We start from the raw sequence: 41270 nt of genomic DNA, 5'->3' as shown, positions 1-41270 counted from the left end.
GGACTTCCAGCCTCGGCTTGCTTGAGGACGGCCATGATTTGGCTATCCGAAAAACGCGATGTCTTCACTTAAAATTTCCTTGATCCGATTAGGAGAAAACTCTACTTCCGACGAGTACTTTTTTCAGGGGGGATTACCTGATGATCGCCAAGGTTTGCGGTGGGAAACTTCGTCACTTGGGGGAGGATGTGTCTGAGGTGCTGGAATACGTCCCAGCGCGTTTCAAAGTGATCCGCCATGTTCGCCTCAAGTGGGTTTGCCGCTGCTGCGAGCACATCGCTCAGGTACCGGCGCCGAATCGCCCGATAGCCCGAGGCCTTGCAGGCCCTGGGCTACTGGCCCACGTGCTGGTCTCCAAGTTTGTTGACCGTTTGCCACTGTATCGACAATCCGAGATCTACGCCCGTGAGGGCGTGGATCTGGAGCGCTCAACGCTGGCCGACTGGGTCGGCCAGAGCAGTCAATTGCTCAGGCCGCTGATCAGCGCCCTTGAACGTCATGTCATGAGCGGCCATAAAGTCCATGCCGACGACACGCCGATTGGTGTACTTGCGCCGGGCAACGGCAAAACCAAAACGGCTCGCCTATGGACATACGTGCGCGACGACCGACGTGCCGGTTACGCCACGCCGGCGGCGGTATGGTTTGCCTACTCGCCGGATCGAGATCGACAACAATGCCGCTGAACGAGCGGCTGCGATTTACAGCCGTGGGTACTGCCAAGCTAAACGGGTTGAACCCACAGGCATATCTGACCTACGTGTTTGAGCACATTGCCGAACACCCTATCAATCGGGTGAGCGAGTTGCCGCCCTGGAACATTTCTTTGAACCACACTGAGCACTGCGAGGCTGCCTGATCCATGGTTAAAACTGTCCGTTTACCCAAACCCGCCCCCGACCTGTTGCTGCTGCACATTGAGCTGAAGTGGATCACTCCGACGATCTGGCGTCGGTTCGCGGTGCCTGAAAACATCACCCTGGGCAAACTGCACCATGTCATCCAGGTCGTGATGGGCTGGAGCGATAGCCATCTGCATGAGTTTGAAATTGCCGGTGAGAATTACGGTATTCCCGATTCGGATGGCTGGGGGCCGACGGTGAACCCGGAAGCCCGTAAAACGCTGATCAAGGCGCTGAGCGGAAAGCGGACGTTCAATTATCTTTACGATTTTGGTGACAGTTGGCATCACCGTATCAAGGTCGAAAAAACGCTACCCGCGATTGCCTGCCCTCAGGTGCCGTACTGCATCGAGGGCGCCAATGCTTGCCCACCAGAAGACGTGGGTGGCGGGCCTGGTTACGAGGAGTTCCTGGAGGCGATGGCCAACCCCGATCATCCAGAGCATGACGCCATGGTTGAATGGCATGGCGATGTTTTTGATCCAGCGATATTTGAGTGCGAGCGCGTGAATCAGTGGTTTAAACGGATTAAGGTTTGAGTTGCAAGGCGGTGTAGTTCGGACGCTTACGAAGATGCAGAGGCTGAGTGCCAAAGTGGGCGGTGGAAACGAACAAAGGCCTCGGTGTTAAGCCCGAGGCCTTTGTGTTTTTAGCGAGCGCTTAACCGCAGGCTTTCATGTTGACGGGGCCGACAAACTCGTTGCCGCGTCCCATGACGCACGCCACGCTTTGGTTACGCTGTCGTTCCCAGGCCTTTACCGGATAGGTTGTGTTCCAGACTTCGTAGAGCTGCCGATCCTGTTTTGACAGGCGCAAACCATATTGCTTGCTCATGTAGAAATACGTTCGAGCGATCATGCCGCGTATGGACGGGCGGGGCATGACCTTCTTCGCCTTGAAGTCGACCTGGGTCAGGCACGAGCCGTATTGGCCCGACTGTACCGGTAACCAGCCGAAACTGAAGTTGCTGCGATCGCCATTCACCTCACCAATACTCGGCACCAGGTTGTGCAGGTCGGCTTCGGCCTTCTGGTAGGTCGGATCGTAACGCGTGCAGTTCTTGCGCCCACCTTTTTGCCAGCACTGACGCTGATGGCCGATCTGCCAGGCCGGAACAATGTGCTCCCACTCGATGCGGGAAGCGCGCTTGGCGTTTTTACGCGGTACATAACCGCAGGCTGCGAGATTGACTTTGTTGCCGGTGTATTTGCACCCGCAATAGAACTCTGTGGATTGCGGTGCGTAGAGCTTCCAGGCAACTTTTTTGGCTTCGTTAAAGGTACGTGGGGCGCCAGCCTGGGCGCCGAGGGTGATGAACAAAAACAGCAAAGCAAACCAGCGGACACTCATTGACTCAATCTTCCTTCGGCACAACCCAAAAAATCTGCACACCGCCATCGTCGCGATAGGCGAGGGTGACGTTGTCGTTCTCGTCGATTTCTTCGAGCAATTGTTCCCACTCATCCACGGGTTCGTCCGGTAGACGGAAGATCAAGGCTGCTTTGGCTTTTTGGGCGGAGGGGGAATTGATGATTTTTTGAACGCGCATACCCATGCGTTCATAGGAGTCAGGAGAGGCGGAGGTAGTGGCCACGGAATTATCCTTATTAAGCTGTACGTGCATACAGTATTTAACTGTAAGCATTTTCGCAACTACTTAAAATTCAAGAAAATCCTCTGACAGCAATTTTTTCCATTTGGTGTAGGACGACGGGAAGTTTTTTATCGAAATATCGGAAGGGGGTGTGAGCCACTCGCCTGGGTTGGCGAGTGGTGAAGGCAGTGCCCGACCGGAGCCGGTCGGGCGAGGGCGAATCAGTATTCCCAGAACATCCGTTGCAGTTCTTTGCTGTCGTTGGTTTTGGTCAGCGCGACCATGGCCAGGATGCGGGCCTTTTGCGGGTTCAGGTCATGCGCCACAACCCAGTCGTACTTGTCGTCTGGCTGTTCGGCGTTACGCAGTACGAAACCGCCGGCGTTGACGTGGGACGAACGAATGATTTGCACGCCGTCCTTGCGCAGGGCTTGCAGCGACGGGACTACGCGGGACGAGACTGAGCCATTGCCGGTACCGGCGTGAATAATGGCTTTGGCGCCAGACTGTGCCAGCGCTTTGTAAGCGGTATCGCTGACATTGCCGTAAGAATAGGCGATTTCGACGTCAGGCAGGCTCTTGATGGTTTTGATGTCGAACTCCGAGTCCATGGTGTGACGCTTGGCCGGCAGACGGAACCAGTAGGATTTACCTTCGACCACCATGCCGAGTGGACCCCAGGCGCTTTTAAACGCTTCGGTTTTGATGTTGATCATCTTGCTTACATCGCGCCCCGACTGGATTTCGTCGTTCATGGTCACCAGTACACCTTTGCCGCGTGCCTCTTTGCTGCTGGCCACGGCCACTGCGTTGTACAGATTCAGCATGCCATCGGCCGACATAGCGGTGCCTGGGCGCATGGAGCCGACAACGATGATTGGCTTGTCGGTTTTTTCCACCAGATTCAGAAAATAGGCGGTTTCTTCCAGGGTGTCGGTGCCGTGGGTGATGACGATGCCGTCGACGTCCTTGCTGTCAGCCAGTTCAGCCACGCGACGACCCAGTTGCAGCAGGTTGTCGTTGGTGATGCTTTCGGACGCGATCTGCATGACCTGTTCACCGCGAACGTTAGCCAGTTGGCTAAGTTCCGGAACCCCGGCGATCAATTGTTCGATGCCGACTTTTGCCGCTTGATAGGTCGCGCTATTGGCGGCGCTGGCGCCCGCGCCGGCAATGGTGCCGCCGGTGGCCAGGATCACCACGTTTGCCAGTTTCTGTTGGGTTTCGACTTCTTTTGCCTGGAGGGCAGTAGGCAGGAGTAGCAAGAGGGCCAAAGCGCCCGGAACGAAGGTTTTGAAAGCAGATGTCATTATTTTTTTCTCTAGTGGTGAGACGGCGCTGATGCAGGTTCATCTAGATGCGCCCGAAGCGGATCTGAACGCTTGGGGTGAATGAGATGAGCAGGATCTGTACCAGTCATACTTTGAGCGCGTAAAACTTTTAACGTGATGATTTATATCAGTATTTTGTTGCTATTGCAGAATGGTTACGCGGTCTGTTGTCCGGGTTTCCGAACGCGTTGAGCGTTTTTGTTCGGCTCTCCGAAAAGTACTACGACCTCTGTAGAGCAAGTCGCCTTGCAAGATTGCGAATCAGTGCTAAAGAAATCCGCGCTTCGGTCGATGTTCCTTTAAAGGATCCTTCTACTCAGGAGTTCACATGTCGTTATTCATTGGTATCCCAAACGCTGCAGGCGTCACCATTGGCGGCAAGTCCGCCGCTACGATTCAAGCGTTGAGCGATCAGACGGCCGATGCCGCGAATCAAGCGTTGGGTACGAAGGAAGGTGAGGGCAACCAAGTCAAGACTGGCCCTTTGGGGTTGGATAAAAGCGCGGGCGCGCAGACCGAAACCCCAGACGAGAGCAACCAGAGTGTGGCGGTGAAAGTCCTGCTCAAACGCATGCAAGAGCTACAACAACAACTGCGCGAGCAACAGCAACAATTAGCCGCAGCTCAGGCGGCGTCTTATCCGACACCGGAAGCCAAGGCCACTGTGGTCATGGCAATTCAAGGACAGATTGCCGCCACCAATGGTGCGTTGCTGGAAGTGTCCGCGGCCCTGGTCAAGGAATTGGCCAAGGGTTCCAGCACTGGAACGGTGGTTAACACGACGGCATGACATGAATGCCGGCATTTGCGGTTTCCCCCCGCAAAACGGTTTTTCTGGTCGTTGACAAATCTCGGCAGGGTTCGCATAGTCCGGTCTACGCAAACGTTTGCGCGGTGCTCCCGGTGGTTATCCTCCAGTGAGCACATTGAAGCCTACGCCAGCGCAAGCGTTGCTCACAATAATCATAAGATCGGAGTGAACCCATGAAGCTGCCATTCGCTGGACGTCTTCTCGCTGTCGCTATGCTGGCTGCCGCATCTGTCGCGTTACCTGTCTCTTCGGCCTTCGCCGAGACGCCTGAAAAACCCAAAGTCGCGCTGGTCATGAAATCCCTGGCCAATGAATTCTTCCTGACCATGGAAGACGGCGCCAAAGCCTATCAGAAAGACCACTCCGGCGATTTCGAGCTGATTTCCAACGGCATCAAAGACGAAACCGACACGGCTGGCCAGACGCGCATCGTCGAGCAAATGATTCTGGCCAAGGTCAATGCGCTGGTCATCGCGCCGGCTGACTCCAAGGCCATGGTGCCAGTGATCAAGAAAGCCATCGATGCCGGTATCACCGTGATCAACATCGACAATCAGCTGGACCCGGCTGTGGTCAAAAGCAAAAACATCACCGTACCGTTCGTAGGCCCGGATAACCGCAAAGGCGCGCGCCTGGTGGGAGAATACCTGGCCAAGCAACTCAAAGCCGGCGACGAAGTCGGCATCATCGAAGGCGTTTCAACCACCACCAACGCACAGCAAAGAACCGCAGGTTTCAAGGATGCAATGGAAGCGGCGCAGATCAAGGTCGTCTCTTTGCAGTCTGGTGACTGGGAAATCGACAAAGGCAACAAGGTTGCTGCCTCGATCCTCAGCGAATACCCGCAAGTCAAAGCACTGCTGGCTGGTAACGACAGCATGGCCGTCGGCGCAGTATCCGCCGTGCGTGCAGCGGGTAAGGCTGGCAAGGTACAGGTGGTCGGTTACGACAACATCAACGCCATCAAACCAATGCTCAAGGATGGCCGCGTTCTGGCCACCGCTGACCAGTTTGCAGCCAGGCAAGCGGTGTTTGGCATCGAGACCGCGCTGAAGATCATCAAAGGTGAGAAAGTCGACAGTGGCGCCAATGGCGTGATCGAAACTCCGGTAGAGCTGGTCACCAAGTAGTCCTTCTGGCGACACAACGGTGCTCGCCCGTCGGGGCGAGCGCATGGAGAGTTTTTATGTCAGTTTCCGCCCCGAACGCTGTCCTCTCGGTCAGTGGTATCGGTAAGACCTACGCCCAACCGGTCCTGGCCGGCATCGACCTGACGCTGATGCGCGGTGAAGTGCTGGCGCTGACCGGCGAAAACGGCGCGGGAAAAAGCACGCTGTCGAAGATCATCGGCGGGCTGGTCACACCGACCACCGGCCACATGCAGTACCAGGGGCAGGATTACCGCCCCGCAAGTCGCACTCAGGCCGAAGACCTCGGCATCCGCATGGTGATGCAAGAGCTCAATCTGTTGCCGACCCTGTCGGTGGCGGAAAACCTGTTTCTCGACAACCTGCCCAGCAAGGGCGGCTGGATCAGTTGCAAGCAATTGCGCAAGGCAGCGATCGAAGCCATGGCCCAGGTCGGCCTCGACGCGATTGACCCGGACACACTGGTGGGCGAATTGGGTATCGGTCACCAGCAAATGGTGGAGATCGCCCGCAATCTGATCGGCGATTGCCACGTGCTGATCCTCGACGAGCCGACTGCAATGTTGACGAGTCGTGAAGTCGAGATGCTGTTCGAGCAGATCACTCGTCTGCAAGCTCGCGGCGTGTCGATCATCTATATCTCGCACCGCCTCGAAGAATTGGCGCGGGTCGCCCAGCGTATTGCGGTACTGCGCGATGGCAACCTGGTTTGCGTCGAGCCGATGGCCAATTACAACAGCGAGCAATTGGTGACGCTGATGGTCGGTCGTGAACTCGGCGAACACATCGACATGGGCCCGCGCAAGATTGGCGCTCCAGCCTTGACGGTCAAAGGGCTGACCCATTCCGACAAGGTTCTGGATGTGTCCTTCGAAGTGCGCGCCGGCGAGATCTATGGGATTTCCGGATTGATCGGGGCGGGGCGTACTGAGCTACTGCGGCTGATTTTCGGTGCTGATACCGCAGACAGCGGCACGGTTGCGCTTGGTTCGCCTGCGCAGGTTGTCAGTATCCGGTCACCGGCTGACGCGGTCGGTCATGGCATTGCCCTGATTACCGAAGATCGCAAGGGCGAAGGCCTGCTGCTGACCCAATCGATCAGCGCGAATATTGCCTTGGGCAATATGCCGGTGATTTCCAGCGGCGGCTTCGTCAGCCATGGTGACGAGATGGCGCTGGCCCAGCGTCAGATCGACGCCATGCGCATCCGCAGTTCCAGTCCGACGCAACTTGTGTCGGAACTGTCTGGCGGTAACCAGCAGAAAGTCGTGATCGGCCGGTGGCTTGAGCGTGATTGCTCGGTGATGCTGTTCGACGAGCCAACGCGTGGCATCGACGTCGGCGCCAAGTTTGACATTTATGCCTTGCTCGGTGAGCTGACCCGTCAAGGCAAAGCGCTCGTGGTGGTGTCCAGCGACTTGCGTGAGCTGATGTTGATCTGCGACCGCATCGGCGTGCTCTCGGCGGGACGACTGATCGACACCTTTGAGCGTGACAACTGGACCCAGGATGGTTTGCTTGCCGCCGCGTTCGCCGGCTACCAAAAACGTGATGCGCCGCTCAACGAAGCAGCGCCTAGGGATCTCGCATGAATACTGCAGTGACTGTCGGCAAACGCAGTGGCAACTTTTACGGCCTCGGTACCTATCTGGGACTGGCCGGTGCCTTGCTGGCAATGGTTGCGCTGTTCTCGGTGCTAAGTAGCCATTTCCTGTCCTATGACACCTTCAGCACCCTGGCCAACCAGATTCCGGACTTGATGGTGCTGGCGGTCGGCATGACGTTCGTGTTGATCATCGGCGGCATCGACCTGTCGGTGGGCTCGGTGCTCGCGCTCGCGGCGTCAGCGGTCAGCGTGGCAATTCTCGGTTGGGGCTGGAGCGTGTTGCCTGCGGCGCTGCTCGGAATGGCGGCGGCAGCACTGGCCGGGACCATCACGGGTTCGATTACCGTGGCGTGGCGGATTCCGTCGTTCATCGTGTCCCTCGGCGTGCTGGAAATGGCCCGCGGCGTGGCGTATCAGATGACCGGATCGCGCACAGCCTACATCGGTGATGCCTTCGCCTGGTTGTCCAACCCTATCGCCTTCGGGATCTCGCCGTCGTTCATCATCGCCTTGCTGATCATCTTCATTGCCCAGGCTGTGCTGACGCGTACCGTGTTCGGTCGTTACCTGATCGGTATCGGCACCAACGAAGAAGCGGTGCGTCTGGCAGGGATCAACCCGAAGCCCTACAAGATCCTGGTATTCAGTCTGATGGGGCTGCTCGCCGGTATTGCTGCACTGTTCCAGATTTCCCGTCTGGAAGCGGCGGATCCGAATGCCGGCTCCGGGCTGGAGTTGCAAGTGATCGCCGCGGTCGTGATCGGCGGCACCAGCCTGATGGGCGGTCGCGGTTCGGTCATCAGTACGTTCTTCGGGGTGCTGATCATTTCCGTATTGGCGGCCGGGCTGGCGCAAATCGGCGCAACTGAACCCACCAAACGCATCATCACCGGCGCGGTGATCGTGGTGGCGGTGGTGCTTGATACTTATCGCAGTCAGCGCGCAAGCCGGCGGACCTGAGTCATGGCAACGATCAAGGATGTGGCAGCGCTCGCGGGAATTTCCTACACCACGGTTTCCCACGTAGTGAACAAGACCCGTCCGGTGAGCGAAGAGGTGCGGGTCAAGGTTGAGGCAGCGATCAAAACTCTCGATTACGTGCCCAGTGCCGTGGCCCGGTCTCTCAAAGCCAAAACCACGGCGACCATCGGTCTGCTGGTGCCCAACAGCCTCAACCCGTACTTCGCCGAACTGGCGCGCGGCATCGAGGATTATTGCGAGCGCAATGGCTACTGCGTGATTCTCTGTAACTCCGATGACAACCCGGACAAGCAGCGCAGTTACTTGCGCGTGCTGTTGGAAAAGCGCATCGATGGATTGATCGTCGCTTCGGCCGGCGGTGACGCGGGGTTGGCGGAGGGCCTTGCCGGCGTGCGTACGCCGATGGTGATCGTCGACCGTGGACTGGAAGGCGTGAATGCCGACCTGGTGCGGATCGATCACGAATACGGCGCCTATCTGGCGACCCGCCACCTTCTGGAATTGGGGCACCGGGACATCGCCACCATTGGTGGCCCGGCGAGTACCAGCGTGGCGCAGATGCGTCTGGCCGGTTATTGCCGTGCCCTGAAAGAGGCGGGTGTCGAAGTATCCCGCGAGCGCATGCTGGAAAGCGACTTCACCAGCACCGGCGGTTACAACGCCGCCGCGATGCTGCTGGAAAATAACCCGCCGAGCGCGATCTTCGCCGGTAACGACATGATTGGCATCGGTGTGCTGCGAGCGGCGGCCGAGCGCAATATTCGCGTGCCGACGGAGTTGTCGGTGATCGGCTTCGACGATATTCAGATGAGCCGCTATGTGTACCCGGCGCTGACCACCGTGGGGCAGTCGATCCTGCAACTTGGCGAGATGGCGGCCGAAGTGCTTTTAAGAAGAATCGCCATGCCGGATATGGCCACCGACCAACGGATCGTGACGCCCAGTATTGTCCTGCGGGAGTCGACTGCGCCGCTGGCCGGCGTGTTCGCCCAATATCGCTGAATCGAAAGCACCGCTGAAACAAAATTGATGAGTAGACGTATGTCAGCAAAAGTAGTGGTTATAGGCAGCCTGAACATGGACCTGGTCACCCGAGCGCCACGGCTGCCCCGTGGCGGTGAAACGCTGATCGGCGAGTCGTTTGCCACGGTTTGCGGTGGCAAGGGCGCGAATCAGGCGGTCGCAGCGGCGAGGCTGGGGGCGCAGGTGTCGATGGTCGGTTGCGTGGGTAGCGATGCCTACGGCGAAGAGCTGCGCGGGGCGCTGCTGGCCGAGCAGATCGATTGCCAGGCGGTCAGCACCGTCGACGATTCCAGCGGCGTAGCGTTGATTGTGGTCGATGACAACAGCCAGAACGCAATCGTGATCGTTGCCGGTGCCAACGGCGCGCTGACTCCAGAGGTGATTGATCGTTTCGACGCTGCATTGCGGGCAGCGGACGTGATCATCTGTCAGCTGGAAATCCCGGATGCCACTGTCGGTCATGCGCTCAAGCGCGGCCGTGAGTTGGGTAAGACCGTGATCCTCAACCCGGCGCCGGCCAGCCGCCCGCTGGCGGCGGACTGGTACGCGTCCATCGATTATCTGATTCCCAACGAAAGCGAGGCCTCGGCGCTGAGTGGTTTGCCAGTGGATTCTCTGGCGTCTGCCGAAATCGCTGCATCCCGATTGATCTCCTTGGGCGCCGGCAAGGTCATCATCACCCTCGGTGCTCAAGGTTCGCTGTTTGCCTGCCGCAAAGGCTTTGAGCATTTCCCTGCGCCGAAGGTGAAGGCTGCCGATACCACGGCGGCTGGCGACACCTTCGTCGGTGGTTTCGCCGCGGCGCTGGCGGCCGGCAAAAACGAAGCCGACGCGATCCGTTTCGGCCAGGTTGCCGCGGCGCTGTCGGTGACCCGCGCTGGCGCGCAACCCTCGATTCCCACCTTGTCCGACGTACAGGCCTTTAAAGCACCATGAAAAAGACACCTTTGCTCAACGTCGCGTTGTCGCGGCTGATCGCATCCCTGGGCCATGGCGACAGGGTGGTGATCGGCGACGCAGGTCTACCGGTGCCACCAGGCGTTGAGCTGATCGACCTGGCCCTGACCCACGGTATCCCGGATTTCGTCAGCACTTTGAAGGTTGTGCTCAGCGAAATGCAGGTCGAGAGCCATGTATTGGCCCAAGAGATCCTGGACAAAAAACCTTCGGCGTTGGCGGCGCTTGATGAGCTGAATGCCGAAGGTGCGCTGGGTCGGCGTGAGCTGCTCAGTCATGACCAATTCAAAGTCGTCAGCCGACAGGCACGGGCGATTGTTCGTACGGGCGAATGTCAGCCGTACTGCAACATCGTGCTGGTGGCAGGTGTTACGTTCTAACTCGCTGTTGTCTTTCTGCTGTCCCATGCACAAGGAGTGCGCTATGCACCGCTATGCTCAGAAACTGCACCACCTGCTCCGGAGTCTGCTGCTTTTGTCCCTGATTACCGCAACAAACGCCCAAGCGGCGGAAAAGATCGACTTGATCATCGACACCGATCCGGGTGCCGATGACGTGGTTGCTTTGCTGTTTGCTATGGCATCGCCGCAAGAGCTGAACATTCGTGCGCTGACCACCGTCGCCGGCAATGTGCGTCTGGACAAAACTTCGCGTAATGCGCGGCTGGCCCGCGAGTGGGCAGGCCGCGAGGAGGTGCCGGTCTACGCGGGCGCTCCGAAGCCGATGATGCGCACGCCAATCTATGCCGAGAACATCCATGGCAAGGAAGGACTGTCGGGTGTCACCGTCCATGAGCCGAAAAAAGGCCTGGCCCCGGGCAATGCGGTCAACTACCTGATCGACACCTTGAAGGCCGCCAAGCCACACAGCATCACCATCGCCATGCTAGGTCCGCAGACCAATCTGGCCCTGGCGCTGATCCAGGAACCTGAGATCGTTCAGGGCATCAAGGAGGTCGTAATCATGGGCGGGGCGCACTTCAACGGTGGCAACATTACCCCGGTGGCTGAGTTCAACCTGTTCGCCGACCCTCAGGCAGCGGAAGTGGTGCTGAAAAGTGGCGTGAAGCTGACCTACCTGCCGTTGGACGTGACCCACAAGATCCTCACCAGCGAAGCGCGCCTGAAGCAGATCGCGGCGATCAACAATAATGCCAGCAAGCGAGTGGGCGATATTCTTAATGAGTACATCAAAGGCGACATGGAGCACTACGGCATTTCGGGCGGCCCGGTGCATGACGCGACGGTCATCGCCTACCTGCTCAAGCCTGAGTTGTTCACCGGTCGCTCGGTAAATGTGGTGATTGATAGCCGCGAAGGCCCGACGTTCGGCCAAACCATCGTCGATTGGTATGACGGCCTGAAGGCGCCTAAGAACGCTTTCTGGGTAGAAAGCGGCGACGCCCAGGGCTTCTTTGACCTGCTGACCGAGCGCCTGGCTCGTCTGAAGTAAGCCATAGACCCGCAGGTGCCAGCCTGTGGGTTTTACGTTCACTCGCTATCTATCAGGCCCATATAGTCGGTGGGGTACTTCTCGAATATCTGTGCAATGAATGTCTGGGCGGCTTGCGTTCCCAGTTCCTTGACCAATAAATCGATACCAATGATTGCCAACTCTTCCGGGCTGCCGGGGCTGTAAGAGCTGTGGCCCTGTGGCCACTTGGCTTTGATGTCGGCGTCGATGCTTACGGTGGTCATGATGGTACTCGTGAAGTCGGAAAAGTCTGTGTGTCGAGTTAACCATTTTGTGCGGCTTTTGGCACTCCGACTTAGGCATGAGAGGAGGGCTATGCGACACTTGGTTTTTGACCACTTTTCAAGGACTGTGCTGTGCAGATCGATTTGAACACGCCTGACGGCTTGACCCTTGAGGCGGTGCGTCAGTTGCTGGCCTCTGCCTGCGACGATGAGCACACTCAATTGCGAGTCACCAAGGGCGGCATCGCCTACATTTCGTCAGGCGTTGTGGGCGGCACTGATATCAGCGGGCTGTTGTTTCGTCTGGAGACGTGGGCCAAGGGTTCCGGTTATGTAGGATTGGTCGCGGCCAGTGACGAGGTCTGGGTCATGCAGATTTTCAATGCGCTGAAAGAGAACTGGCCGAATCCGACGTTCGACTACATTGACGTCTATTGAGTGCTATTCATATTCAGTCACGATTGAGTGGTAAGCGGTAGGGCGATGCTCAGGCAAACTCGCCGCATATCCGAATAGAGGGCAGGGTGCTAGTACTCCCTGTGAAACCAAACGCCAGATTGGCGGTCGCACAATCTCAGCTTAACTATTGAAAAAGGAGGCTTCATGCCTTGGAAGCTCGCGTCATTGGGTACTTTGTTGGCCGTTGCCATGCTGGCCGGTTGCAGCACTACCTCCACCGAGTCGACAACAGATCCTGTCACGACGACTGACACGGGTTACAGCCGTTGTGAGGCAAAGTCTGCCGAATTCACCATTGGCAAAAAAGCTTCGCCTGAACTGCTGGAGCAGGCGCGTACTCGCGCAGGCGCGCAGAATGCACGGTTCCTCTTGCCCACCGACATGGTGACCCTGGAGTACCGCTCCGATCGACTGAATCTGAACACCGATGCCAATCGGGTTGTCACCCGCGTCAACTGCGGCTGATCGCTTCGGGCTTTTGTTTCGCCCATAAAAAACCCCGTCACGTGGACGGGGTTTTTTTAGTGCGGCTGAAAATTACTCAGCGCGTACTTGTTCAGCTTGCATACCCTTTTGGCCTTTCGCAGCCACGAAGGAAACGGCTTGGCCTTCTTTCAGGCTTTTGAAACCGTCGCTTTCGATAGCTTTGAAGTGTACGAACAGGTCGTCACCGCCACCTTGAGGAGTGATGAAGCCGAAGCCTTTTTCATCGTTGAACCATTTAACGGTGCCGGATTGGCGATTAGACATGGTGTATCTCCAAGAAACATATATTTTCAGTAGTGCTGTGCTGCTCAGGCCAACTGGGCACACCGGGGTATCATAGTCGAAATGTTCGCTTTGGGAGCCCCCCGGACGTGCTGTTTGCCCAGCAGTCGCGTTCTGTTGACTGCTTTGTTTGGCTGCAAGCCCCGGTTTAAAAGGCTTTCAGCCAAAAGTAAAGACAACAAAAAAACCTGTAAAACCTGCATGAATTGTACGAAAAAACAGTTTTCAGAGGCTTTTTACTGTCGCTGCAGGCGCAAAAAATGCTCTGTCGGGCTTATTCTTTCGCTTTGTTATCGGCTTTGCACGACGAGATTTTGGTCAGTGCTTTTTGTTTCAGGGCATCACTGGCGGTGTTGTCCATCAGGGACTGAATGTCTTTGGCTGGGTACGATTTGATGGCATCGGCGCCGCAAGCGCAGTGAGCCTTCGCTGCGGCAGCGCCGATCTGCGGAGTGGCTGCTTCTGTGCACTGAGCCATGTATTTCTCGCGCTCGCCCTTCGGCCAATCGGCGTGGGCGGCCAGTGGCAGCAGCAGAGCGATGGGGGCGACTACTGCGAACAAATGTTTCAGACGCATGCTGGGGTGCTCCTAGTGGGTCAATGTCTTGTTATGAGGGGTAAAGCAGGGTTCTAGTTCAGCACACTGGCATAAAATTGCCCGATTTGCGCCAGTGCAAAGCCTCTGTGCATCGACGACCGTTCATCTGTGCTAGCATGCCTGGCTCGGGCGTTTGCAGGTTCCGGATGACCTTCAGTCCCGGTAGCAGCAAATGTGCGAATAACCCTGATTTGAATCCCAGTCACTCTGGTTCGGTTTTCCGGTTGGCCGCAAGGCTCCTGCCGCTGTAAGGCAGGCGTTCGTCATTGAATGGCCTGGATCGGATCTTGTACTGGCTCATCCCAACCCACGTGACCTTTGGTAGGGGTCACCACTAGGAGAGGAGGCGCCATGCCAACTATTACTCTTCCCGACGGCAGTCAACGTTCATTCGATCATCCGGTATCCGTAGCCGAAGTCGCTGCATCCATTGGTGCGGGGCTGGCCAAAGCGACCGTGGCCGGTAAGGTCGATGGCAAGCTGGTCGACGCCAGCGACATCATCGGCAGCGACGCTACGCTGCAAATCATTACGCCAAAGGATGAAGAGGGGCTGGAGATCATTCGCCACTCTTGCGCCCACTTGGTTGGCCATGCGGTCAAGCAGCTATACCCGACCGCCAAAATGGTTATCGGTCCGGTCATCGACGAAGGCTTCTATTACGATATCGCCTTCGAGCGTCCTTTCACTCCGGACGACCTGGCCGCGATCGAACAGCGCATGCAACAGTTGATCGAAAAAGATTACGACGTCATCAAAAAAGTCACTCCGCGTGCCGAAGTGATCGAAGTGTTCAAGGCCCGTGGTGAAGACTACAAGCTGCGTCTGGTCGAAGACATGCCGAACGAGCAGGCCATGGGCCTGTACTATCACGAAGAATACGTCGACATGTGCCGTGGTCCGCACGTGCCGAACACGCGCTTCCTGAAATCCTTCAAGCTGACCAAGTTGTCCGGCGCCTACTGGCGTGGCGATGCCAAGAATGAGCAATTGCAGCGCGTTTACGGCACGGCGTGGGCAGACAAAAAGCAACTGGCAGCTTACATTCAGCGCATCGAAGAAGCTGAGAAGCGCGATCACCGCAAGATCGGCAAGCGTCTGGGCCTGTTCCACACCCAGGAAGAGTCGCCGGGTATGGTGTTCTGGCACCCGAACGGCTGGACTCTGTACCAGGTGCTCGAGCAGTACATGCGCAAGGTTCAGCGCGACAACGGTTACTTGGAGATCAAAACTCCGCAGGTCGTTGACCGTAGCCTGTGGGAGAAGTCCGGGCATTGGGCCAACTACGCCGATAACATGTTCACCACGCAGTCGGAAAACCGCGATTACGCCATTAAGCCGATGAACTGCCCTTGCCACGTGCAAGTGTTCAATCAGGGTTTGAAAAGCTACCGCGAATTGCCGATGCGTTTGGCCGAATTCGGTGCTTGCCATCGTAATGAGCCATCGGGTGCGCTGCACGGGATTATGCGCGTACGTGCATTCACCCAGGATGACGCCCACATCTTCTGCACCGAAGAGCAGATGCAGGCCGAATCCGCAGCGTTTATCAAGCTGACCATGGACGTTTATGCCGACTTCGGCTTTAAAGACGTCGAGATGAAGCTGTCCACTCGTCCGGAAAAACGCGTCGGTTCCGACGAGCTGTGGGATCGCGCCGAAGCGGCCCTGGCTGCAGCCCTTGATAGTGCTGGCCTGCCATATGATCTGCAGCCGGGTGAGGGTGCATTCTACGGTCCGAAGATCGAATTCTCGCTGAAAGATTGCCTTGGCCGTGTCTGGCAGTGTGGTACCCTTCAGCTCGATTTTAACCTGCCTGTCCGTCTGGGAGCCGAATACGTCTCCGAAGACAACAGTCGCAAGCACCCGGTGATGTTGCACCGGGCGATCCTTGGATCCTTCGAACGTTTCGTCGGCATCCTGATCGAGCACTACGAGGGCGCGTTCCCTGCGTGGCTGGCTCCGACCCAGGCAGTGATCATGAATATCACTGATAAACAGGCTGATTTCGCCGCTGAGGTTGAAAAAACCCTCAACGAAAGCGGATTTCGTGCCAAGTCTGACTTGAGAAATGAAAAGATCGGCTTTAAAATCCGCGAGCATACTTTGCTCAAGGTTCCTTATCTCTTGGTTATCGGAGATCGGGAAGTCGAGATGCAGACTGTCGCTGTGCGTACTCGTGAAGGTGCTGACCTGGGCTCGATGCCCGTCGCCCAGTTCGCCGAGTTCCTCGCTCAAGCGGTTTCCCGGCGTGGTCGCCCAGATTCGGAGTAATTACTATTAAGCGTGAAATGAGACAAGATAAACGAGCTGCACCGAAGGCCCCGATCAACGAGAATATCTCGGCACGCGAGGTTCGGTTAATTGGAGCTGAAGGTGAACAGCTTGGGATTGTGTCAATTGAAGACGCGCTTCTTAAGGCTGAAGAGGCCAAACTGGATCTGGTGGAAATTTCCGCCGATGCAGTACCCCCTGTTTGCAAACTGATGGACTACGGCAAATCGATCTTCGAAAAGAAGAAGCAGGTTGCCGCGGCCAAGAAAAACCAGAAGCAGATTCAGGTTAAAGAAATCAAGTTTCGTCCAGGGACGGAGGAAGGGGATTACCAGGTAAAACTGCGCAACCTGGTACGTTTCCTGAGTGATGGGGACAGGGCCAAGGTATCCTTGCGATTCCGCGGCCGTGAGATGGCCCACCAGGAGCTGGGGATGGAACTCCTCAAGCGAGTTGAAGGTGACTTGCTCGAGTACGGTTCGGTCGAACAGCATCCTAAGATGGAAGGACGCCAACTGATCATGGTCATCGCCCCGAAAAAGAAGAAGTAATCAATAGGGCACGGCAGGCCTTCTGATTATGTTTATCAACTGAATGCGGAGTACCGAACATGCCAAAGATGAAAACTAAAAGTGGTGCTGCTAAGCGGTTTCTGAAAACTGCTAACGGTATCAAGCACAAGCACGCTTTCAAGAGCCACATCCTGACTAAAATGTCGACCAAGCGTAAGCGTCAACTGCGCGGTAGCAGCTTGCTGGCACCGTGTGACGTTGCAAAAGTCGAGCGCATGCTGCGCCTTCGTTAATTTAGTCAAGAATAGAGGAAGTAACTCATGGCTCGTGTAAAGCGTGGCGTCATTGCCCGTAAACGTCACAAAAAAATTCTGAAACTTGCTAAAGGCTACTACGGCGCTCGCTCGCGCGTATTCCGTGTTGCCAAGCAAGCGGTAATCAAGGCAGGCCAATACGCCTACCGTGACCGTCGTCAGAAAAAACGTCAGTTCCGCGCTCTGTGGATCGCTCGTATCAACGCTGGTGCACGTATCAACGGTCTGTCCTACAGCCGTTTCATCGCCGGCCTGAAAAAAGCGTCCATCGAGATCGACCGTAAGGTTCTGGCTGATCTGGCAGTGAACGAAAAAGCGGCGTTTGCTGCGATTGTCGAGAAAGCTAAAGCCACCTTGGCTTAAGTACCCCCGACAGTCACCCGGCTTCACCTTTGTGGGGCCAGGTGTTAAACGTCATAAATAGGGGAAGAGCCTTCAAGCTCTTCCCCTATTTTGTATCTGGAGTCTGTACATGGAAAACCTGGACGCGCTCGTCTCTCAAGCACTAGAGGCTGTGCAAAGCGCTGAAGATATCAATGCCCTGGAGCAAATCCGGGTTCACTACCTTGGCAAAAAGGGTGAATTGACTCAGGTGATGAAGACCCTGGGGAATCTGCCGGCAGAAGAGCGTCCGCAAGTCGGCGCCCTGATTAACGTTGCCAAGGAGCGTGTCACAGAGGTTCTCAATGCGCGCAAGGCACTGTTTGAAGAGGCCGACCTGGCCGCCAAACTGTCCGCCGAGTCCATTGACGTGACCCTGCCTGGCCGTGGCCAGACCTCGGGTGGTCTGCATCCGGTTACTCGCACCCTGGAACGTATCGAGCAGTTCTTCACTCACATCGGCTACGGCATTGCCGAAGGCCCTGAGGTGGAAGACGATTACCACAACTTTGAAGCACTCAACATCCCAGGCCATCACCCGGCCCGGTCGATGCATGACACCTTCTATTTCAATGCCAACATGTTGCTGCGCACCCATACCTCGCCGGTACAGGTCCGCACCATGGAATCGAAACAGCCGCCGATCCGCATCGTCTGCCCAGGCCGTGTGTACCGTAGCGACTCTGATATCACCCACTCCCCGATGTTCCACCAGGTCGAAGGCCTGCTGGTCGATCGCGACATCAACTTCGCCGACCTCAAAGGCACCATCGAAGAATTCCTTCGGGTGTTCTTCGAGAAAGAGCTGGCCGTGCGTTTCCGTCCTTCGTACTTCCCGTTCACCGAGCCATCCGCCGAAGTCGACATGGAATGCGTGATGTGCAGCGGTAAAGGCTGTCGCGTCTGCAAGCAGACCGGTTGGCTGGAAGTGATGGGCTGCGGCATGGTTCACCCGAACGTGTTGCGTATGTCCGGGATTGACCCGGAAGAGTTTTCGGGCTTTGCCTTCGGCATGGGTGTTGAACGTCTGGCCATGCTGCGTTACGGCGTGAACGACTTGCGTCTGTTCTTCGACAACGACTTGCGGTTCCTTGCGCAATTTCGCTAGTCGTAACGAATTCTTAGGAGAGCAGGATGAAATTCAGTGAACAATGGCTGCGTGGCTGGGTAAGCCCGCAGGTAAGTCGTGACGAGCTGGTTGCTCGTCTGTCGATGGCCGGTCTTGAGGTCGATAGCGTTACGCTGGCCGCCGGCGAATTCATCGGTGTGGTGGTGGGCGAGGTGCTGAGTACCGAACCGCACCCGGACGCTGACAAGTTGCGTGTTTGCCAGGTCAGCAATGGGTCGGAGACCTTCCAGGTTGTTTGCGGTGCGCCTAACGTGCGCCCTGGCCTGAAGATCCCGTTCGCCATGATCGGTGCCGAGCTGCCAGGCGACTTCAAAATCAAGAAAGCTAAGCTGCGTGGCGTGGAGTCCAACGGCATGCTGTGCTCGCAAGCCGAGCTGCAAGTCGGCGAAGGCAACGATGGCCTGATGGAGTTGCCGGCCGATGCGCCGGTCGGTCAGGACATTCGTGAATACCTGAGTCTGGACGACGCCAGCATCGAGGTCGACCTGACCCCGAACCGCGGCGACTGCCTGTCCCTGGCTGGCTTGGCCCGGGAAGTGGGTGCGCTCTATAACGCAGAAGTTACCCGTCCGGTGGTTGCTGTGGTGCCAGCCGTGCACGATGAAGTGCGTTCGGTCGAAGTGCTGGCGCCAGCTGCTTGCCCGCGTTACTTGGGTCGTGTGATCCGTAACGTTGACCTGTCCAAGCCTACGCCGCTGTGGATGGTTGAACGGCTGCGTCGTGGTGACGTGCGCAGCATCGACGCTGTCGTCGATATCACCAACTACGTGATGCTGGAGCTGGGTCAACCGCTGCACGCGTTCGATCTCGCCGAAATCAATGGCGGCATCCGCGTACGCATGGCTGAAGAAGGCGAGAAACTGGTTCTGCTCGACGGTCAGGAAGTCAGCCTGCGTGGCGATACGCTGGTGATTGCCGACCACACTCGCGCCCTGGCCATCGCCGGCGTCATGGGTGGCGAGCACAGTGGCGTCAACACCGCGACCACTCGTGATATTTTCCTGGAAAGCGCGTTTTTCGATCAGATTGCTGTCGCTGGCAAGGCTCGTTCCTATGGCCTGCACACCGACGCCTCGCACCGCTACGAGCGTGGCGTGGACTGGCAGTTGGCTCGTGAAGCGATGGAGCGCGCCACCGGCCTGCTGCTGGAAATCACTGGCGGCGAAGCTGGCCCGATCATCGAAACCGTCAGCGAGCAGCACCTGCCGTCGATTGCGCCAGTTACTCTGCGTGCGCAACGCATCACTCAGATGCTGGGCATGGAAATGGATTCGAACGAAGTCGAGCAACTGCTCAGCGGCTTGGGTCTGAAGATTTCTGCCGATGGGGCAGGGCAGTGGCGCGTTGAAGTTCCAAGCCATCGCTTCGACATTAGCCTGGAAGTCGATCTGATCGAAGAACTGGCTCGTCTGTATGGTTACAACCGTCTGCCGGTTCGCTACCCGCAAGCTCGTCTGGCGCCGCAGGCCAAGGCTGAAGCGCGTAGCGATCTGCCTGAGTTGCGCCGTCTGCTGGTCGCCCGAGGCTATCAGGAAGCGATTACCTACAGCTTCATCGATCCGAAACAGTTTGATTTGTTTAATCCCGGTGTCGAACCGCTGTTGTTGGCCAACCCGATTTCGAACGACATGGCCGCCATGCGCTCGTCCCTGTGGCCAGGTCTGGTCAAGGCGCTTCAGCACAACCTGAACCGTCAGCAGGATCGGATTCGTTTGTTCGAAAGCGGCCTGCGTTTTGTCGGTCAGTTGGAAGGTCTGAAGCAAGAGCCGATGCTGGCGGGTGTTGTTTGCGGTAGCCGTCTGCCGGAAGGCTGGGCACAAGGTCGCGATATGGTGGACTTCTTCGACGTCAAAGCCGACGTGGAGGCGGTGCTGGGCTTCGCCGGTGCAGTGGATTCATTCACTTTCGTACCGGGCAAACACCCTGCGTTGCATCCGGGGCAAACCGCGCGCATCGAACGTGAAGGTCGCTTGGTCGGTTTTGTCGGTGCTATCCACCCTGAATTGTCGAAAACTCTCGGTCTCGACCGTCCAGTCTTCGTATTCGAGCTGGTTTTGGCCGAAGTGGCATTGGGCAAAATGCCTAAATTCCAGGAGTTATCGCGCTTTCCTGAAGTGCGTCGTGATCTGGCACTGATTGCGGCCACGGACGTTGCGGCCAATGCTGTGCTGGACGTAATCCGTGAAAATGCAGGCGAATGGCTGACAGACCTAAGGCTATTTGACGTGTATCAGGGTAAAGGCATTGATCCTGATAGAAAAAGCCTTGCAGTCGGCTTGACCTGGCAGCATCCATCGCGCACTCTTAATGACGATGAGGTGAATACCACGACGCAAAACATCCTCACCTCGCTCGAACAAAGGTTGAACGCCACGTTAAGGAAGTGACGTATGGGGGCTCTGACGAAAGCTGAGATGGCGGAACGTCTGTATGAAGAGCTGGGCCTGAATAAACGGGAAGCCAAGGAATTGGTCGAACTGTTTTTTGAAGAAATCAGGCATGCTCTTGAAGACAACGAACAAGTCAAATTGTCCGGTTTCGGCAATTTCGACCTTCGGGACAAACGCCAGCGGCCTGGCCGCAATCCGAAAACGGGTGAAGAAATTCCGATCACGGCTCGCCGTGTGGTCACCTTTCGTCCAGGGCAGAAGTTGAAGGCCCGAGTTGAGGCTTATGCTGGAACCAAGTCATAACGACGAACTACCCGTCATCCCAGGCAAACGCTACTTCACCATTGGTGAAGTCAGCGAGCTGTGTGCAGTAAAACCGCATGTGCTGCGTTACTGGGAGCAGGAGTTTCCTCAACTTAACCCCGTCAAACGCCGCGGAAACCGCCGGTATTATCAGCGACAAGACGTGCTGATGATCCGGCAGATCCGCGCGCTCCTTTACGATCAGGGGTTCACCATCGGCGGCGCACGCTTGCGTTTGTCCGGCGATGAAGCCAAAGACGACACGACCCAATACAAGCAAATGATCCGCCAGATGATCGCCGAGCTGGAGGATGTCCTGGTGGTACTCAAGAAATAAATTCCTGCTTTTAAATACTTCCAGTTTTCAAAAGCTTGCGATATATTCTTGAGCGTTCTTCGAGAAGAGGAACGGGTTTAACGCCTAGTCGGGGCGTAGCGCAGTCCGGTAGCGCACTAGCATGGGGTGCTAGGGGTCGAGTGTTCGAATCACTCCGTCCCGACCATATAATTCAAGGGGTTGCGAGATTTTATCTCGCGACCCTTTTTATTTTTGGGCGTTTTTCCCCCACAAAACCACTGGCTCTAGATGGAATCTGCATTGTTTCCGTATGGACAGACGCCACCATTGGTGCTCGCTTTCGCGTTCTATAGCACCAACGTTGTTATTCTCTTTCTCTGTTGACGCCTTCGACTGGTGATCACGAACTATTCCCGGGCTATCCGGCCGTCCTGCTCGCGCTCCATCATAAGTAATTGTTTTCGGGTTCATTGACCTACAGAGCGGCGTGTTCTGAGGCGGTGGGCCTGTTGCACCCAGAAGCTCTGGACCGTTTCATGTCCTGGAGTTCAGGAGTTAGCGGTCTTGCACAGCATCGGGGCACTCTCGGGTTCGAGGGATTGAGTGGGTATAAGGTCCATAACGTTAGTGTGATAGACACTAAGTCCTTCACGATGCCCGATGCTGACTACCGTTATGTTTGTGGCAGCTAATGCTTGATACAGGCGACGTTCAGCGCTCTCGTCCAGTCCAGAAGTGGCCTCGTCGAGGAACAGCAAGGGTGGATGAATCAAAAGAGCACGGGCCAAGGCCAGACGTTGCTGTTCGCCGGGACTCAGGCATCGACTCCAGTTATCCGTGCTGTGCAGCGGCAGGTGCTGCAGTTCGACCAGTTTCAGAACTTCCTTCAATTGAGCGTCGTTAAAATCGGCGAGACCTTGAGCCTCGTTGCGGTGCAGCAGGTCGTGCAGGGATCCCGACGGCAAGTATGGGCGCTGAGGCAAAATCAACAAGCTTTCGCGGTCCAGCTCTGCGCTGCCCTGATGCCTTGGCCATAAACCGGCGAGGGAGCGTAGCAGGGTGGTTTTACCAATCCCTGAGGGTCCCCTTAAAAGCAGGCGCGCGCCAGGTTCCAGGCTTATTGTCAGAGGTTCGAACAGTGGTAAACCTTGTTCGTTCAACGGTGCAAAGTCATGCAAACGCAGACCCGCATTACGACGGGTAACGGGGTCGGCTGGGGCGGGGAGCGCTTCAAGTTCACGCCAGAAGCTGCACAGGCGCGTCTTGGTTGCACGCCATTCGGCGATTTGCGGGTAGCTACGAATCAGAAACGAAAGAGAAGCCTGAATTTCGCCGAAAGCCGAAGCGATCTGAGTCAGTTGCCCCAGTTGGATTTCCCGCGAGAAGAAGCGCGGCGACACCAGCAGCAGCGGCAAGGTAAAGGCAAATCGCTCATACGCCGCATTAATGCCCAACAGGTGTTTTTTCGAGCGAACCAGCTTGCCGTAGTTGCTCAGCAGCAGTCCCAGTTGGCCCAGTAACTGCTTGCTTTCCCAGCCCTGACCACGGGAAAGGGCGACGTTTTCGGCGTCTTCACGCAGACGCGTCAGGCCGAAACGAAAATCCGCCTCACGACGTTGTTGCAGGAAATTGAGCCCGACCAGCGGTTTGCCGATCCAGTGTGCGATGCCGCTGCCGATCACGGCGTAGATCAAGGCGAGCCATAACATATAGCCGGGAATGGCGACGGCATGCCCGGCGACTTCAAATTCCAGCGTGCCGGAAATGCGCCACATGATCATGCTGAACAACACCACCAGAATGATCGCCTGGAGCAGGTTCAAGCCTAGGTCCAGGGTCTGCTCGACGAAGATCTTGCAGTCCTCGGCAATGCGCTGATCGGGGTTGTCGTAGGTCACGCTGTAAAAGCGGCTGCGGTAGTAGCGTTGGCTGTCGAGCCACTTGCCGAGAAAGGCCTGGGTGAGTTTTTCTCGCCAGCTGATCAGCAAGCGCTGCTGCACTTGGAACTTGGCCATGGTGCAGGCGATGAAGGCGACGTCGAGTACCAGCAACTCCACGACGTGATAACCGAACGCGGCGGCGTCCAGACTTTGCAACGAGTTGTAAAAGCCCAGGCTCCACTCGTTCCAGCGCACCTGGATCGCAATGATCCCGGCGACCGCCAGCATGGCCAGGGCGAGTGTCAGCCACGCGCGACGACGGCCTTGAGCTGACCAGTAAGGTGCGGCCAGCAACTTCATATCTTGGATGAACATCGGAGCGTCCTGCCTGGCAAACTTGGGGGTTGACCCGCCGTGTTGAGTCTTCGGAACTCAAAAAACGTGGTAGGTTAACAGTTCTCAAACTCAGTTACGAAGCCTCATGACGTCTCTTCAAACCACCGCCCGAATGCTCGACGAAACCCTGCTCGATCAGTTGTTTCGTTTCGATGGCGCCTTTCTGCGCAGCACCTGCCGACTGAGCAGCCACGTCGAAGGCCTTGGGTTGATTGAGTTTCGCGATCCGCAAACCTGCACTGACCTGTTGAGTCTTTACGCTCACTACTATCCCGCTGCGCCTCGGGCTGCACTGGTGTCGCAATGGTCGATGGACTTGATCTGCGTGACGCTGGCCTTACCGCTGGCCGCCGCTGCGCAGCATCTGCGTTGTATCGTGCATGATCCCCATGTGGCGCTGGAAAACGGAATGCCCGTGGCTCAGGTGTTTGCTGGCGGTGAGGTGCTGCCATTGAACAATCCGCTGGCCTTCGCGCAGCAACTGCTGACTGAGGACATGGCGCCGTTGGTGCAGGCACTGGCCAGCGCCGGGCGGGTGGCCCAGCGCTTGCTGTGGAATAACGTGGCGGCCGCCATCGATGTCGCGCTCGACTACTTCCAGATGCCGCAAGCGTCGAGGTGGCGTGATCACCTGTTCCGGGAGCGGCACTGGGGCGATGGCACTCGCAATCCGCTATACGGCTTCCTGCAACTGGCTCCCGGTCCGAGCGGAGAGCCATTACTGATGCGCAAGGTGTGCTGCTTGCACCATCAATTAGGAGATGCACGCCCGTACTGCGACAACTGTCCGCTGGTGCCGGGCGCTGACATCACCGCGCCTCATCAGGCATAAGCCGCGTGCGCTTCCATCTGGGTGAGGCGGCCGTTTTCTACTTTCAACACCCGGTCGGCCTGCTGGAAGTAAGCGTCATCGTGGGTGATCACGATCACGGTTTTGCCCCGGGCTTTTAGTTCCGGCAACAGTTCCATGTAGAACACCCGCTTGAAGGTCGGATCCTGGTCGGCGGCCCATTCATCGAACAAATAAAACGGCTTGTCATCCAGATACGCCGACACCAGCGCCAGTCGCTTGCGTTGACCCGTGGACAGTTCCACGGTAGAAAAACGGTCGTCGACAATGCTGACTTTGTGTCCTAACCCCAATGCTTTCACATAACGCGTCGCTTCGGCGGTGCGATATTCGGCGTCCGGTCCGTCGTCGCCCAATAAATGTTCGAACAGGTGGAAGTCAGCGAACACCGCTGCAAAGTGCTGACGGTATTGCTCGCGGTTGTCGTCGTCCACTTCCACACCATTGAGCACCACGCAACCGGTTTCCGGTGCGTACAGCCCGAGCATCAGCATGGACAGCGTGGTCTTGCCACTGCCATTGCCACCCACCACAAACACCAGTTCGCCCTGTTCCAGTGTCAGGTCTATCGGCCCGAGCATGAAGGGATGATCCTCGTGCTCGCCGGGATAGCGGTGGCACACACCGTTAAGCAGCAAGCGCATCGGGCCTTCACTGGCGAACACATTACCGATCGGCGCAGCTAGCTGGGCTTCGGTGCTCAGCTCCGCATCCAGTTGGCGAATGCGGTTCAGGGCGATGCTGGCTTGACGCAGCGAGGGCAGGGCGATCATCAGGTCGGAGATCGGCCGTATCAGGTACAACAAGGTCACGGTGAAACTGGTCAGCACGGTAATCGGTTGCGGCAGCCAGAACGGCACGATGAATAGCAGCACGCCGAGGTTGAGGTAAAACAACAACGTGCCGAGGTTGGCCACCACCGAATACCCGGCCATACCGCGCAGGAAACGCACGCGAAACTCGTCGGCACCCGGACGGATGACTCGTTCGACAAAGGCTTCACCGCGGGCGTTGTTCAGCTGCAATTCCTTGCTGCCTTCGATCAGGCTACGAAAGTGCTGATACAGCACATCCTTTTGCTGGCGCACTCGTTCCAGATGGCTCAACGGCCCACGTTCGGCCAAGTGAAACGCCACCAGGCCGACCATCAGAAACAATGCCAGAATCGCCAGCAACGACCACGACAGCCAAGCCAGGTAGGCAAAGCATGCCAGGGTCACCACAGCGTTGACGAACAGCAACGGAACCCACTCGAACGCAGCGGTAAACGTGTGCACGTCTTCGGTGAGGATCACCAGCAAGCGGTGTTTGCCCATGCCTTGTAGTCGTTTGAGCGGGGTGGCGAGCAGCTTGCGCGACAAGTCGATACGCATCTGGAAAATCGCGCTTTGGGTCAGGTGCAGCAGCGCCAGTTCCGAACAGAGTTTGCTCAGCAGCATGCCGACACACAGCCCGAAAAACCCCAGGGCCAGTTCCGGCAATTGCTGCGGGTTGGCCAACCCACGGTTGATCAGAATCACCAGCCCCGCACTGGCCAGACCGCCCAGTGCGCCAGTGATCGAGGCCAGAGCCAGCAGGCGTGCCGATTGGCGGTAGAGATAGAGAATCAGGTTCATGCGACGGTTTCCGTCGAGGCCATGGCCAGCGATTTTTTGAGTTGTTCATGGAAGGCGGACTGCCCGAGGATCGAGTCGTGATCGGCGGGGACCTGATGATGACAGGTTCGCTGGCTGATCGCGTCCCATTGCGCCGGCAGAGACGGGTGCTCGACAAGCGTCTGTTCGGCCCACCAGAGTTGCAGGGTGGCCTGCACGACGGGCACCGAATAGCCGCTGACCCAACGACGCGCGTCGGCCATCACATTCAAGGTCTGTTCGACATAGGCCAGCGGTGCATTGAGCCCTAGGCCGTTGGCACTCGTCCATTCCAGCAGGGCGAAACGCAATTGCTCCACGCGACCCAGTTCGGCAGTCGCCGTGCGCAGCTGCGTCAGACATTGCTCGGTGAGTCGCTGGCGGCTGTCGCTGCTCACTTCTTGCTGAACGATGGCCAGCAGCGCATCCCACGCCAGCGTTTCATCCTCGGCGTGGAACGTGCTGTCGAACAACCCCAACCACTCAACCGCTTGCCCTTGGACCTCCAGCTGGCGGGTCAACTCCAGCGCGAGCAAGCCACCCATCGACCAACCGGCCAGGCGATACGGACCCTGAGCCTGAATCTGGCGGATCTGCGGCAAGTATTCGCGGGCTAATGCAACGAGGTCCTGACTGCGTAGCGACTCGGGCAGCGGAACGCCGTACACCGGCAGCACCTTCGGCAACGCGGCGATCATCGGCATGTAATGGTGAACCCCGCCCGCTGGCTGGTGCAGGCAGAACAACGGTGTCTGTCCAGTTTCACCGGCCTGCAAGGAAATGATCGCTGCCTGGTCGCGGGGCCGGTGAAACTGTTCAGCAAGGCCGATCAGCGTTGGGTGCTGGAAGATCACACTGACCGGCACCTCAATGCCGAGCGTGGCGCGCAACCTGGCGGTCATGCGCACCACCAGCAGCGAATGGCCACCGAGGGCGAAAAAGTCGTCATGACGGCCGATTACTTCAGCCTCCAACAGCTCTTGCCATACTGCTGCGAGCACTTGTTCGACATGCCCTTCGGGCGCTGCGTAAGCCGCGAGACTGCGATTTGGCGTACGGGCCAGCAAGGCCCGATGGTCGACCTTGCCGTTGGCAGTGCGCGGCAGTTGCGCCAGCCACTGGATATCGGCGGGAATCATGTGCGCCGGTAACAGCGCCCCGAGGGATTCGCGCACGGCACTGGCCTGAAGTTGAGTGGCCGATTCTATGAACGCACGCAAGCTCGGTTCGGTCTGAGTGGTGTCCAACAAGACCACCGCCAGTTTGGCGGCGCTGACGTTGCATAGCGCGGTTTCGATTTCGCCCAACTCGATACGGTAACCGCGCAGTTTGATCTGTGAGTCGGTGCGCCCGAGGAACAGTAGTTGTCCGTCCAGGTCCTGCCAGGCGAAATCGCCGGTGCGATAAAGACGTTGGCCGTCGAGGGATGGATGACGGGCCTGGATGAATTTCTCGGCGGTCATCTGCCCCAGGCCCAGATAACCTTCGGACAGTCCCGGTCCGGCAATGTGAATTTCACCTTTGAACCCTCGGGCCACGGGGGCGCCGTCGCTGTCGAGCAAGTACACCCGGGTATGAGCGATGGCACGACCGATGGGCACGGAACCCAGATCGGGACGACAGAGGGCGACAGTGCTCCACACCGAAGCCTCCGTCGGACCGTATTCGTTGTACAGCTGCGCGTCGGGTTGGTGCCGATAGTGACTGTCGACCAGCGCTGGCGGGCAGCTTTCACCGGCGACAATCGCGGTGTTCAATGGGCTCGGGACTTCGCCCAATTCGTCCAGGATCAAGGCGTACAACGAAGGCAGTGCCAGCAGGTGCGATACGCCGTGGCTGCGGATCAGTCGGGCCAGTTGCAGCGGATCTTTCTGTTCGGTTTCGCTGGCCAGGTGCAGGCAACCGCCCTGGGCCAGGCTCCAGAACAGCCCGGCGATGGAGCTGTCGAAGGCGAACGACGACAGCAGCAGGAAGCGTTGCACCGGCTGCGGATACCCCGCCAGCCGCGCCGCCAGCGAATGCAGGGCGTTGGCATGGCTGATGACCACGCCTTTGGGCTGTCCAGTACTGCCAGAGGTGTAAATCAGGTAGGCCGGCTGGTCCCGCAAGACGGTCGGCTCCTCCCGTAACGGCACCACCGGCATCACTTGATCAATCGCCATCGCGTTCGGTTGCCAGTCCGCCGGCAGATCTTGCACGCGAGCGTGATGGGTCAGCACCAGACGGGCCTGGCTGTCGCGCAGAATATGCTCGATGCGCTCGGTGGGGTAGGCCGGGTCGATCGGCACGTAGCAGGCGCCGGCACGCAGGATGGCGACCAGCGCCACTACTGCATCGATGTCACGCGGCAGGAAATGCGCGATCCGAGCACCGGGTTCCAGGCCTTGGGCAAGCAATTGCTGAGTGAGGGCCGTGACGCGCTGATCCAGCTCGGCATGACTCAAGTTGCCGCTTGGGCCAGTGACCGCCGGGCGTTGAGCGTTGGAGGCCGAGCCTTGGGCGAAACAGGCTGCCAGGTTTGGCAGGGCAAAAGTGGCGGCATAAAGCTGTTCTTGCGCCGGGTTCAAAGTCGGCGAAGTGGCGAATGCGCCGATCACCCGTTGTTGCTCGGCGGCGCTGCAAGTTGTCAGTTGGCTCAGGCTGGCGGCCGGTTCACGCAAGCTGTGCTCGATCACGCTCAGTAACTGCTCGGCGAGGAGCTCGACATGGGCAGGCGAGTAGAGCGCGGCATCAAAATGCAGCGACAAACCACTGGCCGAGCGTGGCTGGTATTGCAACAGCAACGCACAATCAGCGCTGACACTGTCAACCTGTTCGATCTGCCAACCGGCATCGTGCAGCGCACTGTGCGGCACGACTGCGAGTTCGCGAAAACCCACGCCCGACAGTGACGGCGCGTTGCTCAAGTGGCTCGGGTAGCTATCCCGGGCATCGTTGAGCAATCCAACACGCTCGCTCAGTTGTTGGCACAGCGCGGCAAACGACAGCTCGGGCGCGGTGTCGAGCGTCAGCGGCAGGGGCTCGGAAAACAGGCCGATGGCATCACCCAACACGTCCGGACGCGTCTGGTTTTCGTAGGCCAGCGTCAGGCGTTCGGCTTCGCAGTAGCGTTGCCACAAGGTGACCCAGGCGGCGAGCATGACCGTACCGGTGCTGACGCCGAGGCTTGTCGCTTGCTGATCGAGGCGTTGCAGGGTGGCGTCGTCGAACGACAGTTGCATCCGCGCCATTTCGACAATCCCGGTAGCCGGATTCTGCCTCTGCCAAGGCAAAGGCACATCCGCGACCATTGCATTGAACTGCTCATCCCAGAACTGTCGGCCCTGGTCGTCCACCGATTCCAGACGCCACGCCGCATAGTCGGCGTATTGCAGCGGCGGCTCCTGAGGCGCTGCTTGCAAATAGCCCAGCGCCCATTCTTCGCCGAGGTAGCCCAGGCTAGTGCTGTCCAGATGCAAGGCCGGCAGGTGCAACGTTGCCGACCGGGCGTCCATATGCAGTTCGATGCCCAACGCCTGCCAATCAGCGGTTGAAGCGTCGATCACCTGCATCGGCAGCGACATCCCCGGCAGTTGCTGATAACGGGTGCGCAGAATCTCGTGGCGTTGCATCAAGGCCAGCAAAGTGCTTTTCAACCGTGCGCTGTCCAGCGGTTGTTCGCTGCGAATGCGCAGCGTGGCCCGCTGCGCTGACGGAGCCAGACGAGCTTGTTGCCGGCGCCACAGGTGCGCCTGTTGCGGCGACAGCTCGAAGCCCTCGAATGGCATGTCTTCGTGAGTCTGAGTCATGCTGAAACCTGTGCAAAAAAGTGGGACATGAGCGTCGATTGGCCGATGACCATCATTGTTCGGCACCCTTCACGACGCTGCGGCGACGGGCCTGGCCCAGGGTGCTCTGGCGCGCGCTACCGGCTTCACGCAGCGCAGCTTGAGCCAGCTCGCGGCGGGTCTGTTGCAGTTGATTGAGTGGCACCAACAACTGAGCGACGCGGGTGTCAGCGTTCAGCACGAGTTGCTCCAGCAGGCAGACGAACAGGCTGTCGAGCAATTCGATGTAGGCACTGGCGTAACGCCCGGTGTCGTAGTCGTAAACCACCAGCAAGCCTTCACCGTCATCCACGACGTTGATCAGCAGGTCCACATCCGAAGCTTGCGGCTCAAGTTGCCGCTCGCTGATCGTCAGACCCGGCAAATGCAGGTCCTGCTGACGGGTGTTCTGCACCACCAGTTTGACCTGGAAGAACGGCGTATAACGCGCATCCCGCTGTGGCAGCAGGTCGGCCACCAAGGCGTCGAACGGCAAATCCTGATGGGCAAAGGCATCCAGCGCCACGCGGCGGGCATCGCTCAGCACTTGATCGAAAGTCTGCTGCGGCGCGACGCGGCAACGCAGCACCAACTGGTTGACGAAGAAGCCGACCATGTCTTCGGTCTGTTGCTGATGCCGGTTGGCGATGTCGGTGCCGACCAGCAGGTCTTCGCGTCCGGTCTGCTGATGCAGCAACACGTTCAGCGCGCTGTGCAACACCATGAACGGCGAAGCCTCGCGAGCCGTGGCCAACTCGCCGATGGCCTGAGCCAATGACGCGGGCAAGCGACGGCGATGACGCGCGCACTTGCCGTGATCGCGAGTTTGAGCGCCCGGCAACAACAGCGGCGCCGGGCTGGCTTGCAACTGTTGGCGCCAGTAGGCCAGTTGTTGCTGCCAGACCGGACCCGGCAGGTGCGTGCGTTGCCACACGGCGAAGTCGGCGTATTGCAGGGCCGGGGTTTCGATCCGGGCAGCCGTGGTGCCGAAACCGATGTAGTCCGTGGCCAGTTGATCCACCAGTTGCGCAATGGACCAGGCGTCCACCGCAATGTGATGCATGGCAATGGCCAACACATGAGTCTGCGCGTCCAGTTTCAGCAACCGCGCGCGAATCAATGGCGCCTGCGTCAGGTCGAACGGTTGGCCGAAGACCTCGGCCAATTGCGCCTGGATGGCCGGCTCCTGTTCCTGCGCCGAGACCGCTTGCAGATCGGTGACCGGCAAGGCAAACGCCTGCGCCGCTTCAATCCGCTGCCAGGGTTCACCGTGATCGCTATGCACGGTGCTGCGCAATACTTCATGGCGGGCGATCAATTGTTCGAACGCCAGGCGCAAGGCTTCGACATTCAGCGCCCCGGTCAAGGTCAAGGCGAACGGAATGTTGAAACCGCTGGAGCCAGGGTTCAGTTGCTCAAGGAACCACAGCCGCTGTTGGGCAAACGACAACGGCAGCGGTTGCGAACGGTCTGTCGCAGTGATGGCGGGCAGGGCAAAAGGCGCCCCCTGCAAGCGGGCGCTGTCGATGGCGCGTGCGAGGTTCTCCAATACCGGATGATCGAAGACTGCACGCAGTGGCAGGTCCACCGCGAGTTGGCTGCGAATCCGCGAGACCACCAGCGTCGCCAGCAATGAGTGTCCGCCGAGGGCGAAGAAATTGTCGTCGGCACCGATCGCCGTCTCATTGAGAATCTGCGCCCATATCGCGCCCAGTTGCTGTTCGGTGTCGCTGCGCAGCGGCCGTTGCTCGCTCAGGTCGTTGCTGTCCAGCTCACGTGCAGTCAACCCTTTGCGGTCGACCTTGCCGTTGGTGTTCTGCGGCAGCGCGTCCAGTTGTTGCCAATGCGCCGGCACCATGTACGACGGCAAGCGTTGGCTCAGCCATTCGCGCAGCACCGCCACCGGCGTGTCATCGCCGGTCCAGTAGGCGACCAGTTGCAAGTCGCCACGTTGGTCGGCGTTGACGATCACGGCCACGGCTTGCACGGCGGGATGACGTCCCAGATGATCTTCGATTTCCCCCAACTCGATGCGGTGACCGCGGATTTTCACCTGCTGATCACGGCGACCGAGGAACTCGATCACTCCGTCCGCACGCCAGCGACCCAGGTCACCAGTGCGGTAGAAACGCGCGCCGGGTTCGAATGGATGTGCGACGAACGCAGCCTGGGTTTTCTCCGGATCGTTCAGGTAACCACGACCGACGCCGATGCCTCCCACGCAGATTTCCCCCGGTACACCCACTGGCACTGGCCGCAACGCGGCATCCACCAGGTACAGATGATTGTTGGCGGTCGGCCGGCCAATCGGCATGGCGTTGCCGCCTTCTTCAGGCACAGCGGTCAGCGGGTGGAACGCCACGTCGTCCGAGCATTCCGCCGGACCATAGGCGTTCATCAGCGGCACATGGGCAAAGCGGCTCAGCCAGGCCTGGGCCAGCGCTGGAGGCAGGGCTTCGCCGGTCGGCAGCAACCAGCGCAGCGCGGACAGTTGCGTGTCGGTGCGGGCGAGGTCGAGCAGGGCACGGATCATCGTCGGCACGGCTTCGAGCACTGACAATTGTTGGTGCTCCAGCGCTTCCAGCAGCCGCTCGGGATCGTGGGCGATCACGTCCGGCAGGATGTGCACGGTGGCGCCAAGGATGGGTGCGGCGAGGAACTGCCAGACCGAAATGTCGAACGCCGGGGAGGCGGTCTGGGCAATCCGGTCTTCGCTCGACAGGCCCAGCGTCGGCACCTTGCCGAAGATGTTGTTGAGCATGCCCCGTTGCTCGACCATGGCCCCTTTGGGCGTGCCGGTGGAGCCTGAGGTGAAGACCACGTAGGCCAGATCATCAGGGCTGCCGGTGACGTTCAGTGGCGTTGCATCGCCCGCCAGCCATAGGGCTTCGGTGCGCAGGCGGCGCGGGGTCGCGGTGCTCGCGGCCAGTGCCGGGTCGATGACCGAGTCGGCACTGTCACTGGTCAACAAAATCGTCGCCCCGGACAGTTCGAGAATCTCGCTCAGGCGCTGTGGCGGATGCTTGATGTCCAGCGGCAGGTAGGCCGCGCCAGCCTTGAGCACGGCGATCATCATGCTCAGCAATGGCAGCCCGCGTTCAGCGGCCAGCGCCACCAGCGTGTCGCGACCGGCGCCGGTTTCGATCAGCGCTCGGGCCAAGCGGTTCGAGCGCTGATCCAGCTCGGCGTAGCTCAAGCTGTTGGCACCACACACGGCAGCAATGCGCTGCGGATGCTGCGCCACGTGTCGGGCGAACAGTTCGGGGTAGGTTTGATCCAGCGGGAAGTCCAGTTCACTACGGTTCCAGTCCACCACCAGGGTCTGGCGTTCATCCGGCGTCAACATCGACAGCGAGGCCAGTGGCGCCTCAGGCTGGGCAACCATTTGCGTGAGCAACTGACGCAAATGGCCGAGCATGCGCTGCACGGTGTCGGTGTCAAAACGTGAGGCGTCGTAAGTCAGGCGAATGCCCAGCCGATCACCGGGGTAGAGCACCACGGTCATCGGGTAGTTGGTGTGCACGCGGTCTTCATAGATATCAACGTTGAAGTCGACTTGACGATCCGACAGACCGGCGTCGAACGGCGCGTTTTCGAACACCACCAGGCTATCGAACAGCGAGCGAGCGTGCTCGATTTCACTCCAGCGCTGAATGTCCACCAGCGGTGCATGTTCGTAGGCACGCAGCTCGTAGTTGTGCGCGAACAAGGCTTGTAGCCACGGCACCACGGTTTGCGAGTCGTCAATCTTGACCCGCAGCGGCAGGCTGTTAATGAACAACCCGACGATGTCTTCCACGCCCGGCAAATCGGTCGGACGTCCCGACACCGTAACGCCGAACAGCACGTCATCGCTGCCGCTATAGCGGGACAACAGCAGGGCCCAGGCGCCCTGAATCCAGGTGTTGGGCGTGAGCTGGTGCTGCTGACACAACGCTGTCAAGGCGCGGGTGTCGGCAATCGACAGGGTCACGTCAAGGTTGGCCACCGCTTCGACCGCTTGCTCGGTCACGGCCGGACGATCCACCACCAACGGCGTCGGTGCGCTGAAACCAGCCAGTTCGCGGGTCCAGAATTGTTCAGTGATGGACGTGTCCTGGCATTGCAGCCAATGGATGTAATTGCTGAACGAGGGCAGCAACGGACGCGCCACAGGTTGGCCGAGTACGCGGGCCTGATAGTGGGCGAACAGGTCAGCCATCAACAGACCGAAACACCAGGCGTCGGTCAAGATGTGGTGGAAGCTGCGCACGATCAGAAATTCCTGATCGGCCACCTGGAACACCCGAAGGAAGGTCAGCGGTGGGCGGCGCATGTCGAAACCCTGTCGACATTCGGCGTCCAGCACAGCATCCAGTTGACGCTGGCGGCTTGCTTCGTCGAGGTGCCGCCAGTCGTACCAGGCGAAGGCCGGGTCGGTGTCGTGGTAGACGCATTGCAGCGCGGCCTTGCCGTCCTGCCACCAGAAACCGGTACGCAGCATCGGGTGCCGGGACAGTTGCTGCGCCCAGGCGAATTCGATGGCGCTGCGGTCCAGTGCGCCGTCCCAGCGATAGCGTTGCTGCATCAGGTAGATGCCGCTGTTCGGACGTAGCAGGGTGTGCAGCAACATGCCTTCCTGCATCGGCGACAGGGGCAGCAAGTCGTCGATGCTGGCCCAGTCGAAGTTTGCACCGAGGGCTATGAGGTCGTGACCGGCGGCACGGCACAACGGGAACGCGTGGGTACCCGGGATGGCTTGCTCGGCGTCGGCGGCCAGCAGGGCCAGACGCTGCTCCAGTGCCTCGGCCCAGTGTTCTGCGCCTGGGCCACGGCAATCGATTTGCAGTTGACCGTGTTGCAGGCTCACGGACAGGGTCTGCCCGGCGCCATCGATTGGCGCGCTAGCGGCGATGACCTCGCCCAACGGCCCTTCAGGGGCTTGCCATTCGCCGGCCATGACAATATGCACGGTTGGCTGCGGCAGGCTCAGCAGCGGTTCGCGCAAGTAGTCGTTATCAGCGAGGTAACGCAGCACGCCGTAGTCGTCACCGGTGTGCGGGGCGGCAGCCAGTTGCGCGTCGACCTGTGCAAGCAATTGCGCGGGGTTGGCGCCGGGTGTCACGTTCAGACGCAGCGGAACGGCTTGGCTCAGCGCACCGATCACCGTCGCCGGGTTGAAGTCGGTACGGCCCAGGGCACTGCTGAGCGCCAGACGTGCCCGCTCGCAGCGACCGCGATCCAGGCTCAGCCAGACGTGTTGTTTGGCACTTTGCTGCGCCAGTTCCGCCGCGACAGCGGTGGCCACCAGCGATGCCCAAGGCGCGTGGCTGCGGCGTTGCAGCAGGTTCAGACGAACGCTGAGTGGCGCCGAAATCTGTACGCGGCTCTCAGTGTTCAGGTCATCCGGCTGTGGAACGGACGGCAAGGTTTCACCGGCGTATTGCAGCCAGTATTCCCAGGCCGACTCCAGTCCGTCTTCATCGCGGGCACAAAGGTTTTGATGTTCGGCCCATTCATCGAGATGGCCACCGTGACGCGGCAATTCAATCGTACGATCGTATTGCGCTTGAGCCACGGCCAGCGCCAGGTCAGTCATCAACAACGCCCAGGATGCAGCATCCAGGCGCAGTGCATGGGCGACCAACAACACCGCGTCGCCCTGTGCCGACAGGCACGCGTGCCAGCCTTCACCCGCCGAGTGATCCAGCGTGGCCAGCGTGCTTTCGGCCAGTGCGCTCAGGTTGTCAGTGTTGAACGGCTGACGGCTGGCACTGACCGGTTTCGGTGTGCTCGGCAGGGTTTGCGCCCAGCTTCCGTCCGCCTGTTGGGTCAGGCCCAGTTGCAGTGCACGGTGTTGCTGTTGCAGAGCCTGCACGGCGCGGTTCAGCACGTCGAGGCTGATCGGCGTATTCAGCGCCACGCAGCGCCAGTCCGCCGCCAACGGGCCGGCTTCGAGACGGGCGTGTTGACCTGCGGTCAGCGGTACATTGCGCGCAGCGCTGGTGGTGTCGCGGCTGTAGTGCGCGCCTTGGCTGATCACCGCCGAAATTTCAGCGATGGTGCGGTTTTCGAACAACTGCTTGGGGGTCAGCTTCATGCCGCGCTGGTGAGCACGGGCAATGATTTGCAGGTTGAGAATAGAGTCGCCGCCCAAGGCGAAGAAGTTGTCGTGAATCCCCACGCGCTCGACTCGCAACACATCCTGCCAGATCTCGGCGAAGGCCATTTCCACCGCGTCACGCGGGGCTTCGTAATTGTCCTGACTGGTAGGGGCATCGGGCAGTGGCAGGCTAGCGATGTCCGGTTTGCCGTTAGCGTTCAGCGGGATGGCGTCCAGGGCGATGAAGTCTGCCGGCACCATGTAATCCGGTACGCGCAGGGCCAGGTCATAACGCAGTTTGTCCGCCGACATTGAGGTGCTGGCCACCAGCCAGGCAATCAGGCGCGGGGTCTCGTTGGCCGGTTGCACGACACGGACCAGCACTTGCTGAATGTTGCTCGACAGGCGTTTGATTTGCGCTTCGACTTCACCCAGCTCAATGCGGTAACCGCGCAATTTGACCTGGTTGTCGACACGTCCGAGGAACGCCAGTTCGCCGGATTCCAGCCAGCGCACACGGTCGCCGGTGCGGTAGGCGCGGGGCAGGTCGGCAACGGCGGTGAAGCGTGCGGCGGTTTGCACCGGATCACCCAGGTAGTCGATGGCCAGACCTTCGCCACCGACCCACAATTCACCCGGCACACCGACCGGCACGGTGTGACCGTGGCTGTCGAGTACCCGCAGGAGCCGGTTCGGTTGCGGATGGCCCAGCGGTTGTACGCCGACCAATGGCTGCTCGATGCGCGACAGGCAAATGCCGACGGCGCTTTCGGTTGGGCCGTAGTGGTTGTAGACCGCGAGTTCCGGGCGCAGCGCACGGACAGTGTCCAGCAGCGAGCCGTGCAGCGCTTCGCCACCGAGCAACAAGGCGCGGCGCGGCAGCAGACGCACGTCCGGATGTGCGGCGAGCAGACCGTGCAGGTGGTTGGGCGTGAGCTTGACCAGGTCTGGGGTGAAGTCGGCAAAGCACTGGGCCAGGGCGTTCGGGTCAGCGCGGGTATCATCGTCCACCAGCAGCAAGCTGCCACCACTGACCAGCGCACCGAACAACTGGGTGTAACCGAGGTCCGCCGCGAAGGTCGATAGCAGCGCATGGCGCCACGGTTGTTCAGCCTCGGCACAACCCAGTTCGGCCAGAATGCCGCTGACATAAGCGACGATGGCGCGATGGGACAGGCGCACACCTTTCGGCGTCCCGGTGGACCCTGAGGTGTAGATCACATAGGCGCAGGCCTGTTGATCCACCGCGGGCAGGTCGATCCCGGTGGCGCGGGCCGAGGCCTCGATCACCTGCGCAGCGGCGATGTCGAAGGTCGGCACGCCGATGATGAAGTCCACGTCGGCACTGGCCATCAGCGCACCCAGGCGCGAGGCCGGTTGGCCCAGGTCCAGCGGCAGGAAGCAAGCGCCGGCCTGCATTACCGCCAATAGCGCGATCACTGCGTCGTTGCAACGGGGCAGCGCCAGTGCGACGCGATCACCGTGTTGCACACCGTTCTGGCGCAAGGCGTTGGCCAGTCCGGTCGAGGCTTCAAGCAGCTCGCCGTAGCTCAATGCGCCATGGGCGTCGCGCACGGCTTCACGCTCGGGATGGCGGCGGGCCTGAGCGGCGATCAGTTCATGCAGCGGAGCATCCGGCACTGCAAGGGTCGCGCCATTGCCCCAGGTGTGAGTCAGGTTCAGTTCGTGCGTCGGGCACAGCGGCACCTCGGCCAGCGGCCGGTTGGCGTCGCGGCTCAGTTCGTCGAGCAGCGTTACCAACTGCGCCATCAGGCGGGCACCGGCAGCATCGGACAAGCGTTTGCGCTGATGCACCAGATGCAGCTGCAAGCTGTCGCCTTCCATCGACGCGATCAGCGACATCGGATAGCTGTTGCGCCCGCCGGTGTGGCGCGAAGGCGCGGTATGTTCGGCGTCCGGCAGTCCGACGAGGCCATCGTCGATCTGATCCAGCTCCCGGGGGAACGGGAAGTTTTCAAACACCATGATCGCTTCGAACAACTCGCCATCCGGCGGCAGCGCGGTCAATGCCCGCAGGCTGGCCAGCGGTGTGTGTTCGTGTTCGCGCATTTCGGCGTTCCAGTCCTGGATGCCCGCCAACCATTGGCCAACGGTCGGCGCATCGTCCCAGCGCACCCGCAGCGGCAAGGTGTTGATGAACAGACCGACCATGCGCTCGACACCGCTCAGGCGCTGTGGACGCCCGGCGACGGTGACGCCGATCAAGGCTTCGTCGCTGCCGTTATGGCGGCCCAGCAAGTAAGCGTACGCCGCTTGCAGCAGGGTGTTGACGGTCAGGTTGTTGTCACGGGCGAAGCTACTCAGGCGCGCAGTTGTTACGGCATCCAGCACGCGCTGGTGTTCGGTGCAGGGCAGGTGCGCGTCCACGGGGTCGGCGAGCAGGCCACGTGGGTCCGACTCGGGCACGCGGGTGGTGTTGGCGAAATCCGCCAGGCGACTGCGCCAGAACTCATCGGCGGAGGGGCGTTCGCTGAGGTAGGCCACGTAATCCTGGAACGGTCGCACCGCTTCCAGCGCCGCATGCTGCCCGCGACGGGCCGCGCGATACAAATCGCGCCAGTCCGCCAGCAGCGAACCGACGCTCCAGCCGTCGAGCAACAGGTGATGGTGCGTCCACATCAGCGACCACTGCGCGTGTCCGTTCACATCGTCCAGACGCGCCAGGGTCAAGCGCATCAGCGGCGCGGCACCCAGTTCGAATGCTTGTGCGTGATCTTCCGCCACCAGGGTCGCCAGCCCTTGCGGGTTGCCGCGCAAGTCGACTTCGCGCAACGGCAGATCGACTTCCTTGAGGACGACCTGATAAGCGTCGTCCAGCGCTTCCCAGAGAAACGCCGTGCGCAATACCGCATGGCGCTGCATCAGCGCAATCCAGGCCTGGCGGAACGCGTCGAGGTCGAGCTCACCGGCCAGGCCGATGTGCATTTGCTGGTAATAAACCCGGGATTCCGGTGCATAGGCTTCGTGGTATAGCAGGCCTTTTTGCAGCGGCGTCAGCGAATAGATGTTTTCGATTTGGTCATGCATGGCAGCAGTGTTCAATCCAGAAAATCGTAGAGGCACGTGCGCCGCGAGCGGCGCACTCCGAAGTCAAATTCAGGTCGAGGTCGGGGCTCACTTCTTCGGCCCCAGGCGTTTGAGCAGGGTGTCGAGGGTCGCCTGGTTCATGCCTTTGGCCAGCGGGAAGTCGGACGGCATCAGCGTCCCGGCCTGCGGGTCGAGGCAATGCCCAACCAGTGCTTGCAGGTGTTCCAGCAGGCGAGCGGGCAAGCGGCTGTCGGCGGCCGGGGTGACGCTGTGCCATTCGACACGCAGCACACCGTCTTCCAGCCAGGCCACCACTTCACGGTCGTGGGTCACTCGGTTGGCCAATGCCACGTCCGGCGGTGGGGCCAAGGTGCTGGCACGCAACCAGCCCTGTGGCGTTTGCTCATGCCCCAGGTAGTTGAACAACACATCGCCACGGCCCGACGGCAACTCGCCGCGCTGACGCAGCAGTCCGTGCCCGAGGCCCTGACCCGGCACAGCGCGCAAGGCTTCCTTGGCGTTGCGCACCCGATTGCCGGGAGCTCCGCTGGAATTCACCCGTAACGGAAACAAGGTGGTAAACCAACCGACGGTGCGGCTGACATCCAGGCCTTCGAACGGTGCATCGCGACCATGACGCTCCAGATAGACCACGATGTCGGCGTGGCTTTCGGCTTCCGCCAAGGTGGCCGCGAGGGCGGCGATCAGCAGTTCCTCTGGCTGTGTGCGGTAGGCGGCGTGGGATTCGGTCAGCCACTGATGAGTGCGTGCGGTGTCCCAACGGGCGGACAGCGTCTGCCGCTCGGCAACCGTGGCCACCGGCGCACTGTTCGCAGTGATCTGGGCGTTCCAGTAGCGCTGTTCGGCGCTGACCGCGACGGCATAGGCGTGCAGATGCTCGGCCCATTGCCGGTAGGACGTGGTTTTCGCCGGCAGACGCGGGTTCTCGCCACGTTCCAGCCCTTGATACAGCTGCTGGAAATCTTCCAGTAACGGCGTCCATGACACCGCGTCGACGACCAGGTGATGCGCGACCAGATACAAACGTTGCGGCTCGCCTTCGAGCAACGCAGCGGCGAACAGCGGGCCGTGTTGCAGGTCCAGGCTTTGCGCGACCTGATGCAGTTGCTCCAGGTGTTCGCAGCACCTCAATTGTGCAGGCTCAACCGGCGCGATCTGCGCCTGCCATTGCCCGCCAACCTCAGTGAAGCGCAGGCGCAAGGCGTCGTGGTGGGCGACCAGACGGTCAAGGGTTGCCTGCACGAGGTCTGGCTGTAGACGCCGGTCGCTGTCGGCCAGCACCGATTGGTTCCAGTGCGCGGCATGCGGCTGTTGTTGGTCGAAGAACCACTGATGCAACGGCATCAGCGGCATCGCACCGGTCACATCGCCTTGTTCGGCCAGCGTCAGCAACGGGCTGGCCACTTGAGCCAAGGCCGCCGGGGTCGGCGAACGGAACAGGTCTTTTGGCGTGAGCGAATAACCCTGTTCACGCAGTCGCGAGATCAGTTTCAGACCGAGAATCGAATCGCCGCCCAGGGCGAAGAAGCTGTCCGAAGTCCCGACTTCACGGCCACCGGTCAAGGCTTGGCCAAGCAGTTCACCGAACAACTGGCAGAGCAGGGCTTCCAGTTCGTTGCGCGGTGCGACGTGGTCTTCCTGAGTCTGCGGCAGTGGCCGGTTGGCCAAGGCCTTGCGGTCGATCTTGCCGTTTGTGGTCAGGGGCAGGGCCGGCACGTCGACCCACACCGCCGGCACCATGTACGCCGGCAGCTGGTTTTTGAGTTGGGCGGCAAGCAGCGCGCTCAGCTCCGATTGCGTGGCGCTGCTGCTGTAAAACGCCACCAAGCGGTTGTCGATCACCAGGGTGCAGGCACCGGTGATACCAGGCTGGTTCAACAGCGCCGCATCGATTTCCCCCAGCTCGATCCGCTGACCGCGCAGCTTCACCTGATGGTCGAGACGGCCGAGGTATTCGATATTGCCATCGGCGAGGAAACGGCAACGGTCGCCGGTGCGGTACAGGCGATCACCGTCGATGAACGGGCTGGCGAGGAAACGTGCCTCGGTCAGGTCCGCACGTTTCAGGTAACCGCGC

The 41270-nt window shown here is 59.5% G+C and carries 32 protein-coding genes, 1 tRNA gene and 1 pseudogene; 23 read left to right on the top strand and 11 right to left on the bottom strand.

Features of this window, described 5'->3' with window-relative positions; all coding sequences use genetic code 11:
- Positions 1 to 155 precede the first annotated feature (155 nt).
- The 3 genes and pseudogenes from tnpC to ACXPVS_RS26055 form a co-directional block, all read left to right on the top strand.
- Positions 156 to 665 (top strand): annotated as a pseudogene (gene tnpC, locus ACXPVS_RS26065) (IS66 family transposase); the annotation flags it as partial.
- On the top strand, positions 587 to 859 hold the full coding sequence (locus ACXPVS_RS26060; RefSeq protein WP_458512464.1) for a transposase domain-containing protein: 273 nt from the start codon (positions 587 to 589) through the stop codon (positions 857 to 859). The pseudogene tnpC and the gene ACXPVS_RS26060, both read left to right, overlap by 79 nt.
- 3 nt (positions 860 to 862) lie before the next feature.
- A complete protein-coding gene (locus ACXPVS_RS26055) occupies positions 863 to 1441 on the top strand; it encodes a plasmid pRiA4b ORF-3 family protein (RefSeq protein WP_458512463.1) in 579 nt (192 codons plus the stop codon).
- A 121-nt stretch (positions 1442 to 1562) separates the two neighbouring features.
- On the opposite strand, the gene ACXPVS_RS26050 is transcribed toward ACXPVS_RS26055, so the two are convergent.
- From ACXPVS_RS26050 to ACXPVS_RS26040, 3 genes are all read right to left on the bottom strand, one after another.
- The gene (locus tag ACXPVS_RS26050; protein ID WP_458512462.1) at positions 1563 to 2252 is read right to left on the bottom strand and encodes an endonuclease; all 690 of its coding nucleotides are present in this window, start codon (positions 2250 to 2252) and stop codon (positions 1563 to 1565) included.
- A 4-nt stretch (positions 2253 to 2256) separates the two neighbouring features.
- A complete protein-coding gene (locus ACXPVS_RS26045) occupies positions 2257 to 2547 on the bottom strand; it encodes a DUF1654 domain-containing protein (protein ID WP_458512461.1) in 291 nt (96 codons plus the stop codon).
- A 170-nt stretch (positions 2548 to 2717) separates the two neighbouring features.
- Positions 2718 to 3806 carry an asparaginase gene (locus ACXPVS_RS26040; protein WP_046047713.1) on the bottom strand — a complete coding sequence of 363 codons (1089 nt, stop codon included), beginning with the start codon at positions 3804 to 3806 and terminating at the stop codon, positions 2718 to 2720.
- Positions 3807 to 4155: 349 nt separating this feature from the next.
- Here ACXPVS_RS26040 and ACXPVS_RS26035 point away from each other — a divergent pair, with 349 nt between their 5' ends.
- From ACXPVS_RS26035 to ACXPVS_RS26000, 8 genes are all read left to right on the top strand, one after another.
- A complete protein-coding gene (locus ACXPVS_RS26035; protein WP_458512460.1) occupies positions 4156 to 4617 on the top strand; it encodes a hypothetical protein in 462 nt (153 codons plus the stop codon).
- A gap of 194 nt (positions 4618 to 4811) precedes the next feature.
- A complete protein-coding gene (locus tag ACXPVS_RS26030; RefSeq protein ID WP_458512459.1) occupies positions 4812 to 5768 on the top strand; it encodes a substrate-binding domain-containing protein in 957 nt (318 codons plus the stop codon).
- 56 nt (positions 5769 to 5824) lie between these two features.
- Positions 5825 to 7378 (top strand): sugar ABC transporter ATP-binding protein, encoded by a 1554-nt coding sequence (locus ACXPVS_RS26025; protein ID WP_458512458.1) that lies wholly within the window; start codon positions 5825 to 5827, stop codon positions 7376 to 7378.
- Positions 7375 to 8352, top strand: a complete 978-nt coding sequence (locus tag ACXPVS_RS26020; RefSeq protein WP_458512457.1) for an ABC transporter permease — start codon at positions 7375 to 7377, stop codon at positions 8350 to 8352. The genes ACXPVS_RS26025 and ACXPVS_RS26020 overlap by 4 nt, the downstream gene beginning before the upstream one ends.
- 3 nt (positions 8353 to 8355) lie before the next feature.
- Entirely contained in the window at positions 8356 to 9375 is a 1020-nt protein-coding gene (locus tag ACXPVS_RS26015) for a LacI family DNA-binding transcriptional regulator (RefSeq protein WP_458512456.1), read from the top strand.
- 39 nt (positions 9376 to 9414) lie between these two features.
- Positions 9415 to 10332, top strand: coding sequence for a ribokinase (gene rbsK, locus ACXPVS_RS26010; protein WP_458512455.1), 918 nt, complete (start codon positions 9415 to 9417; stop codon positions 10330 to 10332).
- Positions 10329 to 10733 (top strand): D-ribose pyranase, encoded by a 405-nt coding sequence (gene rbsD, locus ACXPVS_RS26005; RefSeq protein ID WP_458512454.1) that lies wholly within the window; start codon positions 10329 to 10331, stop codon positions 10731 to 10733. Before rbsK ends, rbsD begins: the two co-directional genes overlap by 4 nt.
- Positions 10734 to 10776: 43 nt before the next feature.
- Positions 10777 to 11805 carry a nucleoside hydrolase gene (locus ACXPVS_RS26000; protein WP_458512453.1) on the top strand — a complete coding sequence of 343 codons (1029 nt, stop codon included), beginning with the start codon at positions 10777 to 10779 and terminating at the stop codon, positions 11803 to 11805.
- A gap of 38 nt (positions 11806 to 11843) precedes the next feature.
- Here the strand turns inward: ACXPVS_RS26000 and ACXPVS_RS25995 are convergent, their stop codons facing one another.
- Positions 11844 to 12050 carry a hypothetical protein gene (locus ACXPVS_RS25995; protein ID WP_282483146.1) on the bottom strand — a complete coding sequence of 69 codons (207 nt, stop codon included), beginning with the start codon at positions 12048 to 12050 and terminating at the stop codon, positions 11844 to 11846.
- 132 nt (positions 12051 to 12182) lie between these two features.
- On the opposite strand from ACXPVS_RS25995, the gene ACXPVS_RS25990 reads away from it, so the two are divergent.
- Together ACXPVS_RS25990 and ACXPVS_RS25985 are read left to right on the top strand one after the other, a co-directional pair.
- Positions 12183 to 12488 carry a hypothetical protein gene (locus ACXPVS_RS25990; protein WP_458512452.1) on the top strand — a complete coding sequence of 102 codons (306 nt, stop codon included), beginning with the start codon at positions 12183 to 12185 and terminating at the stop codon, positions 12486 to 12488.
- Between the two features lie 165 nt (positions 12489 to 12653).
- The gene (locus tag ACXPVS_RS25985) at positions 12654 to 12974 is read left to right on the top strand and encodes an I78 family peptidase inhibitor (protein ID WP_458512451.1); all 321 of its coding nucleotides are present in this window, start codon (positions 12654 to 12656) and stop codon (positions 12972 to 12974) included.
- A gap of 72 nt (positions 12975 to 13046) precedes the next feature.
- Here ACXPVS_RS25985 and ACXPVS_RS25980 read toward each other — a convergent pair whose 3' ends face one another.
- On the bottom strand, positions 13047 to 13259 hold the full coding sequence (locus ACXPVS_RS25980) for a cold-shock protein (protein WP_133102922.1): 213 nt from the start codon (positions 13257 to 13259) through the stop codon (positions 13047 to 13049).
- Positions 13260 to 13551: 292 nt separating this feature from the next.
- Positions 13552 to 13854, bottom strand: a complete 303-nt coding sequence (locus tag ACXPVS_RS25975; RefSeq protein ID WP_458512450.1) for a hypothetical protein — start codon at positions 13852 to 13854, stop codon at positions 13552 to 13554.
- 372 nt (positions 13855 to 14226) lie between these two features.
- Between ACXPVS_RS25975 and thrS the strand changes: the two genes are divergently transcribed.
- The 9 genes from thrS (at position 14227) to ACXPVS_RS25930 (ending at position 21681) form a co-directional block, all read left to right on the top strand.
- Positions 14227 to 16149: a threonine--tRNA ligase gene (gene thrS, locus ACXPVS_RS25970; protein WP_008145656.1), complete on the top strand. Its 1923-nt coding sequence runs from the start codon at positions 14227 to 14229 to the stop codon at positions 16147 to 16149.
- Complete coding sequence (gene infC / locus ACXPVS_RS25965; RefSeq protein ID WP_176469887.1) at positions 16149 to 16700, top strand: translation initiation factor IF-3; 552 nt, start codon at positions 16149 to 16151, stop codon at positions 16698 to 16700. Before thrS ends, infC begins: the two co-directional genes overlap by 1 nt.
- 59 nt (positions 16701 to 16759) lie before the next feature.
- Positions 16760 to 16954, top strand: coding sequence for a 50S ribosomal protein L35 (gene rpmI / locus ACXPVS_RS25960; RefSeq protein ID WP_008145659.1), 195 nt, complete (start codon positions 16760 to 16762; stop codon positions 16952 to 16954).
- Positions 16955 to 16981: 27 nt separating this feature from the next.
- Positions 16982 to 17338, top strand: a complete 357-nt coding sequence (gene rplT, locus ACXPVS_RS25955; RefSeq protein ID WP_007905879.1) for a 50S ribosomal protein L20 — start codon at positions 16982 to 16984, stop codon at positions 17336 to 17338.
- Positions 17339 to 17447: 109 nt separating this feature from the next.
- Positions 17448 to 18464, top strand: coding sequence for a phenylalanine--tRNA ligase subunit alpha (gene pheS, locus ACXPVS_RS25950; RefSeq protein ID WP_007905876.1), 1017 nt, complete (start codon positions 17448 to 17450; stop codon positions 18462 to 18464).
- Between the two features lie 26 nt (positions 18465 to 18490).
- The gene (gene pheT / locus ACXPVS_RS25945) at positions 18491 to 20872 is read left to right on the top strand and encodes a phenylalanine--tRNA ligase subunit beta (protein ID WP_458512449.1); all 2382 of its coding nucleotides are present in this window, start codon (positions 18491 to 18493) and stop codon (positions 20870 to 20872) included.
- A gap of 3 nt (positions 20873 to 20875) precedes the next feature.
- The gene (gene ihfA / locus ACXPVS_RS25940) at positions 20876 to 21178 is read left to right on the top strand and encodes an integration host factor subunit alpha (protein WP_002553164.1); all 303 of its coding nucleotides are present in this window, start codon (positions 20876 to 20878) and stop codon (positions 21176 to 21178) included.
- A complete protein-coding gene (locus ACXPVS_RS25935; RefSeq protein WP_003179985.1) occupies positions 21159 to 21515 on the top strand; it encodes a MerR family transcriptional regulator in 357 nt (118 codons plus the stop codon). Before ihfA ends, ACXPVS_RS25935 begins: the two co-directional genes overlap by 20 nt.
- Before the next feature lie 89 nt (positions 21516 to 21604).
- Positions 21605 to 21681, top strand: a tRNA-Pro gene (locus tag ACXPVS_RS25930).
- A gap of 343 nt (positions 21682 to 22024) precedes the next feature.
- On the opposite strand, the gene ACXPVS_RS25925 is transcribed toward ACXPVS_RS25930, so the two are convergent.
- On the bottom strand, positions 22025 to 23731 hold the full coding sequence (locus ACXPVS_RS25925) for an ABC transporter ATP-binding protein/permease (RefSeq protein WP_458512448.1): 1707 nt from the start codon (positions 23729 to 23731) through the stop codon (positions 22025 to 22027).
- Positions 23732 to 23837: 106 nt separating this feature from the next.
- Between ACXPVS_RS25925 and fhuF the strand changes: the two genes are divergently transcribed.
- The gene (fhuF, locus tag ACXPVS_RS25920; protein ID WP_458512447.1) at positions 23838 to 24584 is read left to right on the top strand and encodes a siderophore-iron reductase FhuF; all 747 of its coding nucleotides are present in this window, start codon (positions 23838 to 23840) and stop codon (positions 24582 to 24584) included.
- Here the strand turns inward: fhuF and ACXPVS_RS25915 are convergent.
- The 4 genes from ACXPVS_RS25915 to ACXPVS_RS25900 all read right to left on the bottom strand — a co-directional run.
- Positions 24575 to 26218 carry a cyclic peptide export ABC transporter gene (locus ACXPVS_RS25915; protein ID WP_458512446.1) on the bottom strand — a complete coding sequence of 548 codons (1644 nt, stop codon included), beginning with the start codon at positions 26216 to 26218 and terminating at the stop codon, positions 24575 to 24577. The genes fhuF and ACXPVS_RS25915 overlap by 10 nt on opposite strands.
- Positions 26215 to 30024, bottom strand: coding sequence for a non-ribosomal peptide synthetase (locus ACXPVS_RS25910; RefSeq protein WP_458512445.1), 3810 nt, complete (start codon positions 30022 to 30024; stop codon positions 26215 to 26217). The genes ACXPVS_RS25915 and ACXPVS_RS25910 overlap by 4 nt, the downstream gene beginning before the upstream one ends.
- A 52-nt stretch (positions 30025 to 30076) precedes the next feature.
- Entirely contained in the window at positions 30077 to 39172 is a 9096-nt protein-coding gene (locus ACXPVS_RS25905; protein WP_458512444.1) for an amino acid adenylation domain-containing protein, read from the bottom strand.
- An 87-nt stretch (positions 39173 to 39259) separates the two neighbouring features.
- Positions 39260 to 41270, bottom strand: a 2011-nt coding sequence (locus ACXPVS_RS25900; RefSeq protein ID WP_458512443.1) for a condensation domain-containing protein, incomplete at its 5' end; no start/stop codon positions are given.

It is taken from the genome of Pseudomonas sp. Ma2-10, assembly GCF_054330215.1.
This window is presented reverse-complemented; position numbering and strand designations above follow the sequence as displayed.

Excerpts from the sequence above, each read along its gene's own strand:
- ACXPVS_RS26060 (WP_458512464.1), top strand. The coding sequence starts at position 587 with ATGGACATACGTGCGCGACGACCGACGTGCCGGTTACGCCACGCCGGC.
- ACXPVS_RS26055 (WP_458512463.1), top strand. The coding sequence starts at position 863 with ATGGTTAAAACTGTCCGTTTACCCAAACCCGCCCCCGACCTGTTGCTG.
- ACXPVS_RS26050 (WP_458512462.1), bottom strand. The coding sequence starts at position 2,252 with ATGAGTGTCCGCTGGTTTGCTTTGCTGTTTTTGTTCATCACCCTCGGC.
- ACXPVS_RS26045 (WP_458512461.1), bottom strand. The coding sequence starts at position 2,547 with ATGCTTACAGTTAAATACTGTATGCACGTACAGCTTAATAAGGATAAT.
- ACXPVS_RS26040 (WP_046047713.1), bottom strand. The coding sequence starts at position 3,806 with ATGACATCTGCTTTCAAAACCTTCGTTCCGGGCGCTTTGGCCCTCTTG.
- ACXPVS_RS26035 (WP_458512460.1), top strand. The coding sequence starts at position 4,156 with ATGTCGTTATTCATTGGTATCCCAAACGCTGCAGGCGTCACCATTGGC.
- ACXPVS_RS26030 (WP_458512459.1), top strand. The coding sequence starts at position 4,812 with ATGAAGCTGCCATTCGCTGGACGTCTTCTCGCTGTCGCTATGCTGGCT.
- ACXPVS_RS26025 (WP_458512458.1), top strand. The coding sequence starts at position 5,825 with ATGTCAGTTTCCGCCCCGAACGCTGTCCTCTCGGTCAGTGGTATCGGT.
- ACXPVS_RS26020 (WP_458512457.1), top strand. The coding sequence starts at position 7,375 with ATGAATACTGCAGTGACTGTCGGCAAACGCAGTGGCAACTTTTACGGC.
- ACXPVS_RS26015 (WP_458512456.1), top strand. The coding sequence starts at position 8,356 with ATGGCAACGATCAAGGATGTGGCAGCGCTCGCGGGAATTTCCTACACC.
- rbsK (WP_458512455.1), top strand. The coding sequence starts at position 9,415 with ATGTCAGCAAAAGTAGTGGTTATAGGCAGCCTGAACATGGACCTGGTC.
- rbsD (WP_458512454.1), top strand. The coding sequence starts at position 10,329 with ATGAAAAAGACACCTTTGCTCAACGTCGCGTTGTCGCGGCTGATCGCA.
- ACXPVS_RS26000 (WP_458512453.1), top strand. The coding sequence starts at position 10,777 with ATGCACCGCTATGCTCAGAAACTGCACCACCTGCTCCGGAGTCTGCTG.
- ACXPVS_RS25995 (WP_282483146.1), bottom strand. The coding sequence starts at position 12,050 with ATGACCACCGTAAGCATCGACGCCGACATCAAAGCCAAGTGGCCACAG.
- ACXPVS_RS25985 (WP_458512451.1), top strand. The coding sequence starts at position 12,654 with ATGCCTTGGAAGCTCGCGTCATTGGGTACTTTGTTGGCCGTTGCCATG.
- ACXPVS_RS25980 (WP_133102922.1), bottom strand. The coding sequence starts at position 13,259 with ATGTCTAATCGCCAATCCGGCACCGTTAAATGGTTCAACGATGAAAAA.
- ACXPVS_RS25975 (WP_458512450.1), bottom strand. The coding sequence starts at position 13,854 with ATGCGTCTGAAACATTTGTTCGCAGTAGTCGCCCCCATCGCTCTGCTG.
- thrS (WP_008145656.1), top strand. The coding sequence starts at position 14,227 with ATGCCAACTATTACTCTTCCCGACGGCAGTCAACGTTCATTCGATCAT.
- rpmI (WP_008145659.1), top strand. The coding sequence starts at position 16,760 with ATGCCAAAGATGAAAACTAAAAGTGGTGCTGCTAAGCGGTTTCTGAAA.
- rplT (WP_007905879.1), top strand. The coding sequence starts at position 16,982 with ATGGCTCGTGTAAAGCGTGGCGTCATTGCCCGTAAACGTCACAAAAAA.
- pheS (WP_007905876.1), top strand. The coding sequence starts at position 17,448 with ATGGAAAACCTGGACGCGCTCGTCTCTCAAGCACTAGAGGCTGTGCAA.
- pheT (WP_458512449.1), top strand. The coding sequence starts at position 18,491 with ATGAAATTCAGTGAACAATGGCTGCGTGGCTGGGTAAGCCCGCAGGTA.
- ihfA (WP_002553164.1), top strand. The coding sequence starts at position 20,876 with ATGGGGGCTCTGACGAAAGCTGAGATGGCGGAACGTCTGTATGAAGAG.
- ACXPVS_RS25935 (WP_003179985.1), top strand. The coding sequence starts at position 21,159 with ATGCTGGAACCAAGTCATAACGACGAACTACCCGTCATCCCAGGCAAA.
- ACXPVS_RS25925 (WP_458512448.1), bottom strand. The coding sequence starts at position 23,731 with ATGTTCATCCAAGATATGAAGTTGCTGGCCGCACCTTACTGGTCAGCT.
- fhuF (WP_458512447.1), top strand. The coding sequence starts at position 23,838 with ATGACGTCTCTTCAAACCACCGCCCGAATGCTCGACGAAACCCTGCTC.
- ACXPVS_RS25915 (WP_458512446.1), bottom strand. The coding sequence starts at position 26,218 with ATGAACCTGATTCTCTATCTCTACCGCCAATCGGCACGCCTGCTGGCT.
- ACXPVS_RS25910 (WP_458512445.1), bottom strand. The coding sequence starts at position 30,024 with ATGACTCAGACTCACGAAGACATGCCATTCGAGGGCTTCGAGCTGTCG.
- ACXPVS_RS25905 (WP_458512444.1), bottom strand. The coding sequence starts at position 39,172 with ATGCATGACCAAATCGAAAACATCTATTCGCTGACGCCGCTGCAAAAA.